Source organism: Shewanella seohaensis (assembly GCF_023283775.1).
Lineage (GTDB): Bacteria > Pseudomonadota > Gammaproteobacteria > Enterobacterales > Shewanellaceae > Shewanella > Shewanella seohaensis.
This window is the reverse complement of record NZ_JAKILE010000001.1, coordinates 115,343-173,013: the sequence shown is the minus strand read 5'-3', so window position 1 is coordinate 173,013 and position 57,671 is coordinate 115,343. Positions and strand designations below refer to the sequence as shown.

The 57,671-nt window shown below is 47.6% G+C and carries 47 protein-coding genes (2 of these 47 running past the window's edge); 34 read left to right on the top strand and 13 right to left on the bottom strand.

The window, feature by feature from the left end; genetic code table 11:
• Window positions 1-852: the 5' portion of a Na+/H+ antiporter NhaC family protein gene (locus L2713_RS00780; RefSeq protein ID WP_248966530.1), read on the bottom strand. It extends 486 nt beyond the left edge of the window; the window shows 852 of its 1,338 coding nt (coding positions 1-852); the start codon lies at window positions 850-852; its stop codon lies beyond the left edge, outside the window.
• 548 nt (window positions 853-1,400) lie between these two features.
• On the opposite strand from L2713_RS00780, the gene L2713_RS00775 reads away from it, so the two are divergent.
• From L2713_RS00775 to L2713_RS00760, 4 genes are all read left to right on the top strand, one after another.
• A complete protein-coding gene (locus L2713_RS00775) occupies window positions 1,401-2,309 on the top strand; it encodes a DUF6662 family protein (protein ID WP_248966529.1) in 909 nt (302 codons plus the stop codon).
• 79 nt (window positions 2,310-2,388) lie between these two features.
• Window positions 2,389-2,940, top strand: a complete 552-nt coding sequence (locus tag L2713_RS00770; RefSeq protein ID WP_011625395.1) for an FMN-binding protein — start codon at window positions 2,389-2,391, stop codon at window positions 2,938-2,940.
• A complete protein-coding gene (locus L2713_RS00765) occupies window positions 2,940-3,788 on the top strand; it encodes an FAD:protein FMN transferase (protein WP_248966528.1) in 849 nt (282 codons plus the stop codon). The genes L2713_RS00770 and L2713_RS00765 overlap by 1 nt, the downstream gene beginning before the upstream one ends.
• Window positions 3,789-3,843: 55 nt before the next feature.
• Window positions 3,844-4,311: a hypothetical protein gene (locus L2713_RS00760; protein WP_248966527.1), complete on the top strand. Its 468-nt coding sequence runs from the start codon at window positions 3,844-3,846 to the stop codon at window positions 4,309-4,311.
• 84 nt (window positions 4,312-4,395) lie between these two features.
• Here L2713_RS00760 and L2713_RS00755 read toward each other — a convergent pair whose 3' ends face one another.
• Together L2713_RS00755 and L2713_RS00750 are read right to left on the bottom strand one after the other, a co-directional pair.
• The gene (locus tag L2713_RS00755) at window positions 4,396-6,027 is read right to left on the bottom strand and encodes a methyl-accepting chemotaxis protein (protein ID WP_248966526.1); all 1,632 of its coding nucleotides are present in this window, start codon (window positions 6,025-6,027) and stop codon (window positions 4,396-4,398) included.
• A gap of 142 nt (window positions 6,028-6,169) precedes the next feature.
• Window positions 6,170-7,060, bottom strand: coding sequence for a DMT family transporter (locus tag L2713_RS00750; protein ID WP_248966525.1), 891 nt, complete (start codon window positions 7,058-7,060; stop codon window positions 6,170-6,172).
• A gap of 211 nt (window positions 7,061-7,271) precedes the next feature.
• Here L2713_RS00750 and L2713_RS00745 point away from each other — a divergent pair, with 211 nt between their 5' ends.
• Window positions 7,272-8,051: an AraC family transcriptional regulator gene (locus L2713_RS00745; RefSeq protein ID WP_248966524.1), complete on the top strand. Its 780-nt coding sequence runs from the start codon at window positions 7,272-7,274 to the stop codon at window positions 8,049-8,051.
• A gap of 563 nt (window positions 8,052-8,614) precedes the next feature.
• On the opposite strand, the gene L2713_RS00740 is transcribed toward L2713_RS00745, so the two are convergent.
• The 4 genes from L2713_RS00740 to L2713_RS00725 all read right to left on the bottom strand — a co-directional run bounded on the left by L2713_RS00740 (window position 8,615) and on the right by L2713_RS00725 (window position 12,060).
• Window positions 8,615-9,001, bottom strand: coding sequence for a GreA/GreB family elongation factor (locus L2713_RS00740; RefSeq protein ID WP_248966523.1), 387 nt, complete (start codon window positions 8,999-9,001; stop codon window positions 8,615-8,617).
• A 459-nt stretch (window positions 9,002-9,460) separates the two neighbouring features.
• Complete coding sequence (locus tag L2713_RS00735; protein ID WP_084294915.1) at window positions 9,461-9,595, bottom strand: DUF2474 family protein; 135 nt, start codon at window positions 9,593-9,595, stop codon at window positions 9,461-9,463.
• Window positions 9,596-9,656: 61 nt separating this feature from the next.
• Complete coding sequence (gene cydB, locus L2713_RS00730) at window positions 9,657-10,664, bottom strand: cytochrome d ubiquinol oxidase subunit II (protein ID WP_248966522.1); 1,008 nt, start codon at window positions 10,662-10,664, stop codon at window positions 9,657-9,659.
• A 55-nt stretch (window positions 10,665-10,719) separates the two neighbouring features.
• The gene (locus tag L2713_RS00725; RefSeq protein ID WP_248966521.1) at window positions 10,720-12,060 is read right to left on the bottom strand and encodes a cytochrome ubiquinol oxidase subunit I; all 1,341 of its coding nucleotides are present in this window, start codon (window positions 12,058-12,060) and stop codon (window positions 10,720-10,722) included.
• A gap of 145 nt (window positions 12,061-12,205) precedes the next feature.
• Here L2713_RS00725 and L2713_RS00720 point away from each other — a divergent pair, with 145 nt between their 5' ends.
• Together L2713_RS00720 and L2713_RS00715 are read left to right on the top strand one after the other, a co-directional pair.
• Window positions 12,206-13,618: an aminotransferase-like domain-containing protein gene (locus L2713_RS00720; RefSeq protein WP_248966520.1), complete on the top strand. Its 1,413-nt coding sequence runs from the start codon at window positions 12,206-12,208 to the stop codon at window positions 13,616-13,618.
• Window positions 13,619-13,824: 206 nt separating this feature from the next.
• Window positions 13,825-15,117, top strand: coding sequence for an O-acetylhomoserine aminocarboxypropyltransferase/cysteine synthase family protein (locus L2713_RS00715; RefSeq protein WP_248966519.1), 1,293 nt, complete (start codon window positions 13,825-13,827; stop codon window positions 15,115-15,117).
• Between the two features lie 355 nt (window positions 15,118-15,472).
• On the opposite strand, the gene L2713_RS00710 is transcribed toward L2713_RS00715, so the two are convergent.
• Window positions 15,473-18,616 (bottom strand): DUF2339 domain-containing protein, encoded by a 3,144-nt coding sequence (locus L2713_RS00710; RefSeq protein ID WP_248966518.1) that lies wholly within the window; start codon window positions 18,614-18,616, stop codon window positions 15,473-15,475.
• Window positions 18,617-18,822: 206 nt separating this feature from the next.
• The gene (locus tag L2713_RS00705; RefSeq protein ID WP_248966517.1) at window positions 18,823-19,956 is read right to left on the bottom strand and encodes a methyltransferase; all 1,134 of its coding nucleotides are present in this window, start codon (window positions 19,954-19,956) and stop codon (window positions 18,823-18,825) included.
• 177 nt (window positions 19,957-20,133) lie between these two features.
• On the opposite strand from L2713_RS00705, the gene L2713_RS00700 reads away from it, so the two are divergent.
• From L2713_RS00700 to dinB, 17 genes are all read left to right on the top strand, one after another.
• A complete protein-coding gene (locus L2713_RS00700) occupies window positions 20,134-20,793 on the top strand; it encodes an alpha-ketoglutarate-dependent dioxygenase AlkB family protein (RefSeq protein WP_248966516.1) in 660 nt (219 codons plus the stop codon).
• 134 nt (window positions 20,794-20,927) lie between these two features.
• A complete protein-coding gene (locus L2713_RS00695; RefSeq protein ID WP_248966515.1) occupies window positions 20,928-21,248 on the top strand; it encodes a BolA family protein in 321 nt (106 codons plus the stop codon).
• A gap of 203 nt (window positions 21,249-21,451) precedes the next feature.
• Window positions 21,452-22,567 (top strand): TRAP transporter substrate-binding protein, encoded by a 1,116-nt coding sequence (locus tag L2713_RS00690; protein ID WP_248966514.1) that lies wholly within the window; start codon window positions 21,452-21,454, stop codon window positions 22,565-22,567.
• 155 nt (window positions 22,568-22,722) lie between these two features.
• Entirely contained in the window at window positions 22,723-23,232 is a 510-nt protein-coding gene (luxS, locus tag L2713_RS00685; RefSeq protein WP_011625409.1) for an S-ribosylhomocysteine lyase, read from the top strand.
• A 154-nt stretch (window positions 23,233-23,386) separates the two neighbouring features.
• The gene (locus L2713_RS00680; protein ID WP_248966513.1) at window positions 23,387-25,438 is read left to right on the top strand and encodes a TonB-dependent receptor domain-containing protein; all 2,052 of its coding nucleotides are present in this window, start codon (window positions 23,387-23,389) and stop codon (window positions 25,436-25,438) included.
• A 403-nt stretch (window positions 25,439-25,841) separates the two neighbouring features.
• The gene (locus L2713_RS00675; RefSeq protein ID WP_248966756.1) at window positions 25,842-27,176 is read left to right on the top strand and encodes a Na(+)-translocating NADH-quinone reductase subunit A; all 1,335 of its coding nucleotides are present in this window, start codon (window positions 25,842-25,844) and stop codon (window positions 27,174-27,176) included.
• Window positions 27,176-28,375, top strand: coding sequence for an NADH:ubiquinone reductase (Na(+)-transporting) subunit B (locus L2713_RS00670; RefSeq protein WP_011716068.1), 1,200 nt, complete (start codon window positions 27,176-27,178; stop codon window positions 28,373-28,375). Before L2713_RS00675 ends, L2713_RS00670 begins: the two co-directional genes overlap by 1 nt.
• On the top strand, window positions 28,368-29,156 hold the full coding sequence (locus tag L2713_RS00665) for a Na(+)-translocating NADH-quinone reductase subunit C (protein WP_086904332.1): 789 nt from the start codon (window positions 28,368-28,370) through the stop codon (window positions 29,154-29,156). The genes L2713_RS00670 and L2713_RS00665 overlap by 8 nt, the downstream gene beginning before the upstream one ends.
• Complete coding sequence (locus L2713_RS00660) at window positions 29,156-29,788, top strand: NADH:ubiquinone reductase (Na(+)-transporting) subunit D (RefSeq protein WP_011621733.1); 633 nt, start codon at window positions 29,156-29,158, stop codon at window positions 29,786-29,788. Before L2713_RS00665 ends, L2713_RS00660 begins: the two co-directional genes overlap by 1 nt.
• 6 nt (window positions 29,789-29,794) lie before the next feature.
• Window positions 29,795-30,403, top strand: coding sequence for an NADH:ubiquinone reductase (Na(+)-transporting) subunit E (gene nqrE, locus L2713_RS00655; RefSeq protein ID WP_006080469.1), 609 nt, complete (start codon window positions 29,795-29,797; stop codon window positions 30,401-30,403).
• A gap of 46 nt (window positions 30,404-30,449) precedes the next feature.
• Window positions 30,450-31,706: an NADH:ubiquinone reductase (Na(+)-transporting) subunit F gene (nqrF, locus tag L2713_RS00650; RefSeq protein ID WP_011716070.1), complete on the top strand. Its 1,257-nt coding sequence runs from the start codon at window positions 30,450-30,452 to the stop codon at window positions 31,704-31,706.
• Between the two features lie 98 nt (window positions 31,707-31,804).
• Complete coding sequence (locus L2713_RS00645; RefSeq protein WP_248966755.1) at window positions 31,805-32,863, top strand: FAD:protein FMN transferase; 1,059 nt, start codon at window positions 31,805-31,807, stop codon at window positions 32,861-32,863.
• 11 nt (window positions 32,864-32,874) lie between these two features.
• Window positions 32,875-33,099, top strand: a complete 225-nt coding sequence (gene nqrM, locus L2713_RS00640; protein WP_007645837.1) for a (Na+)-NQR maturation NqrM — start codon at window positions 32,875-32,877, stop codon at window positions 33,097-33,099.
• Window positions 33,100-33,474: 375 nt separating this feature from the next.
• Window positions 33,475-33,948 (top strand): bacterioferritin, encoded by a 474-nt coding sequence (bfr, locus tag L2713_RS00635; RefSeq protein ID WP_011621736.1) that lies wholly within the window; start codon window positions 33,475-33,477, stop codon window positions 33,946-33,948.
• 9 nt (window positions 33,949-33,957) lie between these two features.
• Window positions 33,958-34,425 (top strand): bacterioferritin, encoded by a 468-nt coding sequence (gene bfr, locus L2713_RS00630; protein ID WP_011625412.1) that lies wholly within the window; start codon window positions 33,958-33,960, stop codon window positions 34,423-34,425.
• Window positions 34,426-34,724: 299 nt separating this feature from the next.
• The gene (locus L2713_RS00625; RefSeq protein ID WP_248966512.1) at window positions 34,725-36,728 is read left to right on the top strand and encodes a methyl-accepting chemotaxis protein; all 2,004 of its coding nucleotides are present in this window, start codon (window positions 34,725-34,727) and stop codon (window positions 36,726-36,728) included.
• A 150-nt stretch (window positions 36,729-36,878) separates the two neighbouring features.
• Window positions 36,879-37,958, top strand: coding sequence for a DNA polymerase IV (gene dinB / locus L2713_RS00620; protein ID WP_248966511.1), 1,080 nt, complete (start codon window positions 36,879-36,881; stop codon window positions 37,956-37,958).
• A gap of 184 nt (window positions 37,959-38,142) precedes the next feature.
• Here dinB and L2713_RS00615 read toward each other — a convergent pair whose 3' ends face one another.
• The gene (locus L2713_RS00615) at window positions 38,143-39,606 is read right to left on the bottom strand and encodes an aminoacyl-histidine dipeptidase (RefSeq protein ID WP_248966510.1); all 1,464 of its coding nucleotides are present in this window, start codon (window positions 39,604-39,606) and stop codon (window positions 38,143-38,145) included.
• Window positions 39,607-39,824: 218 nt separating this feature from the next.
• Between L2713_RS00615 and L2713_RS00610 the strand changes: the two genes are divergently transcribed.
• The 5 genes from L2713_RS00610 (at window position 39,825) to L2713_RS00590 (ending at window position 48,730) form a co-directional block, all read left to right on the top strand.
• Window positions 39,825-41,363, top strand: coding sequence for a M17 family metallopeptidase (locus L2713_RS00610; RefSeq protein WP_248966509.1), 1,539 nt, complete (start codon window positions 39,825-39,827; stop codon window positions 41,361-41,363).
• Between the two features lie 919 nt (window positions 41,364-42,282).
• Window positions 42,283-44,448, top strand: a complete 2,166-nt coding sequence (locus tag L2713_RS00605; RefSeq protein WP_248966508.1) for a TonB-dependent siderophore receptor — start codon at window positions 42,283-42,285, stop codon at window positions 44,446-44,448.
• A gap of 408 nt (window positions 44,449-44,856) precedes the next feature.
• The gene (locus tag L2713_RS00600; RefSeq protein WP_011621743.1) at window positions 44,857-46,146 is read left to right on the top strand and encodes an NCS2 family permease; all 1,290 of its coding nucleotides are present in this window, start codon (window positions 44,857-44,859) and stop codon (window positions 46,144-46,146) included.
• Window positions 46,147-46,321: 175 nt separating this feature from the next.
• Window positions 46,322-47,440 (top strand): glutamate 5-kinase, encoded by a 1,119-nt coding sequence (proB, locus tag L2713_RS00595; RefSeq protein WP_011621744.1) that lies wholly within the window; start codon window positions 46,322-46,324, stop codon window positions 47,438-47,440.
• Window positions 47,441-47,452: 12 nt separating this feature from the next.
• Entirely contained in the window at window positions 47,453-48,730 is a 1,278-nt protein-coding gene (locus tag L2713_RS00590; RefSeq protein WP_248966507.1) for a glutamate-5-semialdehyde dehydrogenase, read from the top strand.
• Between the two features lie 90 nt (window positions 48,731-48,820).
• Here L2713_RS00590 and L2713_RS00585 read toward each other — a convergent pair whose 3' ends face one another.
• The 3 genes from L2713_RS00585 to L2713_RS00575 all read right to left on the bottom strand — a co-directional run bounded on the left by L2713_RS00585 (window position 48,821) and on the right by L2713_RS00575 (window position 50,778).
• Window positions 48,821-49,123 (bottom strand): hypothetical protein, encoded by a 303-nt coding sequence (locus L2713_RS00585; RefSeq protein ID WP_086903375.1) that lies wholly within the window; start codon window positions 49,121-49,123, stop codon window positions 48,821-48,823.
• A gap of 124 nt (window positions 49,124-49,247) precedes the next feature.
• Window positions 49,248-49,724, bottom strand: a complete 477-nt coding sequence (gene ybaK, locus L2713_RS00580; RefSeq protein ID WP_011621747.1) for a Cys-tRNA(Pro) deacylase — start codon at window positions 49,722-49,724, stop codon at window positions 49,248-49,250.
• A 133-nt stretch (window positions 49,725-49,857) separates the two neighbouring features.
• Window positions 49,858-50,778: a DMT family transporter gene (locus tag L2713_RS00575; protein WP_248966506.1), complete on the bottom strand. Its 921-nt coding sequence runs from the start codon at window positions 50,776-50,778 to the stop codon at window positions 49,858-49,860.
• A 286-nt stretch (window positions 50,779-51,064) separates the two neighbouring features.
• On the opposite strand from L2713_RS00575, the gene dnaK reads away from it, so the two are divergent.
• From dnaK to L2713_RS00550, 5 genes are all read left to right on the top strand, one after another.
• Window positions 51,065-52,984: a molecular chaperone DnaK gene (dnaK, locus tag L2713_RS00570; protein ID WP_011621749.1), complete on the top strand. Its 1,920-nt coding sequence runs from the start codon at window positions 51,065-51,067 to the stop codon at window positions 52,982-52,984.
• A 109-nt stretch (window positions 52,985-53,093) separates the two neighbouring features.
• Window positions 53,094-54,227, top strand: a complete 1,134-nt coding sequence (dnaJ, locus tag L2713_RS00565; RefSeq protein ID WP_248966505.1) for a molecular chaperone DnaJ — start codon at window positions 53,094-53,096, stop codon at window positions 54,225-54,227.
• Window positions 54,228-54,324: 97 nt separating this feature from the next.
• The gene (locus L2713_RS00560) at window positions 54,325-55,212 is read left to right on the top strand and encodes a hypothetical protein (RefSeq protein WP_248966504.1); all 888 of its coding nucleotides are present in this window, start codon (window positions 54,325-54,327) and stop codon (window positions 55,210-55,212) included.
• A 524-nt stretch (window positions 55,213-55,736) separates the two neighbouring features.
• On the top strand, window positions 55,737-57,092 hold the full coding sequence (locus L2713_RS00555) for a DEAD/DEAH box helicase (protein ID WP_248966753.1): 1,356 nt from the start codon (window positions 55,737-55,739) through the stop codon (window positions 57,090-57,092).
• Between the two features lie 134 nt (window positions 57,093-57,226).
• Window positions 57,227-57,671 carry the 5' portion of a GNAT family N-acetyltransferase gene (locus L2713_RS00550; RefSeq protein ID WP_248966503.1) on the top strand. The gene runs 149 nt beyond the window's last position, so 445 of the gene's 594 nt are visible here — the first part of the coding sequence; its start codon is at window positions 57,227-57,229; its stop codon lies beyond the right edge, outside the window.

Below are 57,671 nucleotides of genomic sequence, written 5' to 3'. Positions count from 1 at the left end.
ACCAAATTGGATAACGCCATAGTCCATGGTCAGGAATCCCGCTGCGCCCGCTAGCAGAATGCCTAAGGTCAAAACGACAAACACGTTTAACCCTGCGACTGCTAATACCAGAATCGTCAGGTAAGGAATCACCTTAATAAAGTCAATTTCTTGAGCGGCTAGATCGGCCTGGCCTTGGCCTGCAATCACAAAGGCGATAAAGGTCAGTAGTGAAGCCGGGATAGCAAAAATCAGGTTCTCACGGAATTTATCTTTCATATCACAGCCTTGAGTACGAGTGGCCGCAATAGTGGTATCCGAAATAATTGAGAGGTTATCGCCAAACAGTGCGCCAGACATCACGGCGCCCGCCATCAGGGCATAATCAATTTGTGCCTGATCGGCAACGCCTAAGGCGATAGGTGCCACGGCGGCGATGGTGCCCATAGAGGTACCCATTGCGGTGGCAATAAAGGCGGCAATCACAAAAAAGCCGGGCAGTAACAGGTTTGAAGGAATAAGTGATAAACCTAAGGCAACAGTCGCATCGACACCGCCTGTGGCTTTCGCTACTGCAGCAAAACCGCCAGCCAGCAAGTAAATCAAACACATAGCAATAATATTGCTGTGGCCAATACCGCCGATAAAGGTGTCAATCGCTTGATTGAGTTTTTGTTTTGATAATACCAAGGCCAGAATAATGGCTGGCAGAATGGCAATCACACTCGGTAATTGATAGAAGGCAAAGTCCACACCTTGGCTTTGGAAATAGACGCCTGCGCCAATAAACAGACTTAGAAAAACGAATAAGGGTAACAGGGCAATAAAGGATGCCGGGCTACTCGGTGCAGTGGTTTGGGCTGATTGACTCAATGTAATTTCTCTTTTACTCGGCGGGTTGTCCGCGTGATCCTTGGCAGTCTAACTCGCTTAAAATCTATGCCGCTTTGGCATCATATCCTAGCAACTTGGTGCCAAGCATATTGGATTGCCATTTTACTGTCAATCTAGACGTCTAGATGTTTTTACTTCCGTTGTGATCTGTTCGTTAAAAAGAGGTTTAAATCGTGGTTTTTACTCGGCTTAGCCCTTATTTATCAGTTGGTTAATTACCGCTATTTTGTTGTCCCCACGCAATGAATGGACCCTGCATTTGTGTGAGTAGGTTGGTCGTGAGCCGATTCAAAGCTGTGGTGAGTATAGTCATTAAGCAGAAATGCGCGATGACCTGAGCAGATTGATTTGCATAGCAAAAAAATATTAATTGAATATTAATTTGTAACATCATGTTTTAAATGGAATATCCTTATTATTTGGTACTTTATCTGATAAAACACTAATGATAATGATTTGCGTTGTTTTTGTTGCTCTACTAGAATCGCCTCCAAATTATGTTAATAACTCTTTGGAGCTTTGTTTAAATGCGCACATCTTCTCGTCATCGCCTGAGTGTCGTCGCTGCCTCTGTGCTAACACTCGGTATCAGCCACACAGCCACTGCGGGTGAAGATTTATTTGGTTATGTCAAAGGCGCTGAGGCTATGCCTAAAGAAGCCATTGAACTCTATCAAAAAGTGACGTTGCGTAACGACAAAGGCCAAGGTACTTACCGTGGCATTAATTACGAAACTGAGCTGGAATACGGTGTGACCGACAAGTTTGCGGTATCGGGTTCAGCTAAGTTTATGTCTTTAGATACCAGCGGTTTAATCATCGATGGTTACCTGCCGAAAGAGAAAAATATTGGTTTTGCCACCTCTGGCGCTGAAGTCGGCTTAAGCTACATGTTTTTAAGTCCTGCCAAGGATGATATTGGTCTGTCTATGACTGCCTCGTTAGACTATGACTGGATTGATGTGCACTCTGGTCAAGACAAAGACACCCTGTCACTCGATTTAGGCTTACAGACTCAAAAGTACATGCTTGAAGGCGAGTTAATTTGGGTTGGTAACTTTGGCATGGAATCGACCTATGCCGACCGTGCGCCAATTGCCAATTTGCCTGAAGACTTTGACTGGTCAACCGACCCTGAGATGGAACTGGAGCTGAAAATGGGCACTGGCCTGAGCTACCGTTTCGCGCCTAACTGGTTTATCAGTGCCGAAGTGTTATTCGAGACCGAATTTGAGACTGAGATTGGTCAAGAGCGTTGGTCATTCTTCGCCGGCCCCTCATTGCACTACGGTAGCGCCGATTGGTGGGCGACCCTCACTTGGTTACCCCAGTTAAGTGGTGGCGGTGAGCAGTACGAAGGTCAAAAGGACACCAGTCTGCATCTGATTGAAAAAACAGAACAAGAAGTCAGATTAAAAGTGGCATTTAACTTCTAATTTATACTTTACTCATAGGCAGGGCAGTGTTGCTCTGCCTGCGGTGAATCAAGCTTTTGCTTTAACACTAGGTATTGAAATGGCGCATACATATCTGAATAGCTTGTGGTTTATGCCAATGGTCATAGTTGCCGCCCCTGCATTTTCTGCGGATTATTTAACAGTGGCCCAAGCGCAGGCGTTGATTTTTGATAAGGCAGCGGTATTTAGCGAGCGTCCAACCTTACTGAGCTCCGATGCGAAAGATCAGATCAAAGATTTATCGGGCGTTCGCCAACGCCAAGATCAGCAACCTATCTGGAAAGTTGAAAAGGACGGTCAGTTTCTCGGTTGGTTTGTGGTGGATGATGTTGTCGGTAAACATGAGTATATTACTTACGCTATCGGCATTAGTCCGCAGGGCGAAGTGCTCGGGTTAGAGGTGCTCAGTTATCGTGAAACCCACGGTGGCCAAGTGCGTGAAGCGAGTTGGCGCGATCAATTCCACGGTAAAACCCTCAAAGATCCCTTTAAACTCGATGAAGATGTCAGCAATATTAGCGGTGCCACATTAAGTTGCCGTAATTTACTCGATGGCGTAAAACGGTTACTTGTTATCCATCAACTCTTTTTGTCGCAGTCAGTCGCATAGTGATACGTAGAGCCAAACCCTTACTCGGCACCTTAGTCGAAATTGCCGCCGAGTCCGTTGCCGAGCACAATGCTCATCCTTCATTGGATGAGCCTGCCCTTCAAGCCGCTATAACAGCGGCTTTTTCGCGAGTGGCCCATATTGGCCGCTTACTCAGTTTTCACCAGCAGGATAGTGAGCTTAATCTACTGAATCGCCAGCCGGGTCAGTGGATATCCTTAAGTCCTGATAGCCTGAGGGTGTTGAAGCTCGCCAAGTGGTTTGGCCGAGCCAGTGACAACCTCTTCAACTGCACTGTGGGTGGCGAGATGATGTCCCGCGGCGCCTTGCCTGCCTATCTCGGAATGCCGCTGCTGTTGCAGGGGGATTGGCGAGATATTGAAATCCAAGCGGATAAAGCAAGGTTAGCTCGCCCACTAATTTTGACCTTAGATGGCATCGCTAAAGGTTATGCGGTCGATATGGCGGTCACTGAATTGCGACGTGCCGGCGTGTGCGGTGGCTGGGTGAATGCGGGTGGCGATTTAAAAGTGTTTGGCAGCGCTTCATTAAATGTGTTATGCCGAGGTCCGAACGGATTGAGTCAAAAGATCAACGTCAGTAATACCGCCCTTGCCAGTTCGCGGGTTTCCCAGCATTTAAGCCATGATTACCCCGCGTTATTGTTACCGACGGGCAATTTAGACGAGCAGCAGTGTGCCAGCGGCCAAGAAAGGGTTGTAAGTGTGCGCGCACCGTTCGCCTGGCGCGCCGATGCATTAACCAAGGTAGCGGGCTACCTTGACGATGCCACCGCCGCCACAAAAATTCAGCAGTTGGGTGGCGATTTAGTCAACTTCGCACCCTAAGATTTGTCGATAACGCTTTCATCACTCTTGAGTATTTTTGACGATATAAATAAAAATGAAAAAATTAAGTGGTTATCCCAATTGGTTTTTCTGGTTGATCATCCTTGCCATCACAGTGACGGGCCTTACGGGCTTATTTATGTTGCCTTGGGTGATGGAGTTTAAGCTGCAGTGGGATGTGGACTTTGGCCTGAGCGGGGATCTGCGCTTACCCGCAGTTGTGATGCATGTGCTGCTTGGCTGGTTGATGCTAATGTTGCTCGGCGCACTGTGGCATAGCCATATCCGAGCTGGCTGGCGTAAAAAGCTTAATCATAAGAGTGGATTAGTGATGTCACTCAGTCTATTGGCATTAGCGTTAACGGGTGTTGGCTTGTATTACTTAAGCTCAGAATCGGCGCAGTTGGCTGCGAGTTTATTACACACCTTTTTAGGGGTGTTACTCTGTGGCGGCTTTGGCAGGCATTACTGGCACGGCCGGAAAATTCGCCAGCAATCCTTAACGCGTCAACGTATCCTCTAACCAATAAAAAAGAGTGCCTAGGCACTCTTTTTTATTGGTTTTTGAGTCACGCGAAGTCTGGTACATCTGGGCGCGTTACTCTCCTTAAGCGACTTTAAAGCGTGACACTTCTTTTTGCAGATTGCTGCAAATGGTTTGGGTGTTGACGACGATTTGCTGAGTTTCTTGGATAACGGTATTGCAGTAGCGGGTTTTGTCAGACAGCTCGGTCAAGTTACGATTGATTTCTTCGGTCACATGGGTTTGCTCTTCGGTGGCCGTGGCGGTTTGTGTCGACATCTCACTGACCTTAGAGGTGGAGTTCAGGATCTCATCTAAGGAATCCTGTGTCTGGCTGGCGAGGGTCACAGTCGAGTTCGTGAGGCTGGCGCCCGACTCAATGCTCTTCACCGCATCATTCACGCCCCGTTGTAACTCTTCAATCATACGCTGAATATCTTGGGTCGAGGTTTCGGTGCGGCTCGCCAGTGTCCGCACTTCATCGGCAACCACCGCAAAGCCCCGTCCTTGTTCACCCGCACGGGCCGCCTCAATGGCGGCGTTGAGGGCGAGTAGGTTAGTTTGCTCTGCAATCGAGCGGATAACATCCAATACGGAGGCGATATTGGCGGAATTGACTGAGAGTTTTTCGATAACCGCTACGGCTTGTTTCACTGACTCCGACAGCTGCTGAATATGGTTGACCGACTGGGTAAGGATGTTTTTACCTTCAATGGTTTGGTCATTGACCTTAGTGATTTCGGTGGCGGTATGCAGGGCATTGCTGGCGACTTCTCGCACTGCGGCACTCATCTCATTCACCGCCGTGACTATGGTATCGACAAACTGTTCCTGCTCGTAACTGATGCCTATGGTGGTGGTTGATTTTGTCGCGAGGTTTTCAACGGTTTGGCTGACATCTTTGGTTTGGCTGATAATCGCGATAACCATTTGCTGCAGTTGGGCAACGAACAAGTTAAAGGCATTGGCCAGCTCACCAATTTCATCTTGGCGGGTGATGGGGATACGCTGGGTTAAGTTTCCGTCGCCATCGACAATATCCTTGATCCTATCGGTAATATCGCGAATAGCATTAACGATAATTTTAGGGCCAAAGTAGGCAATCACTAGGGCGACTATGGCGACTAAGGTGGCTATGGTGACCGAAATTTGGGTTTGCGTGGTGGCCTGCTCTGAGGCCTGTAAATCCAGTTCTTTAACGCGATTATCGGCGGCTTCTCCGGCGGCGTTGTAGATACTCCTCAGGGCCTTAAACTCTTTTTTAGATTTGTTTTCATGGAGTTGTCTTGCCTGTTCGAGGTCATTGTTTTTCACCGCATTGATCACTTCCGATGAGGCTTGATACCAGAGCGAAAACTGCGCTTCAAAACCGCTGGTGGACTTTATCACCTCTAAATGGTCTTGCAGATAATTTTTAAATTCCCCCATGCGGTCGCGCGCTTGGTCGACGTTTTCCTGCCAATTGTCTATCTCACTCTTACGGTTCTCGTTGCTGAGTTCGGGTCGAAGCAAAATTTCCTCACTCAGTTGGGCCTGATAAAGATCGCGGTCGGCGTTAAGAATGGCCGAAATTGCCGGATTAAATCGTTGGCTAAATTCCTGCATTTGCTTAAGGGTGGTGCGGTTTTGCATCGCATCCGTCACGGCCATCACAATTAAAGCTGTCGCCATAATGGCAAACATCAGCGAAAACTTTACTCTAATGCTATTAAACATGGGACTCTCCATAACTCTCTGACAAAACGACTTATTAAATAGCTTAGTCGCTATTTGGTTGTTTGCAGCAGTCGGCGAAAAGTCTGTATTAGAAGCGATGATAAAAAACGCCCCAAGGCTTTGGGGCGTTGAATACAGCAATTTATTCGGTACAAGCGATGGGGGCTATGGGTTTCATCTTAGGTTTTACCTGCACTAACATCACCCCAATGATGACCATAGCGCCGCCTAAATAGTGATAAACGGCTAAGGTTTCATTCAGAATGATCGCCGCTAAGATAGCCGCGAGGATTGGCAGCAAATTGAAGAAAATGCTGGTGCGCTCGGCACCTAACTTGCTGATGCCATTAATCCAGGCCCAAGGTGCAATGAGTGAAGCCCCCAGAGCGGCATAGAGTATTAACGGTGCGGCTTGGCTGCTAATGGCGACACTGGGCGTGCTAAATAGCAGTGGGGTTAACATCAACACCGCAATAAGCCCTTGAATATACACTGACTCCCACGTTGATATCGGCAATTGCCAGCGTTTAAGCAATACTCCATAAAGCGCGTACACAAAGGCGCTTATGAGTAACAGTAAATCCCCTTGGGTCACGCCGATGGCAAGATTGGCCATATCGCCGTGGCTTAACATAAACACTAAGCCCAAGAGCGAAATAACAGTGCCACCAAAGACCAAGGGCGTCAGCTTTTGTTTAAGTAGTGGTACGGCTAAAAACAAGCTCACCATTGGCACCAGCGAGTTGATTAGGGCCATATTGGTAGCAGTTGTTGTTGCCGCCGCAAAATAGGCAAGGCTTTGGTTTAATACCATGCCTAAGGCGGCTAAGGTGGCGAGTTTGGGCAGTAATGGTGCAATCGTTTTACGCTTGCGCCAGACGGGTTTTAGCATAAATGGGGTTAACACTAGCATGGCAAAAAACCAGCGATAAAAGGCTATCGCTTCGGGGGCGATTATCCCAAAGGAGAGTTTGTTTACAATGGCGTTGCCCGCCCAAATCACGACGGCGAGCAGGGGAAATAAATACAGCATAGATTAGTCTTAATTGGCGTGAGGACATGGTTGCCGAAAAGGCATAAACCCGATGTCATAGGTTGGTAGCTATTATCTCTGGTCTTTTATGATATAAATATCGCTTAAAAGACAATGTCAGTTCGTCGGCGGACAATCCTTTTTCGGCTAAAGCCCTTGTATGCGCCCCGAATCGACTCGCTATTATGGAGAACAGTGGAGTGGAGTACTGATGCGTCCCGTTTATCATCCGCTCAGGGCGGAACAAGCACCTGTTGCCGATATTTTCTTCAACTACGAAGCTTTTCTCCCTAATACCATCACCCCAAAACACAGCCACGTTTGGGGGCAATTGCAGCTGATCAGCGGCGGTATTATGGAGCTGCATGCCGCTGGACAGCGATTTTTATCGCCATCCCAATATGCGATTTGGGTGCCGGCGGGGATTGAACATGAGAGCTTTACTCGCCGTAGTATCCATTATTGCTCGATGAATATAGTGGCAAATCGTGCGAGTATTTTTCCGGAGGAGACCTGTCTGCTGGCGGTCACCCCCATAGCGCAGGCGATAGTGAACGATCTAAGGGAGCGGCAAGTCCGAGTGGCCGAGAGTGAAGCGGATAAACGTCTGGTGGAGGTGTTAATCGACCAGTTGATTTTAGGTCAGGCACAGCCGCAATTTTTACCCTCGAGTCGCGATAAATTATTGCAGCCCATTTTGCAGCAACTCGAACTCGACCCCGCCAGCCAAAAGAGCCTTAAGACCTGGGCGAGTGAGTTGCATACCACAGAGCGCACTTTGGCTCGGCGTTGCCAAGACAGCCTTGGGATGAGTTTTACCGAGCTGCGACAGCGGCATAAGTTTATTTATTCGTTACAGCTATTACGTGAAGGATTGGCAATCAAGGAAGTGGCGCTGACCTTGGGTTATAACCAAACCTCACCTTATATAGTGATGTTTAAAAAATATGCCCAATATTCGCCTGAGCAATATCGCCGTCAACTGGGATAAAAAAGAGGGCGCGGTAGTCACCACGCCCTCTTACAAATAAAGAGAGGATTTAAGGGATTTTTTACACAGGGATTAATCGGAGTTTTTCTGTCGATTCCGTTTATCCTGACGTTTCTCTTTTAAGGTTTTCATCGGCGGTTTTTTCGCTTTTTCTTTACTCATGACAAATACTCCTAACTGAACTTAAACTCAGCAAAGTGATACTCAGTAAAGTGAAACTTAATTAAATGAGACTATCGAGTGTAGCGCCGCATTCTCATCGATAGTTTATTCAACTCTATCCGTCGATAAAGTTGAATGGAAAAAAGTCGATGACCCATAATTTACTTTCACCCCTTGATGATTTTTACATAAGCGCTGCCATACTCGGTAAATAGTCAAGAGGTTCTGATATTGGGCCATCGGCTTTAATTCATTCCGCGGCCTGTTAATAACTTCAAAATAATGCTCTCCTACTTTTATATTATGCTTATGCTAAATGCCGCCGCAAATAGCGATTTAAAAGCATGCTGCCACTGAAATTTGAACATGCTTTATTCTGAAAATGCTATTTTCCCTCTGATTTATTTCTTACAAAGTGCGATATCCTTCACCCTAAACAGTACGGGTTTACCTAGAATATTGACTTCGGCATATTCGCCCTTAGTGCGTCCGAGCAGGCTGACACCGAGATCAGAGATCACAGAGTAGCGTCCTGCTCTGGGGTTGTGCCTAGGTGGATACACCAGCTCGATGCGATATTCCTGCTGGTCCTGTTGATTAACCAGTAAAATTTCTCGTCCGACCGTGACTTTATCTAGGGTTTCTTCACTTTTGAGCTGGTCCAGTTTTGCAATCACTGCGGCTAATGAAGTCGGGCGCAGTGAGGTATTAAAACTGTTTTGCAGGTAATAGGTTTCAGTTTTCAACATAAAAGACTGAAATAGATTGCTAAAAAAAGAATAAAACATAACTACCCCAAAATATGAGCTAGATAAAATCCATTCCCCAAAATAAAAATGGAAGCGATAAAATTAAATGTGGGTATTAGATGCCGAGTGCGAGTGGCACTCGGCTTAAACTGGAAATTTAAGTGACAGGCGTACAGGGTTAGCTAAATAAATTGCACTATTCAGCTTTAAAGAGGTTGGCTTAATTGTGAGTAATGAAAATGCATTTTTTAACATAGCGTTACATCTCCATCTAAAATTAAGGCTAAATTAATCATTCAGGGCTTGATGATTAATGACTAATAAACTGTCGATACCATAGGCCAACTAAAAAAATAAAGCAACCCATGTTTTGACTCTATACTCTTTATTTCTGGGATGATGTTTTCCTTTTAAATAAAAATATTTTCTTAATAATAGGCAATATTTTAAGACAATTACTAGTGCATAAATTGGTTAACTTGGTTGGATAATGAACCGTTAAGTCGTTAGCCCTGCACCTTGTAGGATGATTTTAAGGCACAGGGAAACCAGCAGTAAGCAACTGACGCTGGTGCACCAAATCAGCAGTAACCAGCCGAGCCGTTTGGGTAGAGATGAAGTCTGAGTCGTCATAGCAATCTCCTAAGTTTGTGTTGCTGGCAGCCGAGTCTAGACCGGCTGCATGAAATCGTTTTTAGTGATAACCCGCATCCTTGGTGACTTTGCCGCGAAACACGTAATAGCTCCAAAAGGTGTAGGCCAAGATCAAGGGGATAATTATCAGTGCGCCGATGAGCATAAAGCCTAAGCTGCTCTCTGGTGCGGCCGCCTGCCAAAGGTTGATCGTTGGCGGAATAATATGTGGCCAGATGCTAATGCCTAAGCCACTAAAGCCTAAGAATATTAACGCGAGTGTTAGCAAGAAGGGGCGGAAGTCATCCTCAGTATTTAAGGCGCGGATTAGTGCCTTAGTGCAGAGCAATACCAGCAGAGGTACAGGCGCAAAGTAGAATAGATTTGGCAGACTAAACCAACGCAGAGCAATATTGGGCTGTACGAAGGGCGTCCATAAACTGACGATTCCTATGCTCATCAGCAGGCAGATAGCGAGGACTTTAGCGATCTGCTGCATAGTCGTTTTAAGAGTGCCTGTGCATTTCTTCACTAACCAAGTTGCGCCAAGGAGCGCGTAGGCCAGCATCAGCCCAAAGCCGCAGAAGAGTGAGAAAGGCGATAACCAATCGAAGCTGCTACCGCTAAATCTTTGTCCATCGACCGAAATACCTGAGATAAATGCGCCTAGCACTACGCCTTGAGCAAAGGTGGCAATAATCGAGCCGAACATAAAGGCTTTGTCCCAAAAGGGTTTGGTCTCTGCGCTGGATTTAAATCTAAATTCAAAGGCAACGCCGCGAAAAATCAGGGCGAGCAGCATGATTAGCAAGGGAATGGTCAGAGCTTCGAGCACTATAGCGTAGGCGAGGGGAAAGGCGCCGAGCAGGCTAGCACCACCGAGTACCAGCCAGGTTTCGTTACCATCCCACACTGGCGCGACAGTGTTGACCATTACATCCCTATCGTCTTCATCATGGATGAAGGGAAATAAGATGCCGATGCCAAGATCGAAACCATCCATCACTATGTACATGAGTGTGGCAAAGATGATGATCCCAAACCAAATCAGGGGTAAGTCGAATTCCATGGTGCACCTTTAAATGGGTTGATTAATCGAGTGACAAGATAAAATGCCTAGTTTGTTATTCATGGTTTTCAATCCCTTGCGCTACAGGCCCTTTGCTAATGAGTCGCATCATGTAGCGATATCCCACGCCAAAAATGCCGAAGTAACAGATAACGAACATCAACAGGCTGAGGCTTAAATGGGTCACACTGTGGGATGAAACGGCATCTTGAGTGCGCATTAATCCTTGTATAACCCAAGGTTGGCGACCAAGTTCAGTCGTAAACCAGCCCGCGAGGGTCGCGATTAATCCTGCCGGACCTAGCAAAAGTACAAAGCGCAGGAAGAGGCGATTGCTGTATAGCTTTTGCTTGCGTCTAAGGTAGAGGCTCCACACGCCCGCCAAAATCATCAGTACACCTAAGCCCACCATCACCCTAAAACTCCAAAAGACTAAGGGCACATTGGGCCAATCCTCGGCAGGAAACTCTGTGAGCGCTGGCACTTGCTTGGTTATATCGTGTTTTAAAATCAGACTGGCTAATCCCGGAATTTCTAAACTGAAATGATTGGTTTGGCTATCCATATCGGGCATGGCGAATAAGATGAGCGGCGTGGGTTCATCCCCTTCATTTCGCCAGTGGCCTTCCATTGCAGCGATTTTTACTGGTTGATACTCAAGGGTATTTAGCCCGTGAAAGTCACCAATGACCGCCTGAAGCGGTGCAACAATCAGTGCCATCCACATGGCCATGGAAAGCATTTTACGAATTGCGGGAGTATCCTTGCCTTTTAGTAAATGCCACGCGGCGGAGGCGCCTACAAAGAAGGCCGATGAGAGAAAGGCGGCAACCGTCATATGGGTTAAACGGTAGGGAAATGAAGGATTAAACACGATTTGCCACCAGTCGGTGGGGACGACTCGGTTATCAATGATTTCAAACCCCTGAGGTGTGTGCATCCAGCTATTGGAGGCGAGGATCCAAAAGGTTGAAATCACAGTGCCCGTGGCCACCATGCAAGTGGCAAAAAAGTGCAGTTTTTTGCCGACCTTATTTTGCCCAAACAGCATCACCCCGAGAAATCCCGCCTCGAGGAAAAATGCGGTCAGCACTTCATAGGTGAGCAGAGGGCCGGTTACGCTGCCCGCAAAGGCCGAAAAACCACTCCAGTGGGTGCCAAATTGGTAGGCCATCACTATGCCTGAGACCACGCCCATGCCGAAGTTAATGGCAAAAATCTTGACCCAGAATTGATAAAGCTGCTGATAAATCTGATTGTTTGTCTTCAACCAGAGTCCTTCTAACACGGCTAAGTAGGTGGCTAACCCAATAGTAATTGCGGGAAAGATAATGTGAAAAGAAACGGTAAAAGCGAATTGGATCCTCGCGAGTACGGTGGCATCAAAATCAAACATAGTGTCCTCAGGAGTGCAGCAAAGGGATGTGTGAATACCAGTCGATCAGCGCCTCGGATTCGCGCCGCTGATGGCTTGTGTGTTATTAGACCATGGGGTAATCTGGCTATAACAGATACAGAATTGGCTGAATTAGCTATAACAGATGTCTAAATACCAGCAGTTAGCGCAGGATCTCAAAAACCGAATTACTCAAGGTGTCTGGCAGGCAGGGGATAAACTACCCTCATTGCGGAAAACCGTGTCTGATTCGGGGCTGAGTTTAATGACAGTGCTGAACGTCTATCAATTACTCGAAAGCCAAGGCGTGATATTAGCGCAGGCAAAATCGGGTTACATAGTAGCGCCTCAGCCTGAAGTCTTTCGTTACCCAGAGACGCAACGACAGATCTATTTCTCCGATAAGGTCGATATTAACGAGTTTGTGTTTAGCGTATTACAGGCATCGAAACAGGCTGGGATTGTGCCCTTTGGCTCGGCATTTCCCGATCCCAGTCTATTTCCACAGCAAGCCTTGGCACGCTCGTTGGTTAAGGTCACTCGGCAGATGTCACCGTCGTTTGCGGCCGATAATCTTCCCCCAGGCAATGCTGGATTACGCAAGGCGATTTCCCAACGTTATGCCAAGTTAGGCATGAGCGTCTCGCCCGATGAAATTTTGATTACCTCGGGGGCGATGGAGGCACTGAACTTGAGCTTAGCGGCGCTGACTCAGGCGGGAGACTGGGTTGTGATTGAATCGCCCGCTTTTTATGGCGCAATGCAAGCCATTGAGCGACTCAAACTGAGGGCGATTGCCGTCGCGACGGATCCCCGCGAAGGGATTGATCTTAACGCCTTGGCTGAAGTGCTGAAGAGCTATCCTGTCAAAGCCTGTTGGTTGATGAGTCTACATCAAAATCCCTTAGGCTGTAGTTTATCGGAACAGAAAAAACAGGCTGTTTATCAACTACTTTGTGAGCATAATGTCAGCCTGATTGAAGATGATGTGTATCAGGAGCTTTATGTCGGTTCGAGTGCGCCTAGGCCGATTAAAGCCTTAGATACCCAAGGCTGCGTACTGCATTGTGGCTCTTTTTCTAAATCCTTGATTGCGGGATATCGAGTCGGTTGGGTTGCCGCAGGGCGCCATGCTCCGCAATTGCAACGGTTGCAGTTAATGTCGACCCTTTCAACCAGTGCGCCTATGCAACTGGCCATCGCCGATTTTATTCAGTCGCCCCAATATGAGCGTCATTTAAAGCGCTTACGCCACACCTTAGCGGATCGCAAATTTGCCATGTATCAGTTACTGCGGGCTCACTTACCGGAGTCCGTGAGTGTGAACTTTGAGCCGGGCGGTTATTTCCTCTGGTTGGCATTGCCTGCCCATATGGATGCGACGCAGATATACCATAGCGCGCTTGAGCGAGGGATCAGTATTGCGCCGGGTAATCTCTTTAGTAATCAAGCAGAGTTTCGCCATTTTATGCGCATTAATGCCTCCTACGACTGTTCATCTGAGATAGTGCGTGCGGTAAAAGCGCTCGCGCAACTCCTCTATCACTCCCCGAATTGATCCGCCAAAGTGTGAGCCGCTGTGGTGAATTCGATAGCGACTCAAAAAAATTTAGACTTCTAGATGTCCATCTGTTAGCTTGGATGCAGTGCACAAATCTTGTGCGATCGGAGCATCAATTGGCGTAGCGCACATCCTCGATTTGCCTTGGGGAGTAGCTATGTTTGGGGAATGGCTTGGGGAATTTATTGGGGAAGGACACAAAGATGAAACTTGAATCACTGGCGTTACACCACGGATATGAATCAGAGGCGACCACGAAAGCCGCTGCGGTACCTATTTATCAAACCACTTCCTACACCTTCGATGATACCCAACATGGTGCTGATTTATTTGACTTAAAAGTCGTAGGCAATATCTACACGCGGATTATGAACCCGACGACCAGCGTGCTTGAGCAGCGGCTTGCGGCCATTGAAGGCGGCATAGGTGCGCTGGCACTTGCCTCGGGAATGGCGGCCATTACCTATGCGATTCAAGCTCTAACTCAGGTGGGTGACAATATTGTCAGTACCAGCCAACTCTATGGCGGCACTTATAATCTGTTTGCCCATACGCTGCCGCGCCAAGGAGTCGAAGTGCGGATGGCAGCCTTCGATGACTTTGAAGAGCTTGATGCCTTAATCGATGCCAAGACCAAGGCACTATTCTGTGAGTCCATCGGTAACCCCGCCGGCAATATTGTTGACCTTAAACGTTTAGCCGAGATAGCCCATAAACACGGCGTGCCTTTAATTGTCGATAACACTGTCGCCACCCCTGTTTTATGTCGCCCGTTTGAGCATGGCGCCGATATCGTTATCCATTCGTTGACCAAATACATTGGCGGCCATGGTACGACGATTGGCGGTGTGATTATTGACTCGGGCAAGTTCGATTGGGTAGCGAACAAAGAACGCTTTGCTCTGCTCAATCAAGCCGATCCTTCCTACCATGGTGTGGTTTATACCGAGGCCTTTGGCACCGCAGCCTTTATTGGACGTTGCCGCGTGGTGCCGCTACGTAATACTGGGGCGGCGCTTTCACCCCACAGTGCATTTTTGCTGCTACAGGGGCTGGAAACCTTAAGTCTGCGTATGGAGCGCCACTGCTCGAATGCCTTGGCATTGGCCGAATACTTGATACTGCACCCTTCGGTCAGTTGGGTGAATTACGGCGCTTTGCCGAGTAGCCCGTATCGTGAAAATTGCCAAAAAATCACCGCAGGTAAAGCCTCGGGGATCATCAGCTTCGGTATTAAAGCGGCCACTCCTGAGGAGGGGAAAATCGCTGGTGGCAAGTTTATCGACGCGCTGCAGATGATTTTGCGCTTAGTGAACATTGGTGATGCCAAATCGCTGGCCTGCCATCCCGCCAGCACCACCCACAGACAGTTGGACGCGAATGAACTTGCCAGAGCCGGGGTGTCTGAGGACTTAATTCGAATCTCCGTTGGCATTGAACATATCGACGATATTATTGCCGATGTGGCGCAGGCGCTAGAAAAAGCCTTGGCTTAAATTAGGGCGTGTTGACGTTTCGAGATTAGATTTTGTTCGTTCTGGCAAGCACGTGCTCGCGAAATGAGGAATGATGTGTAGTTATTCTACTCAAATGACGAGCGGCTCTTATGACAGAAAGTAAGAGCAAGGGCTTGCCAGACGAACCCTTCGGGCAGCATTTGGCTGGCGTTTCTGCTGCGTTATCGTCCGTTTATGTAGAATAACTACACTGCACGGACTTTGCCTTGCATAAAAGCCAGCCAAATTGCTGCAAAAATAACCCTGAAACGTCAATACGCCCTAGTAGATTGATTATTTGAATGAAAAGGCCGCTATTGTTAGCGGCCTTCTACTTTGCATTACTGGCGACTTATTAGTTTGCTTCTTGTAGGCGATTACGTGCCTTTTGATAGAAGTAAGATACGGTCAATAAGATCACCCCAATCACCATAAAGGCGATGACCTTTTGCACTAGCTCGAAGGATGCCATATCCAGCAATAATACTTTGAGAGTGGCTAAGGTAAAGAGTCCGGCGGCGAGGCGGATCATATCCGCATGCTGGGGTTTTAGGCTGATAAACATCAACACGCTGCCATGCACGACGAGTAAAATGGCACTGAGTGGTGCGGCAATAATATTATCGAACGTATAACTCCAGGTGAGATAACTCAGCGCGAGCAACCCGTGCCAGCCCCACTTGAGCCACTGCAGCGGTAAGAAACGCTGATGCAAACGAATAGCGACGCCGCGGCGCAAGATAAGTAGCGCGAGCAGGGCTAATGTCATCAATTCACATAGGATCAATAACAGGTTATTCAGATCGAGTCTTAGCGACAACTCAAAGTGCAGCATTATCGGCAATAGTGCGAGTCCCAGACAAAGCCCGTAGGCCATGCTGTAGCTTGAGCGCACCGCGGCTTGGGTTTCTATGGCTATGTGCGCCATCAATCCCGTTTGCACTGAGCCATGTTTGGTGCGTCTTTGGATCAAGAGGGCAAAGTAGCCACTCAGGGCTAAAGCCGTCATCGACCATGCCACAACATCGACGCGGTTAAATCCATAGACTAATACGGCCAGCACTAGCGCGAAATAATAAGGACTAAGTTGCCATTGCAGGGTTAGCAGTGATGCCCAAGGCTTGGCAAGCTTGCGATAACGCAGCAGTACAAAGCCCATGACTAGGGCGCCAATTAGCAGTGCGATAAGCCCTTGCCAAACTTCAAACAGGCACAAGCTGGCGGTGGTGAGTATCGCCAGCCAAGTCAAAATCTTGGTTTCAATCTCAAGGGCTTTATGCTTGATAACATAGGCAAGGGCGAGGCTGAACAAACTGCTGAGCCAGAGTGCAACCGCGGTAAACTCCCAATAACTGCGTATTACCTTAGGCAATAAGAGCAGCGGCAGTAGCAGATAACAGCCGAGCTGTATCTGCTTGGCGGCTTGGGCGAACAGCGAACTTGGATAATGCTTACGATACCAATAGTGGGCCAGCAGCAGGGCGGCGAACAATTCGATGCGTGCCAGCTTGGCCATCAGTGGCTGCGCACTAAAGCTCAGGCTGTCAGTAAGGGTCACGCCTTCAACCACAGTAAATAAGAGCGGCAGTAGCAAGAGCCAAGCGGCAAACTCGCTGACCATCAACTTGTCTTTAGCACTTAAATGCAACAGCAACAGACTCACGAGCGGGATGATGGCGAGATAATAATCGCTGCTGACAAGGAAAGCCGCCAGCAAAAGGGTCGCCGCATAAAAACCGCTGAGTAACTCTTTGAGTAAATAGCTCAGTTGCCGCTCAAGCCGCGTCAGTGGTAACTCATCATTGGCTATTTGGCGGATAACAAATAGCAGGGCCGCCGCGCTTAAGGCTAACGCGATCAGCGGGAATCCAAGTGCCGCCATGGGCGTTTGCTCGCCAAGTCCGAGTAAGGAAAAACCTGTCAGCACCGCATATAAATTGAGCATCAGCCCAGTTAGCAATAACACATAGGCTTCGGCGCGCACCGAAATCAGTTTCTCCTTAAGGCCAATCCACAGCAGTAGCAATGCTTCGAGGATAAGCACTAATCCCAGGAAATCATGGCTTAATAGATAAAGGGCAGCAAAAGCGGCAAAACTACCGCCAAAGACTAATAAGAGACTGCGCTGGGGCGGGTCGAGTCTAAACTTGAGCTTAACGTATAAGCCCGCACAGATGAGTGCGTTGGCGATAAAAATCTCCCCAGCAAATGGCGTAAATTGGGTGATTTCGAAGAGAGCAAATGCCAGTAGGGCTATCGGTAGAACGAGGGCTCTATGGCTGAGTGAGGTCGTTGAAGGATTCACCATAAACCCATATAGACCATAGAGATAAAACAGTGCGTTAATGCTCACTATGGCGAGCACTGCTGCGCCGCCCCATTGGGTGAGCGGTAAATCGACAAAATAGCTGAAGGCTTCGATGCAGGCGATATGCAGGAAGGCGGTGATTTCCAGCAGTAATGGCCAGTGTAATTTACGGCTTTGGGCGAGGGCGCCCGCACCAATCAGTAGCAGATAGGGAATATACAGTAGCGGCGCATAGCTTTGGGATAACAGCATCATAGGTGCCATCGAGCCGCCGACTAAGGCAATCACGGCAATGACTTTTGCATCGAGTCGCATCGACAGGCCATAGCCTGCTAAAGTAATCAATAGCAGCAGGATAAAGCTGGCACTATTGGGGATAATCTCAAAGTAGGGGCCAATAAAATAGGCGCAGAGATAGTTTAGGATGAGGCCTAATCCGACAATCCCAGAGCCAAAGTCGGCCATGCCCGCCCTTTTTTGGCGGATAAAAATCCCGCCCGCAATAATCGCATTGGCGCAGCCAAAACCCAGCAGGGCTTTGCCGAGTTCGGAAAACCAATGATTGATGGAATATTGCAGTAGATAACCAAAGCCTAGGGTCAGGGTGATGATGCCCGCGACCGTCATCAAAAATACTGGGCCTAAGCCCTTGGCTTGATAATGCTGATAAAAGCCTTTGACCTGTTCGCTGATAGCCGCAAATGGCGCCATGATGGCGGCAACGCCTTGGGATAAGATGGTCTCTAACTGACTGGTGGCCTGCACACCCACTTCAAGTCCGGCTTGCTGAGAAAAGGCCTTATCTTTCTGCGAATCATCCTGCTGCGAATCCTCAGGTGAATGCATGGCTTTTGAGGGAGCCTTTGCGTGGCGCTGCCAAGGGTCGTCTTGCCAAGGATTTGCCTCGGGCATTTGTGGTTGGATATGGGAGGCCAGTTCTTCAGATTGCTGCGAAACGCGCTCATCCCCTGAATCAATCGTCGTGCCGAATGGCGCCGTGATATCGTCCACACTCGCGGATGGGGTGGTGAGAGGGCCATTGTCTTGCTGCTCAAGCTGAAGACTGAGGCTGTCGAGCTTGGCCGAGAATTCTGCCAGTTGGCGGCTGAGTGAAGATTGCTGCGACAGGTGCTGCAGTTTTAACTGCGCCAATTCTGCCTTGAGTTGGTCAACGTCATCCTTTAACGGCATCTCAATATCCTAAATATGCTTTCCATATCCATGGGGCATAAAAGTCTAAGTGACTCACTTTTATGCTTTTGCTGCCAAAGATTGTACTGACAACTTAGGGGGACGGCTAGCGAAAAGCCGTTATTCAGTATGCGCTGATGCTGGAATGAAAAGAGAGAGCAAAGATAGCGCCATGATTTTGGCCTATCTTTGCTGAGCTAAAGCGGTTATTTCTGCGCTTGCAGGATCACAAATTTGCCGTTGGAGGCAACAGTAGTGCAGTTTTTAAATAAACGCTGCAATTTCACGTGGTAAGCCAAGTGGCGATTACCCACTATATGTAAAATGCCGCCATTTTTGAGTCGGCGACGCGCGTCTAAAAACATCTGCCAAGCAATATGATCGGTAATCGCCTCGCCCTGATGGAAGGGCGGGTTGCAGAGTACTAAATCGGGTTCGACTCCATCGGGTAAATGGGTCATACAATCGTCCCAATGAAAATGGCCTGTTTCAGCGGGGAGTTGGTTGTTTGCCCAATTGGCTTTTGCCGAGGCCACCGCCATTTCGGAATCATCAATAAAATGGATATCGGCATTTGGGTATAACTGGGCGGCACGCAGACCGAGCACGCCATTACCACAACCTAGGTCGACAATTGTTTTAAAATCGCCCTGAGGGAGGTTATCCAACATAATGCGTGCGCCGATATCGAGTTTATTGGCGGCAAACACATTGCTTAAATTGCTGATGTGGAGATTAAATTCGGGAATATCCCAAGTGATTTCCTTTGGTAATGCACGTGGCTTACCATCGCTAATACAGGTGATGACGCGGGTTTTCTTCCACGCGAGGCTGGCGCTCGCTGGCCCTAAGTATTTGGCAAAGACTTCCAATAAGCTGGCGTTGATTGACTTGGCTTTTGCACCAACCAACACTTTGCAGCCCGCGGGTAGCACTTGCGATAAGCGCATCAGCTGGTGGGCAAAGTAAGTGAGGTTTTTAGGCAGCTTCATCAATACGAGGGCGAGATCGTTTGGCAAGGCATCGCGACTGGTAAACCAGGTGAGGTTATCCATAGGCAACTGATTGCGATGATGATTTTGCTCTGCACCTAAAAAACTGGTTCTGGCATCGGTTTCGACATTCAGTGGCCAATCGGAGTTGAGCCGCGATAGGGCGCAACTTAAGGCGCCAAAGCTGTCGTTGATAATGGCCGTTGGCACTGCGGTTTGTCCGCCTTCGACTAGGGTGTTAATCAAATGCTCGTCTGCCGCATCCCAAGCTTGGAGATTGGATTCCTGCGAAGCGGGGTAGCGAAATAGTTCAAGCTCAATCCCTGCCACTGAAAATTGTGTCGTCATCTTTGTACTATGCCAATAAAAACGGCGCCAATAAAAATGCTGCCAATAAAAATAAGGCGCAGATTATCGCAGATTTCCCCTCATCGTGCGATGCTTGCCTGAGGTTGTGTATCCGCTCGCGCATTCATGGGTAATTGAGCGGGGTCAATCACGTCGTCAGTTGTAATAAGGTGCTGCATGAAACAAGTCGATTTAGGACTCGAGCCTGAGGTCAATCTTGAAGTTGCTGGAGGGAGCTCTCGTGCCTATAGTCAAGATACGGCACAGGTCGAGCCGCCTATCACCTTAGTTAGGGATTATTTGAATGTGGCGCAGCAACATGCCTTACTCAAGGAGGCCGAATCTTACCCGCTGAGTCGCCCACAAATTCAAGTGTTTGGGGAATATCATGCCATTCCAAGGCTGCAGGTTTGGTATGGCGATGCGGGATGTGACTACTTATATTCAGGGCTATTTATTCGTGCGCTGCCTTGGCCTAAGTATTTGCAAAAATTGCGCGACAAACTGCAGCGGGATTTTGGCCTAGGCAGCAATGGCGTGTTAGTGAATCGTTATGCCGATGGCCAAGATTGCATGGGTGCCCACAGCGATGATGAGCCCGAGATTGCAAGCGGCAGTGATATCGCCTCTATCAGCCTTGGCGCCTCGCGGGATTTTGTGATTAAACATAAACACAGCAAGGTGAAATACACTATTAGCTTACACAGTGGTGACTTACTGATCATGCACTGGCCAATGCAGCAAGATTGGTTACACAGCGTGCCTAAGCGCTTAAAGGTTAAGGAACCCCGCTGGAACTACACCTTTAGGCAATTGATTGTTAATTATCATGGCTGATTGAAAGCTAAATCATTTCATACTGTTGCTAAATTGGCTCAGTTTAAAGCCGCAAAGCTGACGTTGGGATTTGATCTTTTGTACTTGAAGCAGTACTCTGCGGCCACTGGATTTTCCCATGTTGAGATTTGAATATGTCCAATACCCATGCGCAGGGCACAGTGGCACAGACCATTGATCAGAAGCTGACCGAAAGCTTCTCGCCAACTCATTTAGAAGTCCTTAACGAAAGCCATCGTCACCATGTTCCGCCAAATTCAGAGACTCACTTTAAAGTGGTTGTCGTCAGTGATGAATTTGAAGGCCTTCGCTTACTTGCCCGCCATCGTTTGGTAAACAATTGTTTAGCCGATGAATTAGCGAACGGTGTGCATGCACTTTCTATCCATACCTTCACTCAGAGTGAATGGGCTAAGGATGTTGAAGTGCCTAAAACGCCAAATTGTCGCGGTTAATTGCGCCCCTGATTTTATAAAAGCCACGTTATCAACGTGGCTTTTTTGTTTTAGGTCAAATTGAGGAAATTATTGGGTTTCCCTGCCTAACTTTATGTGTTAACAATATGTTTTATTTCAGCAGCGTTAAGCGTTCGTCGTTCGATAAAAGCACGCTAATTTTCATACTGTTAACTGGTTATTTGTCTTCTGGGAGAGGTTTGATGCGTCATTTGGGGAGTCTATTGCTTGCGGTATTACTGATTGGACTCGGTGGGTGTAATCCTGCGCCTTCAAAGACCGAACAGATTTCCGCATCCCCCCATCCTGACTCGGCTCCCGCCAAAGAGGTGATTGAGTGGCGCTTAGCCACGTCGTGGCCGAAAAACTTTGCTGGTTTAGGTATGGCGCCTGAGCGTTTTGCTAAGCTGGTCAACGACATGTCCCATGGCCGTTTACAAATTCATGTGTATGGCGCGGGTGAACTCATGCCTGCCTTTGCGGTATTCGACGGGGTGAGCCAAGGTAAAGTGCAGATGGCCCACGCCGCCTCCTATTATTGGAAGGGGAAAGCGCCCGCCTCACAGTTTTTTTCTTCTATCCCCTTTGGCATGACGGCCCAAGAGATGAACGGCTGGCTGCATTATGGTGGCGGCATGGCACTGTGGGAGGAAGTCTATCGTCCCTTTGGTATTATTCCATTAGCGGGGGGCAATACGGGCATGCAGATGGGGGGCTGGTTTAATAAACCCATCAACACTATTGCCGACTTTAAAGGCTTGAGGATCCGTATGCCAGGCCTAGGGGGCGAAGTGCTGAAACGTGTCGGTGCCGTTCCCGTCAATATGGCGGGCAGGGAGCTTTATGGCGCTTTGCAAACGGGGTCGATTGATGCGGCGGAGTGGGTTGGGCCAGTGAATGACCTTGCCTTTGGCTTACATAAAGTCGCCAAATATTACTATTATCCCGGCTGGCATGAGCCAGGCTCCAATATGGAGTTTTTGATCAATAAAGCCGCTTTTGAGAGTCTGCCCGAAGATTTACAAGCCATAGTCAAAGGCGCTGCGCGTGCTATCAATCAAGATATGTTGGACGAATATACCACGCGTAACGTGACCGCCCTTGAAACCTTAGTAAAAGACGAAGGTGTGGTGCTGAAGGCATTCCCGCCAGAGGTGCTTAGCGAGCTTGAACGTATTTCACAGCAGGTCATTGAAGAGCAGGCGGAGCAGGATCCTATGATGCGCAAAGTGTACCGGGCTTACCATGCCTATGAGCAAGGGGTGCGTGAGTATCATAAGATTTCTGAGGATGCTTACAGCCAGCAGCGTCAGCACTAATGCCGCTAATTTGAACAAAATGTTCATATTAGCGTCTGATTGATATGAGATGATTTCATCTTACATTATCTTGTTATCGACCGAATCCATTTGGTGTTATGCTTGCGCCCATAAACCGATAGCGGTTGTATCGCCCTAAGAATTTGGAGAGCCCTATGCCATTACTTGATAGCTTTACCGTTGACCATACACGGATGAATGCGCCTGCCGTGCGCGTTGCCAAACATATGAGTACCCCCAAAGGCGATGCCATTACCGTATTCGATCTGCGTTTTTGTGCACCGAATAAAGATATCCTCAGCGAGCGCGGTATCCATACCCTAGAGCATTTGTTTGCGGGCTTTATGCGTGATCATCTTAATGGCAGCGATGTTGAAATTATTGATATTTCACCAATGGGATGCCGCACTGGTTTCTACATGAGCCTGATTGGTGAGCCTAGCGAGCGCCAAGTGGCCGATGCATGGCTTGCCTCTATGGAAGATGTGCTCAAAGTGGTTGAGCAATCTGAAATTCCTGAGCTTAACGAGTATCAATGTGGTACTTATCAGATGCACTCGTTAGAACAAGCCCAAGATATTGCCCGTAACATTATCGCCGCAGGCGTGAGTGTTAACCGCAACGACGACTTAAAACTTAGCGATGAGATCTTAGGTCAACTCTAAGCTTTGCTGGGCTAGCGCATTCTGCGCTAGCGAGGTCTAAAGTGTTAGCGTCAAGAAAGCGACATTCGTCGCTTTTTTTTTCGAGTAAATTCAGCTATTTTACAAAACAACAACAAAAACGCCGTACGCTAACAAACACTTTTGGGAGCTTGGTATGTCCAGTCGCTACTTTGTGATGTCGCTGACCGCGCTTGCGGTTTCCTGTGTTTACCCTAATACACTTAATGCAAATCCGCTCCATTCTCAGACGCTCGATCTGATTGAACTCAATAACCAGTATCACTCCAGTGATGATGGGATGCAGTTGAGTTACTTAAACAGCCTAACCTTATTGCGAGCCGACCACAGCGGAAATAGTGCGAATATCAGTATGCGCTCCGCCAGCCAAGGTGTGGCTGTGATGCAAGATAGGGTGTATTTCTCACCCGCGCCATATTCGGCGCCGCAGTTGCAGTTACTGCCCAACCTTTTACTACAGCAAAATGTCACGAGTGCACCACTGGCAAATATGACGGTAGGCGGGCAGGGAGCCTTTGGGGTGGTGAATTACCAGAGCCTTGAAATTGCCGACCAACCTCAGTCTGGTAGTTTTCAGGTTGAAGGTGCAACGGATTCCGACTTCAATGCCGGCATGACTTGGGGCGTTAAGCAAAAGGAATATGGAGCCTTATTCGCGGCGAATTATCTTCAAGAACAAGGTGATGCAAATTTTTTCAACGGCAGCGATGCCGATAGAAAAAAAACTGACCTGCTGTTTAAGGTCAACGCCGCCAGTTTGCTCGGGGCTCGTAGTCCGCAGCAAACAGAATTTATCTACCAATTTATCGATGATGACAGTTATCGCTCGCAGCTTGGTATTACGGCAGCGGACTGGCAACAGGATCCCTTACTCTTATATTCGGCAACGGCACAAGATAACCACCAGGGGCGGCAGCACAAGTATCAGCTATCACACCAAGTGGATTTAGGCGGCAGTAAAGTGATCACTGACTTTTACTATCAGTCCTATTCACAACAACTGAACCAACTTGGCTTGTTTAATGGGCAAGAGATTGACGCTGCAACGCTTGCGGACATCGCCGCCTTTGACCGTGCGCCAACCGCGGATGTTAATGATGTCGCTCTGCTCGTCCAAGACAACGATTACAGCGCCTTTGGCGCCCAGACCCAAGCCATAAACCAATACGGCGAACATCAAATTATTTACAGCGCTCGTTATCATACGGATAAGGCCGAAATGCACTTTGGCGAGCAAACGGCGTTATGGCAAGCGGATAGAAGTCTGATGGTTGATGAGTCAAACGCCCTGTTCGCTTATACCGATGATGCCACTGCGCTGACGTCGGCCATTGACTCGCTATTCCGTTGGCAAGGCATGCAAATCAAGTTAGGGCTTACTTACGAGCATGTGAGTGTCAATCGTGAAGTGAAGCAAGCGTTCGCGGAGCTGGACGAAGCGGATTTCTCCGATAGTGATTGGATGCCGCAATTAGGTGTGCTCTATGATGCGGGCGATTGGCGTTTTAGTACCGATATCCGTCGGGCCTGGACTGCGGCAAGCGCGGGGAATACTACCCAAGAGGCTCAGGTGTCGCTCCATTATCAAGTGAGTGCCCAATATGCACGCGAAGGGATAAAAGCAGATTTACGGGCCTATGTGCAAGAGTTTGATAATCTGCATGTGGATTGCGATAGCTATTCGATGTGCGCCGATGAACGCTTGTTAACCCAAGAGAATATTCCCGATGTGCTTACCTATGGTGTAGAACTTGGCCTTGGCTATCGCTGGGATCTGGGTGGGGTAGAGTTACCCTTAGGGCTAAATTATCAATATCTTAGCGCCGAGTATCAAACCAGCACTTGCACCGATGTCCAAGGCTGTGTTCTAGAGGGAGAGAGATTGGCTTGGTTACCCGAACATCAATTGCAATTGAGTGCGGGGGTTAACTATGGCGAATATCAACTGAATCTTGAGGCGGCCTATCAATCGGAGCGGAATTTCAGCCAATTTGGTAGCGAACTGCAACAGGTTGCGGGCCAATGGCGGGTCGATTTAGCGGCAAACTATGATTTTGATAAACACCATAGGTTGTATATTCGCGTCGAAAACCTACTCGATGAGTCCTTAGTCACCACAGCATCAAATAGCGGAATTCGGTCTGAAAATGGACGGATCAGCTATTTGGGTTATCAATGGCGTTTTTAAACTGAATTAAATCTTGTTTAAAGATTATTCAACGAGAAAGCGAAATAGTCGTATTAAGCCTCGCCATAAAGAGGTATCGACCTTTCGCTAAATTATTTCTTTTAAAATTAATGTTATAGTATTTGACGACCGTAATATTTTCTCTTTCTGAGCCCTCACTCGGTCGGAAGGTGAACGCTGTAGCGCATGATTCTTTTAAATCCTTATTTGAGGTTTGAAATCACCTATAATTTTCGTGGCGATGCCACGGCAATTGGGGTAAAATGCGCGCGACCAGCGTGATTGCGATCGCATTTCTGTGATAAATCTGCGCTAGCTCAATGCAGTAGGTTTTGTTTAAAACCTCAGTATTTAGCAGGAACGCGGCGCATTGTCTTTCCTTCAAAACGTAGTGCTTGTGGATATGATTACAATTAAGAAAGGATTGGAACTGCCTATAGCAGGCGGACCAGAGCAAGTTATCCATAATGGCCCAGCCATTAAACATGTAGCTACTTTGGGTGAAGAGTATATTGGCTTACGTCCAACGATGAAGATCAAAGTGGGCGATAAAGTACAAAAAGGTCAGGTGATTTTCGAAGATAAGAAAAATCCTGGCGTAAAATATACGGCTTTAGCCAGTGGTACTATATTAGACATTAACCGGGGCGCCCAGCGTGTGCTGCAGTCTGTTGTTATTCAAGTAGAAGGGAACGAAAGCGTTGCCTTTGCTAAGTATGACGCCACTGCTCTCGATACGCTAGACTCGCAACTGGTCCGTGACAACCTGATCGAATCAGGTTTATGGACTGCATTGCGTACACGTCCTTTCAGCAAAGTGCCTGCCGTAGATTCTTCTGCCGCTGGTATTTTTGTAACCGCGATTGATACGCAACCCCATGCCGCCGATCCTGTTGTAGTGATCCGTGAGCATAAAGAAGATTTTGCTAATGGTCTTAAGGTCTTAGCAAGACTTACCGAAGGTAAAGTTTACCTTTGTAAAGCGCCTGGCGCCGATATTCCTGCCGCTAATGCCCAAGTTGAAGAATTTGCCGGTGTTCACCCAGCGGGTCTTGTTGGTACTCATATCCATTTCCTACTTCCAGCTTCTGCAAAACGTACTGTTTGGCATGTCGGTTACCAAGATGTAATAGCCATTGGTCAGCTATTTACTACCGGTCAACTTAATACCGAACGTGTGGTCGCAATTGCCGGTCCTAAAGCGGCTAAGCCACGTTTGGTTCGCACTGTTTTAGGTGCAAGCATGACTGAACTGACCGCGGGCGAAACCTTAGATGGTAACGTACGTGTTGTTTCAGGTTCTGTGCTGAATGGCCGTACTGCTGTAGGTCCTCAAGGATATTTAGGTCGTTACCACGCGCAGGTGAGTCTGTTAGAAGAAGGCACTGAAAAAGAATTATTTGGTTGGGTGTTACCAGGCTCAAACAAATACTCTATTACCCGTGCATTCCTTGGCCACTTAAGCGCTTCTCGTCTGTTCAACATGACGACCAGTACTGGTGGTTCAGACCGCGCTATGGTGCCAATCGGCAACTACGAGCGTGTAATGCCATTGGATATTCTTCCTACTATGTTGCTGCGTGACCTGATCTCAGGTGACTTTGACGGTGCTGCCACTTTAGGCGCGTTAGAGTTGGATGAAGAAGATCTCGCACTGTGTACGTTCGTATGTCCAGGCAAATATGACTACGGTTCATATCTGCGTGACTGTTTAGATACGATCGAGAGGGAAGGCTAATGAGCTTGAAAGATTTTTTCGAACGTATTGAACCCGACTTTGAAAAAGGCGGTAAATACGAAAAGTTTTATGCCCTCTTCGAAGCGGCATACACCATTTTTTATACGCCAGGTAAAGTGAACAAGGGTAAAACCCACGTTCGCGACAACATCGATCTGAAACGTATGATGATCACGGTTTGGGCCTGTGCCTTCCCAGCGATGTTCGTGGGTATGTACAACGTAGGTCTGCAAGCACAACTTGCGTTAATCGCGGGTTTTGCAACGCCTGACGTATGGCAAGTGAGCCTGTTCGGCATGTTCGGTACCGAACTGACCGCCAACTCTGGCTGGCCAGCACTGATGTGGTACGGCGCCTGTTTCTTCCTACCTATCTATGCGGTGACTTTCGCCGTGGGGGGTATTTGGGAAGTGCTGTTTGCCGCTATCCGTGGCCACGAAGTTAACGAAGGTTTCTTCGTTACCTCTATCCTGTTCGCGTTAACCCTGCCAGCAACTATCCCATTGTGGATGGTGGCCTTAGGTATCACCTTCGGTGTGGTTGTGGCTAAAGAAGTGTTCGGTGGTACTGGTCGTAACTTCTTAAACCCAGCATTAGCCGGTCGTGCCTTCCTGTTCTTCGCTTACCCACTGAACATGTCTGGTGACACTTCATGGGTTGTCGCTGACGGTTACTCTGGTGCAACGGCTCTGAGCCAAGCGGCAGCGGGTACCTTAGATTACACATTCAACCAAAACTGGTGGGATGCGTTCTTCGGTTTCATTCCAGGCTCTGTGGGTGAAGTATCGACTCTGGCGATTCTGTTAGGTGGTCTGGTTATCATCTATACCCGTATCGCTTCATGGCGCATCGTTGGCGGCGTGATGGTCGGTATGATTGCTATCTCTACACTGTTAAATGTGATCGGTAGCGACACTAACCCAATGTTTGCAATGCCTTGGTACTGGCACTTAGTGTTAGGTGGTTTTGCATTTGGCATGATGTTTATGGCGACTGACCCAGTGTCTGCGTCGTTCACTAACCAAGCTAAATGGGCATACGGTATCTTGATTGGTGCAATGGCTGTGTTTATCCGCGTGATTAACCCTGCATTCCCAGAAGGCATGATGTTAGCGATTCTGTTTGCTAACTTGTTCGCGCCATTGTTCGACCACTTCGTGGTTCAGGCAAATATCAAGCGGAGGATTGCTCGTGGCTAGTAATAAAGATTCGTTCGGCAGAACGTTATTTATCGTCGTTGGCTTATGTCTAATTTGTGCGATATTCGTGTCGACTGCGGCAGTATTACTGCGCCCAACTCAAGCAGAAAACAAGCTGCTTGATAAGCAAAAGTACATCCTCGAAGCTGCGGGTCTGATTGACACGAAAGCGGGCAAAGTAACCAAAGCTCAGATTTTGGATACTTACAGCAAGCACATCGAAGCTAAGTTAGTTAACTTAAAAACCGGTGATTGGGTTGAAGGTGTTGATGCCAACACATTCGATCAACGCAAAGCGTCTCGCGATGTGAAAACCTCATTTGTACCTCAAAACGACATCGCTTCGGTTAAGCGTGTTGCTGAAGATGCAGTGGTTTATTTAGTGCGTGACGAACAAGGTAAGTTAACCAGCGTGATCCTGCCAGTTCATGGTTATGGCCTGTGGTCGACTATGTATGCTTTCCTCGCGTTAGATGCTGATCTGAACACGATTCAAAGCTTAGTGTACTACGAGCAAGGCGAAACCCCAGGTCTTGGTGGTGAAGTGCAAAACGCTCAGTGGAAAGCGAAATGGCACGGTAAGAAGTTATTTGATGAGCAAGGTAACATTGCTATCAGCGTAACTAAAAACCCAGCTGTTGCTAGCACTGAATACGGTGTAGATGCATTATCCGGCGCGACTCTGACCAGTAACGGTGTTCAACACTCTCTAACATTCTGGTTAGGTAAAGAAGGTTTTGCGAGTTTCATTGAAAAAGCACGCAATGGAGGTCTCAGCTAATGTCTGACGCTAAAGAACTGAAACAGGTTCTGACTGGACCTATCGTCAACAACAACCCGATTGCATTACAAGTACTTGGTGTATGTAGTGCGTTAGCGGTAACGAGCAAGCTCGAAACTGCACTGGTAATGGCGTTGGCATTAACTGCGGTAACAGCGTTTTCTAACCTGTTTATCTCAATGATCCGTAACCATATTCCTAGCAGCGTACGTATTATCGTACAGATGACCATTATTGCCTCTCTGGTAATCGTGGTTGACCAATTGCTGCAGGCTTATGCTTATCAGATTTCTAAGCAGTTATCGGTATTCGTGGGCCTTATCATTACGAACTGTATCGTAATGGGTCGCGCTGAAGCCTATGCGATGAAAACACCGCCAATGATGAGCTTTATGGATGGTATCGGTAACGGTTTAGGTTACGGTGCGATTCTGTTAGCCGTTGGCTTCGTGCGTGAACTGTTTGGTAACGGTTCTCTGTTCGGTGTTCAAATCCTGCACAAGATCTCTGAAGGTGGCTGGTATCAACCAAACGGTCTGTTATTACTGCCGCCAAGTGCGTTCTTCCTGATCGGTATTCTGATTTGGATTATTCGTACCTATAAGCCAGAGCAAGTTGAAGCAAAAGGGTAATTTGAGATGGAACATTATATTAGCCTGTTAATTCGCTCTGTTTTCATTGAAAACATGGCACTGGCCTTCTTCTTAGGTATGTGTACTTTCTTAGCGGTATCGAAGAAAGTGACTACCGCGATGGGCCTAGGGATTGCGGTAGTTGTAGTGTTAACTATCTCTGTTCCTGCTAACCAAGTTATTTACCAAGGGCTGTTAGCACCTGGCGCACTGGCTTGGGCTGGTGCACCTGAAGCTGACTTAAGCTTCTTGAAATTCATTACCTTTATCGGTGTGATTGCGGCTTTAGTTCAAATTCTGGAAATGGCACTGGATAAGTACTTTCCTCCTTTGTACAACGCGTTAGGTATCTTCTTACCTCTGATCACTGTGAACTGTGCAATTTTCGGTGCGGTATCATTCATGGTTGAGCGTGACTACAAGCTGGGCGAAAGTGTGGTGTTTGGTTTCGGCTCTGGAGTAGGTTGGGCATTAGCTATCGTATTGATGGCCGGTATCCGTGAGAAGCTGAAGTATGCCGATGTGCCGAATGGCCTGCGTGGTTTAGGTATTACCTTTATTACCGCTGGTTTAATGGCCTTAGGTTTCATGTCGTTTTCTGGTGTGTCTCTGTAAGAGACACCAAACGGCTTCTTGAATTGGACCTTCTAAGGATAAGTTAATGGATATTCTTGGTATTTTTAAATCTACTCCGCTCGAGGTTTACCTCGGTGTGAGTATGTTTACTGCTATCGTCCTAGTCTTAGTGTTAGTGATTTTATTCGCTAAATCTAAGCTAGTGTCTAGCGGTGACATCACGATCGGCATCAACGACGATCCTGAAAAAGCGATTACAACCGGTGCCGGTGGCAAGCTGTTAGGCGTGCTAGCGAACAGCGGTATCTTCGTATCGAGCGCCTGTGGTGGCGGTGGTTCTTGTGGCCAATGCCGCGTAGTGGTGAAGTCTGGCGGCGGTGATATTCTGCCAACAGAATTAGATCACATCAGCAAGGGTGACGCCCGTAAAGGTTGCCGTCTGTCTTGCCAGGTGAACGTTAAGAACGACATGGAAATCGAGCTTGACGAAGAAATCTTCGGTATTAAGAAGTGGGAATGTACTGTTATCTCTAACGATAACAAGGCGACCTTCATTAAAGAACTGAAGCTGCAAATTCCTGATGGTGAATCTGTTCCGTTCCGTGCGGGTGGTTACATCCAGATTGAAGCGCCTGCACACCATGTTAAATATGCTGATTTCGACGTACCAGCAAAATACCGTGGTGACTGGGAACACTTTGGCTTCTTCAAGTTAGAATCTAAAGTTGACGAAGAAACAATCCGTGCTTACTCCATGGCTAACTACCCAGAAGAGTTTGGCATCATCATGTTGAACGTGCGTATCGCGACGCCACCTCCACGTAACTTGAGCTTACCATGCGGTAAGATGTCATCTTACATTTGGAGCCTGAAGGCTGGCGATAAAGTGACGATTTCTGGCCCATTCGGTGAATTCTTCGCGAAAGATACCGATGCAGAAATGGTGTTTATCGGTGGTGGTGCGGGTATGGCACCAATGCGTTCACACATTTTCGACCAACTGAAGCGTCTGAAGTCTAAGCGTAAGATGAGCTTCTGGTACGGTGCACGTTCTAAGCGTGAAATGTTCTACGTGGAAGACTTTGACGGCCTAGCGGCTGAAAACGACAACTTCGTATGGCATGTGGCCCTGTCTGATCCTCAACCTGAGGACAACTGGGATGGTTACACAGGTTTCATCCATAACGTACTGTATGAAAACTACCTGAAAGACCATGAAGCGCCAGAAGATTGTGAGTTCTACATGTGTGGACCTCCAATGATGAACGCAGCCGTAATCGGTATGTTGAAAAATCTTGGTGTCGAAGACGAAAACATCCTGTTGGATGACTTCGGCGGCTAATGTGAATTAGCCCAAGGTGAGAAGAGTTGCAGATGTGGAGTAAAGCTCTCATCTGCAACTTTTGCATTAAAGGGCATCCAAAAGAGTTGTTAGTCACTATGTTTAAAACCCTAGCGTTAAAAACCCCCGTGTTAAAAACCTCAGTGTTAAAGCATTCAGTGTACTGGCTGGTCCTTGTAGGTCTAGCCTTTTTTATTTCAGCCTGTAGTAAACAGGATGAGGTTATCTCCCTCGCGGGCAGCACAATGGGCACGACCTACCACATTAAAGTGGTTCCCAATGAGCAAATGCCAACGGCCCAATTACTGCAGGCCGAAATTGACTTAGCCCTAGAGCAAGTCAATAACCAGATGTCGACCTATCGACCTAATTCAGAACTGTCTCGTTTCAATCAGTTACCGCTCGAGCAAAGCGTTGAAGTGTCGCCTGATACCATTAAAGTGGTTAAAGAAGGCATGCGTTTATATAACGTGACGGACAAAGCTTTAGACATTACCTTAGGGCCGCTGGTGAACCTATGGGGATTTGGCCCCGATAAGCGCCCAACCAAAGTGCCTACTCAGGCCGATATCGATGCGGCTAAAGCCAAAACGGGTATCAGTGAGCTTTCTATCGAAGGCAATCGCTTAAGCAAGCACAATGCGCATTTATATGTGGACCTGTCTTCAATCGCCAAAGGTTTTGGCGTGGACAAAGTGGCCTCGATTTTAGATAAGTACCATGCAAGCGGTTACTTAGTCGAAATTGGTGGCGAGCTGAGCATTAAAGGCACTAAAGGCGATGGTAGCTCGTGGCGCGTCGCGATAGAGAAGCCGACCGATGATGGTATGGCGGTGCAGCAGGTGATTGAGCCTGGCACTATGGCTATGGCAACGTCGGGGGATTATCGCAATTATTATGAGGAAGAAGGTCAGCGTTTTACTCATATAATTGATCCACGTACCGGTTTGCCGATTAATCATAAGCTAGCATCTGTGACCGTTTTGCATAAGGAATGTATGACGGCCGATGGTTTTGCGACGGCGATGATGGTTTTAGGCACAGAAGCGTCATTGGAGCTTGCCAAGAAAGAACACTTGGCGATAATGCTAATAGAAAAGCAAGGCGAAGGATTTAAAGTCTACTACAGTGACGCCTTCAAGCCTTTCCTTAAGTAGTTGGAGTTAACATGAGCACTTTTATCGCGGCATTTGTGATTTTATTACTGTTCTTTTTGCTTATGTCGATAGGTTATCTCATCAAGCGCAAAGCCGTTGAAGGAAGCTGTGGCGGTTTAGGTGTATTAGGGATTGAAAAAGCCTGCGATTGTGATGATCCCTGCGACAAGCGTAAACGTCGTATGGCCGCAGAAGAAGCGCGCCGTGAGAAGTTAACGAAAGACAGGATCATTTAATTATCCGCTTCAACTGAAATAGCCTCCTCTGGAGGCTATTTTTTTGCCTCGACTTTAGCGCTGCAAAGGTTTTGAGCGTCGATTTCGTTCTGGAAAGCGCAAGTTCACGAAGGGATGAGTGACGCGGGTTATGCTAATCAGTTAACGAGTGCCTTTTATAACTGCAAGAAAGAGAATTTACTTACCTGCTGAGCGTACCCATAAAATTAATCCTTGATATATGAGGAGGATAGCTGGCTAATCTAAGCGATAATGAGAATGCTTTTTATCTTTAAGTTGGTGAAAAATAAAGAAAATTTGAGTTAAGCTGAAAACTGTACTAGGCTAGAAGCTTGATTTAGATCAATCTTTCACTCATATCAAGGATCGTTACTTATGAAAGGTCATCCTAAAGTGGTGGGACAACTCAATCGGGTGCTTACCTGTGAGTTAACGGCCATTAATCAATATTTTCTCCATGCCAGAATGTTCAAGCATTGGGGTCTCGAGAAGCTAGATCACGTCGAATACAAGAAATCCATCCAAGATATGAAACACGCCGATAAGCTTATCGAGCGGGTATTATTTTTAGAGGGATTACCGAATCTGCAACAGCTCGAAAAACTGCGTATTGGCGAGCACACCCAAGAGATGCTGGATTGCGATTTAGCTATGGTGCAGGAACAACTCACACTGTTACGGGATGCCATTAGCCTCTGCGAGGCGGAGCAGGATTATGTGAGCCGCGATCTGCTCGAAGATATCCTTGAAGATGAAGAAGAGCACTTAGATTGGCTCGAGTCACAGCAGGAGCTGATTAGCTTAACTGGCATTCAAAACTATCTTCAATCGCAAATTAGTGAGTCATAGGAGCTGAATATGAAAGGTGATAAAGAGGTCATCGACGCGTTGAATCGTCTCCTAACGGGAGAGTTATCGGCGATGGATCAGTATTTTGTGCATGCCCATATGTATGAAGACTGGGGCCTGAACGAACTTTATGAGCGTATTGCCCATGAGTCGGATGATGAAAAAGGTCATGCGGCCAAACTGGTACAGCGTATTTTATTCCTCGAAGGCGTGCCGAATGTGGCCGCGCGGGAAGCGCTCAACATTGGTTCAAACGTTGAAGAGATGCTGCGTAACGATTTGGCCTATGAGTATAAGGTCGCCGATGATTTGCGTAAGGTGATTGCCCTGTGTGAGTCGAAAAAAGATTATCAAACCCGTGAGATCTTAGAAGTGTTACTTGATGACACCGAATCTGACCACATGTATTGGTTAGAAAAACAACTCGGTTTGATTGACCGAATTGGTTTACCGAATTATCTGCAAACTAAGATGTAACCACGCCCGCTTACGCAGCTTAAGCACAAAGGCCAGTCACTAAATGACTGGCCTTTGTTTTTGGATTTTGAGTATTTAGTCTAACACTCTGTAAAAAATCGCTATCGCAATGGGATCTTCTGATGGATGTCGATTGTTTAGCGATTCCTGTTATTTTGCTAATGTCTATTCTTTACAAATACTTGTTTACGTTTTTTATCATCATTTCGGCTGTTGTTGGCTAGTAAAAATTGTTACCGTGTGAAACTGTTTTTGCAGGCTTTTTTGTTAAGTGGTTGGTTAACCAGACGGGAAGATGGATGAGATATATAAAACGTTCTCTTAGTTTGCAGTTAGTGGTAACTATCGTCGGTGCCCTCGCTGTACTTCTTACTTTAGTTGCCGCTTTGCTCGTGAATAAAGAAAGTAATAACACACGTAAGCAAGTGGATGCGGACATTTCGGCGCTTGTGGCTCTCAAGGCCAATGAGATTGGTGGTTACTTTGTTGCCAAGGGACAAGTGATCCACTCGGTTTTTGCCGAGCCTGGGCTTATCCATTGGTTTAGCCAATATCATGCCCGTGGCAGTAACTTAGCCAACGATCAACAGTACCAAGATATTATTCGCTATTTCCGCTCGTTCTCCGACCGTGATAGCGATGTGAAGTCAGTGTTCTTTGGCTCGGCGAATACCTTCGAGTATTTCGACCTTAATGGCCGTTTCGATGGCGATCCAAACTACTACACTAACAAGCGTCCTTGGTGGCAGGAGGCTATCGATCAGCGCAGCTTGTTTGTGGGCGATCCTGCGGTCGATGCCAACGATGGATCTATTTCAGCCACGGTTAAAACCCCAGTCTATGGTGCCAATGGTGAACTCATCGGGATTGGTGGTATGGATATTCTCATTGATACCATTGGTAAAACCCTGTTAGCGCCAATCAAATACCGCAACTATGGCCAAGCCTTCCTGATGACAGATGAAGGTAAGCTGGTTTATTTCCCTGGATTCTCAGATAAATTCCCGCCGGGCTCACTTGCGAATCAAATCGATAGCCAGTTTAAGGACACCTCAGGTTTTACCGCCTTAAGACAGCAAATGCAGCGCGAAGCGCAGGGCTTTGCCGAAGTCACCTTTAACGGTGTGCCGCAGCGGGTAACCTTTGTGTCCGTGGGCGGTGATTATCCTAAGCAAAAATGGCACTTAGCCTTTATGTTGCCCCATGAGGTGATTGAAGCGCCAGTGACCGAAGCCTTTTGGAATGCCTGTTTTGTTGCCTTAGGGATTATGCTGTTGGTCGGCATCACAGTATGGTTGATGTTATTGCCCTTTAGACGCCAGCTCGGCAAATTGCTCGATGCGATGGAAGACATTGCCGAAGGTGATAGCGATTTATCCCAACGCATTTTAATGGAGCGCGAGGATGAGTTAGGCAAGCTGGGTGATGCCTTCAACCGCTTTGCCGAAAAGGTGCAGCAGATGTTACTGCACACTCGCAACTTAACCCAAGAGGTGGGCACAGGGGTGATGGATGCGCGCCAAGTGTGTGATTTAGCGGTATCTTCGGTGTCATCGCAGAAACAACAAATCGACTCAGTGGCCACGGCCGCCACCCAAATGGCACAGACGAGCCAAGAAATGGCGATTAGCGCCCAGCGGGCGAATGATTTTGCTGAAAAGGCACAAACCCAAGCCCATGACGGTACTCAAATTGTGTCCCGTGCGACCGAAGGTATGAAGGCATTATCGGTTCAAGTGATTGAAGCGGCCAAAGTCATCAAGGAGTTACGTAGCAGATCTGAGCAAATTGGCGAAGTGTTAAGCGTGATCCGTAACATTGCCGACCAAACCAACTTGCTGGCGCTCAATGCGGCCATCGAGGCGGCGCGGGCGGGTGAGCAGGGCCGAGGCTTTGCCGTGGTGGCCGATGAAGTGCGTACTCTCGCGTCTCGCACCCAAGATTCTACCGCCAACATTCAAGGGATTATCCAAACCCTGCAACAGAGTGCGCTACAAGCCGAGCAGGTGATGGAATCTGGGGTTGAGCAGGCAAGAGTCGGGCAAGACTTGACTACGCAAGTGGAGCAAGCCTTAAGTGATATCGCCAGTGCCATTGTGTCGATTCAGCAGCAAACGGTGGAGATCACCGTCGCGATTGGTCAGCAGGCCGTTGTGGCTGAAGAAGTAGCGCAAAACGTGGTTAGCGTACGTGGTTTGTCCGATCAGTCTTTGCTCTCGAGCCAAGATTTATCCCAAAGTTTGCAAGGATTTGAGCAAGCGACTCACGAACTCACCCGCAACATTGGGCAATTTAAGATTTAATTCAAAACGTTGCAAATCAAGGGAGCCTTAGGGCTCCCTTTGTTTTTTGAGCGCTTATAATCCAAGCGCAAACAGCACCGCGGCAAATTGATAAGTGGTACTTGATTACTGTTTTTATATACAGTATTTTGGGTGTCGGAGGAATGCAAGGTGCGAAAAATCATTCATATCGATATGGATTGCTATTTTGCTGCGGTGGAAATGCGGGATTTTCCCGAATACCGCGGTAAACCGCTGGCTGTCGGCGGCAGTCGGGTGCAGCGTGGCGTCATCAGCACTTGTAATTATGAGGCGCGCAAATTTGGTGTGCGTTCGGCTATGGCGACGGGTTACGCACTGAAATTGTGTCCCGATCTTATCCTCGTTCCCGGTCGTATGCAGGTCTACAAAGAGGTCTCACAGCAAATTCGCGCCATCTTTTCCCGATACACTGAGTTAATCGAACCGCTTTCCCTCGATGAAGCTTATTTAGATGTCAGCGATTGTAAGCTGTTTAAGGGCTCTGCCACGTTAATCGCCGAGGCGATTCGCCGTGATATTTTGGCCGAAACTGGGCTGACGGCATCAGCGGGCGTGGCACCGATTAAATTTCTCGCCAAGGTTGCCTCTGATTTAAATAAGCCCAATGGGCAATGTGTTATCCCACCCGATGAGGTCCCCGAGTTCGTTAAAAGCTTATCCCTGCGGAAAATACCCGGAGTCGGTAAAGTGACCGCTGAAAAACTGTCTTCGCTAGGCTTAAATACCTGCGCCGATGTGCAGGCTTATCCTAAGCAAGAGTTGATTGCCCGTTTTGGTAAGTTTGGCGCCGTGTTAGTCGAGCGGGCCCATGGCATCGATGAGCGCGGGATTTCTGTGAGCCGCGAGCGCAAATCCGTGGGCGTTGAGACCACTCTCGCTCAGGATATTTACACGCTGGAGCAGTGCCAGCAGGTGATGCCGGGATTAATCCAAGAGTTGTCCAGCCGTTTAGGGCGAAGCGCTAAGGGAAGGCAAATCCATAAGCAGGTGGTCAAACTTAAATTTAATGATTTTAAACAGACCACCATCGAGCATCGTAGTGACGAGGTCTCCGTGGTGATGTTTTATGAGCTACTGAGCCAAGCAATGGCTAGGCAAGAGGGCCGTGGAATTCGGTTACTCGGGGTTTCTGTTGGGCTCGCCGAGAGTAAAGACACGCTTTCGCCGCTCATGGCCCGCGAAACTAAGCAGTTGGATTTTGTGTTTTAGTGTTTATCTCATCTGGGCGGCTCAGGCTCCGCGCCAATCTAACCTAGCTTAGCTAAGTTATGTAAGTTAACGCGATAATCAGCCTTATGCAGTGCGCAAATAGAAGCAACAATAAGGCCGCATTGGTAACCCCTCTACGGCCTTTGTTATTTAAGTCTGCTTAGCGACTATTCAGCTGGAGTGATTATTCACCTTTAGCGGGAATGCGTTCTAGCACAGCAAGGAGCAGATCCCAATATTGACCAACTGTAGTGATATTAACCATTTCATCCGGGCCGTGTGGATAGCGGATGGTAGGGCCAATAGACACCATGTCCATTTCTGGATAAGGCTTCTTGAACAGACCACATTCAAGACCCGCGTGGATCACCATGATAACCGGTTCTTTATGATAGATAGACTCGTAGGTCTCACGCACAATTGCCATTACGGGTGAGCTGTTATCTGGCTTCCAACCTGGGTAAGCGCCACTGAATTCAATTTCAGCGCCAGCGAGGTTGGTCAGCGCATTGAGCATGCCTTCAACTTGGCTGCGGCCCGAATCGATGAGCGAGCGAATTAGGCACAGAATGCTAACTTCTTCATCGTTAGTGCTAATCACGCCAACGTTGAGTGAGGTCTCTGTCACGCCCGCGACTTCATCGCTCATACGCATTACGCCATTAGGGCATACATGCAGCAGGTCGATCAGCGTGTTTTGGCTGTTTTCACTCATCACGCGTTTTGGCGTTGGGATTTCGCTCAACACTAAACGCATGTCTGGGTCGGCAATGGCCAGCTCGGCGCGGACTAAGGCTTCAAAAGCACGCACTTTTTCATTCAGTGCATCGACATTTTCAGCGGGTAACATAAAGCTAATATTGGCTTCGCGTGGGATGGCATTGCGCAGTGAACCACCGGTAAATTGGGTTAATTCCAGCGCTAATTCATCGGCATTTTCAAACAGGAAGCGCGCCAATAGTTTGTTGGCGTTACCACGACCTAAATGGATGTTGACCCCAGAGTGACCGCCTTTTAAGCCAGATAAATGCAGGCTAAATGATGCGTAACTTTGCTCCGATGCTTGCCATACCATAGGCAGAGTGATCTGCGCATCGACGCCGCCAGCGCAGCCCATGTAGATTTCACCTTCTTGCTCTGAGTCGGTGTTGATCAGGATTTCAGCATCAAGCATACCTGCTTGTAGGCCAAAGGCGCCTGTCATGCCCGCTTCTTCATCAATCGTGAGTAGTACTTCCAGTGGGCCGTGTTTGATATCGTCGCTACCTAAAATCGCTAAGGCTGACGCCATGCCAATACCATTGTCGGCGCCTAAGGTCGTGCCTTTGGCTTTTACCCAGTCACCGTCAACATAGGCTTCGATAGGATCTTTGGTAAAGTCATGCACTTTGTCGGCATTCTTTTGCGGCACCATATCGATGTGAGCTTGGATCACGACGATTTTGCGATCTTCCATTCCTGCCGTTGCGGGTTTGCGAATGATTAAATTGCCGACCGCGTCTTCCACGACATCGAGTTGTTTACTCTTAGCCCACGCTTGGATGTGTTGGCTGAGTGCTTGTTCATGTTTGGAAGGGTGGGGAATTGCACAGATTTGTTCGAACCATTGCCATAAAGGCTGTGGGTATAACTGACTTAACGCTGTCACAGGAGGTCCCTCATCAGGTCTTGTGGGTATAGGGCAAATTTGGCTTGATCCTACCACATTCTGCTCTGCCGATTAATCTTCTCGATCAGCCTATGTGTGCTTGTGGCAGCGAAAGTTGCCACCCTCAGTCTTTTCGATGGGGACAAAGGGATTTTTTGATTGGTAATTAAGCGTTATAGCGGGAATAATGCAGGCACAATAATGAAAAAGGATGGGTCATGTTTCAAGTTAACTTTGTTGATGTACAAGCAGAAAATGCCATTTTTGATGGTGAAGGTTGGGATGCGGTTGTGGTCGTCACACCGGATCTTGGTGCTATTGGAATTGATGAGATCAGTTTATTGGCCGAGCATGGTGCTAAGGTCGATAAGCGTGTCGGTAAGAGCCCGACGTTACTGTTTGCCCCCGGTTTAGCCGGTGGCCGTTTAATCATAGCGCCGGTCACTCAAGTGGCTGATGATTATGCCGATGTGCGTGTATTTGGCGATGCGGCAAGAGCTGCTATTGCTATTGCTAAAGACGCGGGCGCTAAGCGTCCCCTGCTTTATGTGGTGCCTTCTACCACGCCCAAGTTTGGTTTTGCGACTGAAGTTGCGGCGCTCGCCTGCGGTCAAGAATTATGGCAAACCTTAGAATTACGCGAGGCAACGGGCTTAACGCCAGCCTTTGAAGCTATAGGGTTGCTGTCTCTAACATCTAAAAAGAGTCAATTGCTCAACGCATTAGAAGCTGGCCGTGTGTTGGCAAGGGATTTATGTGGCACTGAACCTGAGCGTATGTCGGCTAAGGCCTTTGCCGAATATTGTTTGCAAGCCTTTAAAGGCAGTGTGATTAAAACCGCAGTGGTGGAAGATAGGGATATTCTCGAGCGTGATTATCCACTGTTAAGCGCGGTGGCGCGTTCTTCCTTTGCCGTCGGACGTCATCAACCGCGGGTGGTGAAACTCGAATATCTGCCCGAAGGCGAGATTACTCGTACCTTCCTATTTGCAGGCAAAGGTGTGGTCTACGATACGGGCGGCGCCGATCTGAAAGTGGGCGGCGCAATGGCGGGCATGAGCCGCGATAAAGGTGGCGCCTCTGTCGTGGCGGGGTTATTTAAAACCTTGTCTATGCTCAAGCCTAAAGGGATCCGAGTGATCGCCGAACTGGGCTTAGTGCGTAATAGCATTGGTAGCGAAGCCTTTGTCACCGATGAAATTATCACTAGCCATGCGGGCGTGCGGGTGCGAATTGGTAATACGGATGCGGAAGGGCGCTTAGTATTGGCTGACCTGTTAAGTCATCTGCGTATTAAAGCGGTTTCGGCGGTGCAACCAGAGTTGTTCTCGGTCGCGACTCTCACGGGCCATGTGGTACGTTGTTACGGGGCGTATCCTGCTGCGGTTGAAAATGCGGTCGCCAGTGGCGCCAAGTGTGCGCAGACACTCGCGTTACAGGCAAGCCAATGGGGCGAACCCTTTGAGGTTTCTACTTTGCGCCGCGAGGACTTTGCCAAGATCCGTGAAGTCTCAGGGGCGGCTGATATTTTATCTTCTAACAATGCGCCATCTTCGGTAACGGCCCGTGGGCATCAATATCCGACGGCGTTTCTGCTTAAGGCTTCGGGATTGTTTGAACATGGCATAAATGCCGCAATTCCTTTATTTTACACACACTTAGATATCGCTGGCAGTGCAACGGAGGGCGATCCGCTCTATGGAAAACCCACTGCGAGTCCCTTGGTCGGTCTGTATCAATATCTGATCAATCGTTAACAATTTAATGTAATAAATAGAAATAATTCTGTAATATCTTACTTATTAGGTGGTTACAGGATTATTTCTGTTTTTATGTGACGCAGGTCGCCAAGATTTTTGGTTGTTTTACGTAATAAAATTACATTAAAAAGCCTTAATTAAAAAAAATACAAATAAAGCTTGTAATAAAACTACGAAAACATATAATGGTTTTCGTGGACAGGGCAATACGCCCATCCCCTCTAGTCTATCCAGGATGGATACCCTTCTCCAAGGACCCGAGTGACAAGTCGTCTCAACGGATTTGAGAATCTCTAGTTCCAAGGAACCGAGCCAAGCTTTACTAGAGTACTTAATCTCAACTTTACTTAGGAGTAATTGACTATGTCTTATACAGGCAAGAATCACTTTGTTTGGCAAAACACTTGGATTAACTCTGATGTTTTGCGTGGCGGTTTATTCGCTATGAGCTTTAAGGGCTAACTATCCCTTTAAACCTAGTTTCCATCATCCATCAACCTTTGTATCGCCTTTTTGGCGTGTTTAGACTCAAGTAGCATATCGGTGTTTTTGCATGGGTATGCCAGGTTTCTTCCGCTAGCGCGGTAATGTACTTCCCCGAAAGGGACGCTTGAAATATGTCTTGCCTGCTCATTGAGCAGGCTTTTTTTTAGCTTTTTTCTGTCGTTACGGCGCTATGCCTCTCATTCCTTCCCATAAACATAAAATTTTTTGCTGCGATCTCGAAATGACTGCTTTTATCAAGAGTTAATTTAATTATCTGTTTTTAAAGCATAAAACTTTGGCATCAATCTATTCATCTTTTTGTACGACTTAAGAATGATGAATTTGTTACATTTGTCACATAAAATACAAATGCAAATCGTTCTCAATGGTGTTACCGTATGCGCACCTTAACGAAACTTGCTGAACGACTATGCGTTTTAATCTACTTCCACTTGCTGCTGCAGTAACCCTAGCTTTGAATCCTTTGGCGCTGATGGCCGAAGAACAAACCGCTTCAACAACAGAGACACAAGATCAAAATATCGAAAAAATCACTGTGATGGGTAAATACACAGTGAGTCGTAATATTGATACTGCAACGGGGTTAGGACTCACGCTGCGGGAAACGCCACAGTCGGTCAGCATTATGACGGCGGATCGGATTGAAGATCAGGCACTAAATACCGTGGTCGATGTGGTCAACAACACTGTGGGTTTATCATCTTCAAAAACAGATAACGTGCGTAACGGTTTTTCGGCCCGCGGTTTTACCGTGCAAAACTATCAAATTGATGGCGTGCCTTTATCTTGGAGTTTAGGTGGTGATGCAGGTGAAACGGTATCGGATGTGTCTATCTACGAGCGCGTTGAAGTCGTGCGTGGTGCTACCGGATTATTAACGGGTGCTGGCGATCCTTCGGCCTCGATTAACTTAGTGCGTAAGCATGCCGACAGTTCTGATCTTAAAGGTTATGTGGATGTCGCCACTGGAAGTTGGGATAAAAAACAAGTCACCGCGGATGTGTCTAATGGTCTGAATGAAGACGGCAGTGTGCGTGGGCGCTTGGTCGCTAAGTATGTGAATAGCGATTCTTACCAAGATCTGTATCAAGACCGCAAAACCATTCTCTATGGTGTGGTCGACAGTGATATTACGGCCAACACCTTGCTGCGTGTCGGTGGTAGCTATAACCACAACGATCCCAAAGGGGCTATGTGGGGCGCGTTGCCCGCCGTCTTTAGTGATGGTTCAGCCACTGATTGGGATACATCGGCCACCACAGCTGCCGATTGGAGCCGCTGGGAAACCAAAAATATCAACTACTTTGCAAACCTGAATCATTACTTCAGCAATGGTTGGCAGCTCGTCGCTAACTACAACCGCATGGAGTATGAGACCACCACTAAGATGATCTACATGTCGGGTATGCTCGATAAAGACACGGGGGCGGGACTCAGTGGACAGCGTTATCACAGCCATGGTGAAAGTAACTCGAATAACTTTGATGTGCAGCTTAAAGGCGACTATGACCTCTTTGGTCAAACCCATGAGTTTGTGACGGGTGCTTTGTATAGTAAGCAAAAATCCTACGCCGATACCTACGAGCCTATCCGTGACGATATGACGGGTTGGGACTCACAAGTGGTGGATAACTTCTACGAATGGCAACAAAATCAGTTTGCTGAGCCTGAATGGTCGAGCAACGCGAACCGTCAGCTCAATATGGATACCGAGCAAAAAGGCTTTTATGCGGCGACTCGCTTAACGATTACCGATGATTTTAAATTGATTGCTGGTGGACGTATCTCAAGCTGGAATCGTGAAGGCGTGAGCTATGGTACCGATACTAACTTTGGTGATGATGGGGTGTTTGTGCCCTATGTTGGCGCCTTGTACGATATCAATGACGCGCATCGTATTTACGCCAGTTATACCGGGATTTTTAATCCGCAGAATAATTTCGATGCCGATCAAAATTACCTCGATCCATTAGAAGGCAAAGCCTACGAATTAGGTCTGAAGAGTGCTTATCTTGACGATCGTCTACATACCACAGTAGCCGTGTTCCAAATTGACCAAGATAACTTGGCAACCTTAGCCGGAACGATTTATATCGGTGGTAAACCCGTGAATTACTATGAGGCCGCACAAGGCACTAAGAGTAAGGGGTTTGAGCTAGAAGTGGTGGGTGAGCCTGCCGATGGCTGGAATATCTCTGCGGGTTACTCGCAATTTAATGCCGAAGATGCAGAGGGTAAGCGGGTCGCGACTACCAGTCCGCAGAAGCAATTTAAATTGTTTACCACCTACCAATTTGTGGACTTATTGCCTGAATTAACCATAGGTGGTGGGGTGAATTGGCAAAGTGACAGTTACTCAGATGTCAGTGGTGTGGCAATCAAGCAGGATGCTTACTCCCTAGTGAATCTGATGGCACGCTACGATCTGGCTGAGAATATGGATCTGCAGGTTAACGTAGAGAATCTATTGGATGAGAAATATTATGCCTACATGACTGCGTCAGGCATTGCTTACAGTGCGTATCACTACGGCGCGCCACGCAATTTTACCGTCAGCTTTAACTATCGTTTTTAAGCATTTTACCCGTTGAACTCAAAAAGCCGGCGCCCTTAAGGGCGTCGGCTTTTTGCTATCGACTTCAATCCCATTTGGGGCGCTGACGTAGGCTTATATGCCGGTATGGGATAACCATTGTGCTTTATTGTGATTATTTCGCTTTAAAAACAATGTGCTGTTAATTCTGAACGGCGTTTCAACTTCCCTGTGGTTAAGATTGGCTTGCTAAGCCCTATTTATAGTGAGCTTTAATGTAAATTAAGTGCGGTGGTTTTTTGTTCTGTTTAGCGATTTCTATCAAGAAAATCGCCATCAATTTTCTAGCCTGACCAGCACAAACTCCCTATAATCCTCTGCGAAAAACACGATTACATAGTGTTTACATTTTTGACCCTACCTACTTAAAAAGAAAAGGAACCCAGTTCCATGTTAGAAAAGCTGTTCAAACTGAAACAAAATCAAACGAGCCTCAAGCAGGAAGCGATAGCAGGTTTGACAACATTTATGACTATGGCCTACATCATTTTTGTGAATCCAATGATGTTAGCCGATGCGGGTATGGATCATGGCGCCGTGTTTGTGGCCACCTGTTTAGCGGCGGCGGTGGGATGTATTGTGATGGGTGTGATGGCGAACTATCCCATTGCACTGGCCCCAGGTATGGGACTCAATGCCTTCTTTACCTACACTGTGGTAGGTGAGATGGGTTATAGCTGGGAAACGGCTCTCGGCGCCGTTTTCCTGTCGGGAATTTGCTTTTTAATCCTGTCTCTAGTGCGTATTCGCGAGTGGATTGTGAACAGCATTCCTATGTCGCTGCGTATCGGTATTGCTGCGGGTATTGGTTTATTCCTCGCGCTGATCGGTCTTAAGAGTGCCGGCATTGTGGTCGCAAGTCCTGCAACTTTAGTGACTATGGGCGATATTACCGCCTTCCCAGCGGTGATGGCCGTGTTAGGTTTCTTCCTGATCATCGCCATGGTGCAACGTGGAATGAAATCGGCGGTGATTTTAAGCATCCTTATCATCACTGGGCTTGGGTTACTCTTCGGTGATGTGCATTACAACGGTATCGTTTCTATGCCGCCTTCTGTCGCACCGACCTTTATGGCGATGGATTTATCCCAAGTATTTGAAGTGACAATGCTATCCGTGGTATTTGCCTTCCTGTTTGTGGATCTTTTTGATACCTCTGGCACCTTAGTTGCGGTTGCGCAGCGCGGTGGTTTCCTCGATGAAAAAGGCCGTTTACCTCGCTTAAACCGTGCCTTAACCGCTGATAGTTTAGCGACGATTGCGGGCGCTGCATTCGGTACGTCAACGACTACCAGTTATATCGAAAGTACCGCTGGGGTGAGCGCGGGCGGCCGTACAGGCTTAACCGCTGTCGTGGTCGGCTTACTGTTTATCTTGGCCTTATTCTTATCACCATTAGCTGGAATGATCCCCGCCTATGCTACGGCTGGTACCTTATTCTATGTGGCGATTCTAATGATGGCTGGACTGGTTCACGTTGAATGGGAAGACTTAACCGAGGCTGCACCTGTGGTTGTGGTGTGTATCCTGATGCCGCTGACCTTCTCAATTGCCACAGGGATTGCGCTGGGGATTATTTCCTATGCTGTCATCAAGCTGTTAACGGGCCGTTTTAGCGATTTAAATATCGGCGTGCTGGTGCTCGCTGCCATGTTTATTGCGAAATTTATTTACGGCTGATACTGAGCTAGCCGCCCATTCGCGGCTATTTTTTGAGGGTCATCTAATCGATGGCCCTTTTTTATGCGCGATCCCAAGCAGAATTGAAAATTTCTACCAACATCCTGCCCACTAACTACCAATTGCTCTGCGGATTAGGTATAAGGATTATCCGGTTATTTTCTACATATGAATAATGAATTTAAGTGAGATAGCGTATCGCCGCGTGGTAGTGAAGTTAGGGACGAGTGTGCTGACTTCTGGCAGTAAACAGCTGGATAAAGCCCATATGGTTGAGCTTGCTCGTCAAATGGCCGCACTGATGAGATCAGGGGTCGAAGTCGTATTATGCACTTCTGGCGCAATTGCCGCCGGACGCGAACATCTCCAATATCCGGTATTGCCCGACACTATGGCTAACAAACAGTTATTAGCCGCTGTCGGGCAGAGTCAGCTTATTCTCGCTTGGGCACAACTCTTTAGCATCTATGGTTTGCATGTGGGGCAATTGCTGCTGACCCGTGCCGATCTACACGATAGAGAGCGCTATTTAAATGCCCGCGATACGCTTAATGCCTTGCTGGCAAACAATATTATCCCCATCATCAACGAAAATGATGCTGTCGCAACGAACGAGATCAAAGTAGGCGACAACGATAACTTGTCGGCGCGTGCGGCACTGCTGTGTGATGCCGACCTGTTGATTTTGTTGACAGATCAAAAGGGCTTATTCGATGCTGATCCGCGCACTAACCCGAATGCTAAGCTGATTTCTCAGGTCGAGAAAATTGATGACAGTCTGCGCCTGTTAGCGGGTGGTTCAGTGTCGGGCTTAGGCACGGGCGGAATGTCGACTAAGCTAGAAGCTGCGGATATTGCTCGCCGTGCGGGCATTGAAGTGGTGATTGCCTCGGGTCATCACCCCGATGTGATTAAAAAAGTCGTCGGTAAAGAATCTGTCGGCACGCATTTTAGTGCCATCGAAAATCCGTTAGAGAGCCGCAAACAGTGGATTTTAGCGGGACCAGCCGCCCAAGGTTCACTGGTGCTCGATGCGGGCGCGGTGAAAGCCGTGACCGAAAAAGGTCGCAGCCTGCTATCGAAGGGCATTATTGGGGTTAAAGGTGAATTTGAACGTGGTGCAACCCTGCAATTAGTTGACCAAAAAGGCAAAATCATTGCCAGAGGTATCACCCGCTACTGCGGTGAGGCCTTAGGGGTAATTGCGGGTAAACATTCCGACGAAATCGAGTCTGTGCTCGGTTACGATTATGGTGACGCAATAGTGCACCGCAACGACATGGTCGTCTTATAAGCGAGGTCTGTTTTGAGTCAAACTAATCAAGTGCAATATTTACAACAACTGGGCAGTCAGGCTAAACAAGCCAGCTATGCCTTAGCAAATCTTAGCGCCGCACAGAAAGCGGATTTACTCGAGGCGATTGCCGAGGCCCTGACGCAGAATACTCAGGCGATTCTCGCGGCTAACGCCAAAGACGTTGCAGCCGCTAAGGCTGAAGGCTTGAATGATGCAATGATTGATAGACTCTTGCTTAACGAGTCGCGTCTGGCGGGGATTATCGGTGATATCGGCGATGTGGTGCGTCTTGCCGATCCCGTTGGCGAAGAGTTTGGTAGCCGCGTGTTGGACAATGGCTTAAGGCTCACGCGCCGCCGAGTACCGCTTGGGGTGATTGGGGTTATCTACGAGGCTCGGCCGAATGTGACGGTCGATATTGCTGTGCTGGCACTTAAAACCGGTAATGCTGTGATTTTGCGCGGCGGAAAAGAGACGCTCGAATCTAACAAACTGATTAGCGAAGTGATCCGTGGCGCAATTGCAAGCCAAGGTCTGCCAGTCGATGCGGTGCAGCTGATTGATTCTCCCGATAGAGCCTTAGTCACAGGGCTACTCAAGCTCGACCAATATGTCGATATGATAGTCCCCCGTGGCGGACAAGCCTTACAGCGCCTTTGCGCCGAGCAAGCGACGATTCCTGTGATCTTAGGTGGCATTGGGATCTGCCATTTGTATGTCGATAAACATGCCGATCTTGAGCGCGCACTCGAGGTAATTGCTAACGCAAAAGTGCAGCGTCCAACGGTGTGTAATGCGTTAGACACCTTGCTGGTGGATAACGCGGTTGCTGAGCGTTTTGTGCCGCAAATTGCCGAGTACTTACATCGCTTAGGTGTACGTTTTTCGGTGTGCGAACAAAGCTATGCGCTGCTCGATGGCTTGGGGTTTGATATTTCTCCGGCAACTGAGCAAAGCTTTGCGACCGAATGGTTATCTTTGACCTTAGGCATTAAAGTGGTGAATGGCATAGATACAGCTATTGCCCATATCCGTACCTATTCCAGTGGGCACTCGGAGGCGATTCTCACCGATGATATCCACGCCGCAACGCATTTTATGAACGAAGTGAATTCGGCTGCTGTGTATGTGAATGCCAGCACCCGTTTTACCGATGGCGGCCAATTTGGCTTGGGTGCCGAGGTGGCCGTAAGCACGCAAAAACTCCATGCCCGTGGTCCTATGGGGCTTGAGGCGCTGACCACCTATAAGTGGTTAGCATGGGGTGATTACACCAGCCGCACATAGTTCACTCGCCAACGACGGGCCATCTCGCTCGGCAAAATCGTTCTATTAAAAAAGCCGCAATAGCGGCTTTTTTGTTGGCAAACATCTCGGTTAATGGATGAGTGGAGTGTAAGTGGCAATCAACCACAGACACAGAAACGCCACCGACATTAGGGTAGTGAATTTACGAAAGGCCCTGATATATACCAAGGTATACAGGAAATACCTTTCTTGCACTCTACGGGTGATCAGTACCGAGGGGAGTAAAAAAGTGCAGTAGAGCATCACCACCATGGTCGTAAAACCATTTCCCCAAAAATGTTCGTAGATAAAAAGGGCAATACAAATGAGCATGGCGACCCAACTGATAGGGCTTAAGCCATCTTCTTGATTCCATTGAGTTGATTTTTCCATCTGACTATCCTTAGTCGTCTGTGTACAGTTCAATTTATAGTCGGATATGTCTCTATTTTCAAATCAATTTGGGATAAATACTGTGATACTCTGAACATATTTTAGAAATATCTGATATTTAGCCTTAAAGCGTTTTTATATCCGCAAAAGACCCGCGGCACAATTTCGCTAAGTCATTCGCCGCAAGGCAGATTTCAAGGCCACGGCGGCCGGCACTCACATAGATTTTATCGAATTGCTGAGCCGTCGCATCGATTAGCGTTGGCAGCTGTTTTTTCTGGGCGAGCGGACTAATGCCGCCAACGAGATAGCCTGATGATTTTTGTGCTAAATCCGCATCGGCCATTTGCAGTTTCTTCTGGCCTAAACATTTAGCGACGGCTTTTAAATTGAGTTGATGGTCAACGGGCACCAGGGCGACGGCCAGTGGCGGATGGGCTTTATCGGTCGCAACCAGTAAGGTTTTAAATACCTGCGCGGGGGCGAGCCCTAACACATTGGCGGCTTCTTCTCCGTAGGCGGCGCAGTGTGGGTCGTGGCTGTATTCTAAGATTTCAAAGGGAATTTTGGCTTTCTTTGCCATTTGTACGGCTGGTGTCATGCTCTCGTCCTCGCGCCCCAATTAGCTGCAATTAAAGTTTAGGGGCAATAAAAGTCCGCCATAGTAGCCCTTTCTGCGGCGTTAAAATGTTAGCTCGGGCATAAATTGCTTATGCCCGAGTGATACGCCTTATTTAGTCTACAAGCTTGGCATTGAGCTTAGTTTTGCGCTCCAGATAGCGCGGGAATAACTGCTGCAACATCATGCCACTCAAAATAAAACCTAACCCGATATAAGTTGCGGCGGCGATAGTCTCTTGCAGAATCCAGGCAATAAAGCCAATCGACATCACGGGTGATAAAAATACTAAGGTACTGATATTGGCCGTGCGAGTCGCGGTTTTTAGTGCCATTAACCAGAGCACGAAGGTAATGCCCATCTCAAATAAGCCAACATACATGCCCGCCATCACGGCGCTCAAACTAAAGCTGGGCAGGGTATCGGTCAGTAGCAGTGTCACGGTAATAAAGGGCAAACCAATCAAAAAGCTTAATAGCAGGCTGACCACTGGGTCACCTTGATCTTTAGTGTTCACAATCCAATATAGGCACCAGAGCAAAGTGCTGGTTAATGCAAGCCCAATCCCGAGTGGACTGTCGAAGCGAAAACCGCTGACATCGCCGCCAGTGGCGATAATAAATACCCCAGAGTAGGCAATCAGTGCCGCAATCATATCGCTCTTACGCAAATGTTGTTTCAGCAGCGGCGCGGCTAACAGCGGCAGCAATACCGCCCAAGTGTAGTTGAGTGAGAGTGCCTGCTGGGCGGGTAATAGTGAATAGGCTTTAAACAGCACTACATAATACAGAAACGGATTAATCAGCCCCGTAACCAGATAAAACGCCGGGCGACGTAGGAGCTGCGCTTTAAGGAGTGGCAGTTTTTTCTGCCAAGCGAGAATGGCACCTAGGGCGACGATTGAGGTAAGTACCGCCACAAACACCAGTTGCAACGGGCTATAAAATCCAAGGGCAATCTTAAAAGCGGTTGCCACCGTCGACCAGAGGAATACCGCGGCCATGCCGTACACATACGCCAAATTTGAAGATTTCACACTATTACCCTATGCGCTTAAACATCACTCAATGTGCGCAGATTGAATAACAGCTATTGCTGATAAGCAAGCGGATTTTGTGGTTTTGAATATTTTATACAGTCGAGTCCTTTGAAAAGATAAATCAGAAAAATTTTTTATCGGCCCTTGTAATTAAATTCCCTGTCCCAATATAGGTGTTAAGGCAGAGAAGGTGGCCAACAGTGGACTTGAAAAAAAAACCGTCCGGCCCCATATCAAAACCAACTTATAAATTTAGTTAGACAGAAATTTTTCGGAGGACCTCATGGGTAAAATTATTGGTATCGACTTAGGCACAACAAACTCTTGTGTAGCTGTCCTCGATGGTGGCAAAGCACGCGTATTAGAGAATGCTGAAGGCGATCGCACAACCCCGTCTATCATCGCTTACACCGATGATGAGACCATCGTGGGTCAGCCAGCAAAACGCCAAGCTGTAACTAACCCAAATAACACATTCTTCGCGATCAAGCGTTTGATCGGTCGTCGCTTCAAAGATGACGAAGTTCAACGTGACGTGAACATCATGCCATTCAAAATTATCCAAGCCGACAACGGTGATGCTTGGGTTGAATCACGTGGCAACAAAATGGCTCCACCACAAGTTTCTGCTGAAATCTTGAAAAAGATGAAGAAAACAGCAGAAGACTTCTTAGGTGAAGAAGTGACTGAAGCGGTAATCACCGTTCCTGCATACTTTAACGATTCACAACGTCAAGCCACTAAAGATGCGGGCCGCATCGCAGGTCTTGAAGTTAAACGTATTATCAACGAACCAACGGCTGCAGCACTGGCCTACGGTATCGACAAGAAGCAAGGCGACAACATCGTTGCAGTGTACGACTTAGGTGGTGGTACATTCGATATCTCTATCATCGAAATCGACAGCAACGACGGCGACCAAACCTTCGAAGTATTAGCGACTAACGGTGACACCCACTTAGGTGGTGAAGACTTTGACAACCGTTTAATCAACTACTTAGCTGACGAATTCAAGAAAGAGCAAGGCTTAGATCTGCGTAAAGATCCATTAGCAATGCAACGTCTGAAAGAAGCAGCTGAAAAGGCGAAGATTGAGCTTTCAAGCACCAACCAAACTGAAGTGAACCTGCCATACATCACTGCCGATGCAACAGGTCCTAAGCACTTAGTGGTGAAAATCACCCGTGCTAAGTTAGAGTCACTGGTTGAAGACTTAATCATTCGTACTTTAGAGCCATTAAAAGTGGCACTGGCTGACGCTGACTTATCAGTATCAGACATTAACGAAGTGATTTTAGTGGGCGGTCAAACCCGTATGCCTAAGGTTCAAGAAGCAGTGACTAACTTCTTCGGTAAAGAACCTCGTAAAGACGTAAACCCAGACGAAGCCGTAGCCGTAGGTGCTGCGATTCAAGCGGGCGTACTGTCAGGCGACGTGAAAGACGTTCTGCTGTTAGACGTAACACCACTGTCTCTGGGTATCGAAACCATGGGCAGTGTAATGACCAAGCTGATTGAGAAAAACACCACTATTCCGACTAAGGCACAGCAAGTGTTCTCAACAGCCGATGACAACCAAAGTGCAGTAACCATCCACGTACTGCAAGGTGAGCGTAAGCAAGCGAGCGCGAACAAGTCATTAGGTCAGTTCAACCTTGACGGTATTGAGCCAGCACCACGTGGTATGCCACAAATCGAAGTGATGTTCGATATCGACGCTGACGGTATCCTGCATGTTTCTGCTACCGACAAGAAAACCGGTAAGAAACAAAACATCACCATCAAAGCTTCTTCAGGCTTAAGCGAAGAAGAAGTGGCGCAAATGGTACGTGACGCTGAAGCACACGCTGAAGAAGACAAGAAGTTTGAAGAGTTAGTGCAATCTCGCAACCAAGCTGACGGCTTAGTTCACGCAACTAAGAAACAAGTTGAAGAAGCGGGCGACGCACTGCCAGCAGACGATAAAGCTAAGATTGAAGCGGCAATGAGCGCTGTTGAAGTTGCAACTAAAGGCAACGACAAAGAAGCCATTGAAAAAGCGACTCAAGAGCTAATCGAAGCGTCTGCTAAGCTGATGGAAATTGCTCAGGCTAAAGCTCAAACTCAAGGCGGCGCACAAGAAGGTGCTGCTAAACAGTCTAACGCGACTGCCGATGACGTTGTCGATGCTGAATTTGAAGAAGTGAAAGACGACAAGAAATAACATTTGCTCTCAATCAAATTGATTGATTTCAAATAGTTAATTTCTAGGCGGGCGTTACGGGGAAACCCTAACGCCCGTTCGTTCAACTTAAGCTGAGAAGCATGAGATTATGTCAAAGCGAGATTATTACGAAGTATTAGGCGTTGGTCGTGACGCCAGCGAACGTGAAATTAAAAAAGCCTACAAGCGTTTGGCGATGAAGTTTCACCCCGATCGCAACCCTGGCGACAAAGCTGCCGAGGCGAGCTTTAAAGAAGTTAAAGAAGCCTACGAAATCCTTACCGATGCCAACAAAAAAGCGGCCTATGACCAATTTGGTCATGCGGGTGTGGATCCGAATCGTGGCGGCGGTGGTGGCTACGGCGGCGCGGGAGATTTCGGCGATATTTTCGGTGATGTCTTTGGCGATATTTTCGGCGGTGGACGCCGTGGCGGTCAACGCCAAGCGGCCCGCGGCTCAGATTTACGTTACAACCTAGAGTTATCACTGGAAGAAGCCGTAAAAGGCCTCACCAAAGAACTGCGTATTCCAACCTTAGCCAGCTGTGATTTGTGTGACGGCAGCGGGGCGAAAAAAGGCTCTTCGGCGACCACCTGTGGCACCTGTCATGGTCAAGGCCAAGTGCAAATGCGCCAAGGTTTCTTCACCGTACAACAGCCATGTCCAACCTGTCATGGTCGCGGCAAGATCATTAAAGATCCTTGCTCTAAGTGCCATGGCGATGGCCGTGTCGAGAAGACCAAAACCCTGTCAGTTAAGATCCCTGCGGGTGTCGACACTGGCGACCGTATCCGCTTAGCGGGTGAAGGTGAAGCGGGCGAGTTTGGTGCGCCACCGGGCGATTTATACGTTCAGGTCACAGTACGCGAACATGCTATTTTCGTGCGTGATGGCAACAACCTCTACTGCGAAGTGCCGATTTCATTCAGCAAAGCGGCGCTCGGCGGCGAGATTGAAGTCCCAACACTGGACGGCAAAGTCAGCCTGAAGATCCCAGCCGAAACGCAAACGGGCCGTATGTTCCGTCTGCGTGGTAAAGGGGTCAAGTCGGTTCGCAGCCATGCTGTGGGCGACTTGCTCTGCAAAGTCGTGATGGAAACGCCAGTCAACCTCAACGAGCGTCAAAAAGAATTACTGCGTGAGTTTGAGGCGACCTTAACCGGTGAATCAAAGAAGCACAGCCCAAAGGCTGAAGGCTTTTTCGATGGCGTGAAGAAGTTTTTCCAAGACCTAAATAGCTAATTAGGTTGGGTGGCGCCGCTGTTATGTTAGTTGCGCACTAGATAAATAAAGCCCTGTAATGGTTAACCTTACAGGGCTTTTCATTGATGATTGAATTATGTATAAAACATCCGTCGTTAAAATTCTTAAAACTCACCAAGATGAATCTTCGTTTACTCATATTATAGAAAAACATAACCACTTTTTGTGGAGTGGTAAAATACCTTTGGATGAGCAGTGGAATAGTAATGCTAGATTTAATAAGTTTGGTAAATTAAGTCTTGAGTATGTTAATGATAATTCATGTAGCCTTACTTTTAATGGCCGTAATATTAAATTCTCTATATTAGATACGATTGAGGATCGAGAACTAATAGTTTTTCATTTTATAAACCTTGTTAGGGATATTGTTGATATTCGGCTTTGTATAGATTCATTGGAGTACTGTGAGACGGCTTTTGCTATTGGTGACTTCAATTTTTGGAGTGATATCGAATATCAGTTTGATGATAGTATTTTATATACAAGATTTTCTAACGTCCCAGAAAATTATGAGAGGTTTCAAACCTGTTTAGAAGATTCAAGTTATTTAGCGAGTTTGAGAGGCTTGCCATCATTAAATCAATATAAAGAGTTAATGGCTCATTTACCAAGGAATAAAACAACTGATTATATATCAATTGAAAAGGAGGATGGTTGTATTGACTCTGAACTAGTTGTTAATATGCTTATTTCAATTTTTAATCTATATAAGCTTAACTTTGTAATAGTTAATGGAGATGATATCTTAGCTTTTAGCAATTCAAGTTATTTTGATGTTGTTGATCTAATGACTGGAATAAACTCAATAATAAAACCGGTAAATGAATATAATGGTTATGTGACTAGATACAACTTTACAGATTGTTATATATATGACGATAATTTTTCAGTTATCGTAAAAATATATGGAACAATGAGAATGACTATATGGGACTGGAACGTTAGGGATTATATAGTTTTTTAAGTGTAAAATTGTTACATTTATAATGCTCAAAGATTATCTAGGTTTAATCTAATTATCGCTATTTAAAAATTTACTGCTCTCTTTCTATATTAGCGGTTAATACTGTATTCAATAGAGTTCACCTTTCCCTGCGAAGTTGTCGAAATACGCAGATAAAAATGTCGTGGCGACATCATGGATGATGGCGCAGGCTCGGGGGCACATGGATGTGCCATCTGAGCCGTTAGGCGATTTTTATTGGAGTATGAGGCTACTAACCAATGCATGTAACTTCGCTAGGGCGGCAAGGGAGATCCAAGAGGGGATTGCTGTTGATCCCCTCTTGGTCGGGTGTGGGTTGAAGACCCACGACTTTGATTTAAAAACATTTAACTCAATGATTGCTTGTCGATAGTTGGTAATCCGATACGTCACTGGATATGACGAAACAACTATCCCAAGGCTTTAGTCAAAGCCGAAACAACATTGGTATTAACTGCCAACTCTGCGTAAACTTTCGCTCCCATGTTTTTATCGGTGTTGCGATGACCATTCCTAAGCCTTCTCTTTCCACAGAGCCTTCCCCTGAGTCGTTAACCTTTGCCGAGCTTGGCGTCAATGCGGCGTTATGTTCGGTATTGCCTGTTGCGGTCAAGCATCCGACACGGGTACAGCAATTAGCGATTCCGGCGATTCTTGCGGGGCGAGATGTGTTAGCGTTGTCGCAAACCGGTAGCGGTAAAACCTTGGCTTTTGGATTGCCCTTGCTGCAGGCTATCCATCAACAACTTCAGCAGCAAGTGGGGTTAGCGGGGGCTGAGTCAGTGCCATCTTTGGCCAGCAATGCGCAGGCTTTGGTGCTGGTGCCGACACGGGAATTGGCGCAGCAGGTAACGATAGCGCTACATGCGCTGGCGAGTAAGTTATCGTCTTCTTTGAATATTCAGCTCCTCTGTGGTGGCATAGCGCAGGAAGAACAATTAGCCGAACTTGCCGCTAAACCGCAGCTTGTCGTGGCAACCCCTGGGCGTTTATTAGATTTATGCACGCAGTCCCATATCAGTCTCGACTCGATTAAATACCTAGTGCTAGACGAAGCCGACCGCTTATTGGAAATGGGATTTTGGCCCGATGTGCAAAAGCTGATGGCAATGATGCCTAAGCGTAAGCAAACCTTACTGTTTTCAGCCACCTTGCCAGAGGCGTTGGATTCCTTGGCGGGTAAATTGCTGAGCAATGATCCCCTACGGGTTGAAGCCAGTACACGCAATGCTGTCGCCGCCGAAATCGAAGAGCAACTGTATTTAGTCAATAAGGGCAGCAAGGCGCAGGCATTGATTGCGTTACTTAAACAATATCAATGGCCGCAAGTGCTAGTATTTATCAGTGCCCGCGATGATGCGGATGCGATAGCGAAACGACTACTTAAGGCGGGGATAAATGCTGCTGCGCTGCACGGTGAAAAAGATCAAACCGTGCGCAGTCAAACCTTGGCAGACTTTAAAGCCAATCGCATTCAAGTGGTGGTGGCGACGGATTTAATGGCCCGTGGTATTCATGTCGATGCCTTGCCTGTTGTGATCAACTTAGACTTACCCATGAGTGCACCTGTATATGTGCACCGCATTGGCCGCACCGCAAGGGCGGGCGCTAATGGGCTTGCCATATCTTTGGTGTGCCATGGTGAAATGCCAAGTTTAACCGCGATCCGCAACTTGACGGCGCGTGAGTTACCGCTAGCATCATTGGCGGACTTTCCTGTGACCGATAAGCCGAGCGAAAGAACTAGAGAGGACGGTACCGAGAATAAAGTGGCACCTAAGCGCCCACCTCGGGATAAACAGGCGAATCGTCGCAGTATTAATAAGCACAGCGTCAAGGCATTTAAAGGTAAGCGTTGAGTGTAAGCCTGCGCTGCTATCCATAAACTGCTAGCACTTATTGGTTGCGGCTTACCTGTTTTCAATGGGCGAACTATATAGCGAGTTTAGGGACTGACTGACATTAGCGGTTTATTCACATTTAAGGAGCTGGCATGGCGTCGACATTGGCGATAGGTAACGCACTTCACCACATGGTAAATCACGGGTTAACCACCCAACGTTTTACGCTTCGAGCATTTCAGCGAGCGGATCTCGAAGCTTTTACCGCCTATCGAGCCGAGCCTAAGGTCGCCAAATATCAAAGCTGGACGGATTACTCTTATAGCGATGCCGTCGCGTTATTTGAGAACATGGATTACGCACAATTTGGCGCGGCGGACACTTGGTTTCAATTGGCGATTGTCTCTGAGGCATCTGCAGCGACGCCTGCCATGTTAGTGGGTGATTTGGCGCTGCATTTTATCGATGAGCAGCAAATGGAAATCGGCTTTACGATTGCGCCTGAGTATCAAGGCCAGCAGATTGCGTTTGAGGCCGTCAGCGCATTGCTGGGTTATCTCTTTGTCGAATTAGATAAGCATCGTGTCATTGCGATAA

Excerpts from the sequence above, each read along its gene's own strand:
- L2713_RS00775 (WP_248966529.1), top strand. The coding sequence starts at position 1,401 with ATGCGCACATCTTCTCGTCATCGCCTGAGTGTCGTCGCTGCCTCTGTG.
- L2713_RS00770 (WP_011625395.1), top strand. The coding sequence starts at position 2,389 with ATGGCGCATACATATCTGAATAGCTTGTGGTTTATGCCAATGGTCATA.
- L2713_RS00760 (WP_248966527.1), top strand. The coding sequence starts at position 3,844 with ATGAAAAAATTAAGTGGTTATCCCAATTGGTTTTTCTGGTTGATCATC.
- L2713_RS00755 (WP_248966526.1), bottom strand. The coding sequence starts at position 6,027 with ATGTTTAATAGCATTAGAGTAAAGTTTTCGCTGATGTTTGCCATTATG.
- L2713_RS00750 (WP_248966525.1), bottom strand. The coding sequence starts at position 7,060 with ATGCTGTATTTATTTCCCCTGCTCGCCGTCGTGATTTGGGCGGGCAAC.
- L2713_RS00745 (WP_248966524.1), top strand. The coding sequence starts at position 7,272 with ATGCGTCCCGTTTATCATCCGCTCAGGGCGGAACAAGCACCTGTTGCC.
- L2713_RS00740 (WP_248966523.1), bottom strand. The coding sequence starts at position 9,001 with ATGTTTTATTCTTTTTTTAGCAATCTATTTCAGTCTTTTATGTTGAAA.
- L2713_RS00735 (WP_084294915.1), bottom strand. The coding sequence starts at position 9,595 with ATGACGACTCAGACTTCATCTCTACCCAAACGGCTCGGCTGGTTACTG.
- cydB (WP_248966522.1), bottom strand. The coding sequence starts at position 10,664 with ATGGAATTCGACTTACCCCTGATTTGGTTTGGGATCATCATCTTTGCC.
- L2713_RS00725 (WP_248966521.1), bottom strand. The coding sequence starts at position 12,060 with ATGTTTGATTTTGATGCCACCGTACTCGCGAGGATCCAATTCGCTTTT.
- L2713_RS00720 (WP_248966520.1), top strand. The coding sequence starts at position 12,206 with ATGTCTAAATACCAGCAGTTAGCGCAGGATCTCAAAAACCGAATTACT.
- L2713_RS00715 (WP_248966519.1), top strand. The coding sequence starts at position 13,825 with ATGAAACTTGAATCACTGGCGTTACACCACGGATATGAATCAGAGGCG.
- L2713_RS00710 (WP_248966518.1), bottom strand. The coding sequence starts at position 18,616 with ATGCCGTTAAAGGATGACGTTGACCAACTCAAGGCAGAATTGGCGCAG.
- L2713_RS00705 (WP_248966517.1), bottom strand. The coding sequence starts at position 19,956 with ATGACGACACAATTTTCAGTGGCAGGGATTGAGCTTGAACTATTTCGC.
- L2713_RS00700 (WP_248966516.1), top strand. The coding sequence starts at position 20,134 with ATGAAACAAGTCGATTTAGGACTCGAGCCTGAGGTCAATCTTGAAGTT.
- L2713_RS00695 (WP_248966515.1), top strand. The coding sequence starts at position 20,928 with ATGTCCAATACCCATGCGCAGGGCACAGTGGCACAGACCATTGATCAG.
- L2713_RS00690 (WP_248966514.1), top strand. The coding sequence starts at position 21,452 with ATGCGTCATTTGGGGAGTCTATTGCTTGCGGTATTACTGATTGGACTC.
- luxS (WP_011625409.1), top strand. The coding sequence starts at position 22,723 with ATGCCATTACTTGATAGCTTTACCGTTGACCATACACGGATGAATGCG.
- L2713_RS00680 (WP_248966513.1), top strand. The coding sequence starts at position 23,387 with ATGTCCAGTCGCTACTTTGTGATGTCGCTGACCGCGCTTGCGGTTTCC.
- L2713_RS00675 (WP_248966756.1), top strand. The coding sequence starts at position 25,842 with ATGATTACAATTAAGAAAGGATTGGAACTGCCTATAGCAGGCGGACCA.
- L2713_RS00670 (WP_011716068.1), top strand. The coding sequence starts at position 27,176 with ATGAGCTTGAAAGATTTTTTCGAACGTATTGAACCCGACTTTGAAAAA.
- L2713_RS00660 (WP_011621733.1), top strand. The coding sequence starts at position 29,156 with ATGTCTGACGCTAAAGAACTGAAACAGGTTCTGACTGGACCTATCGTC.
- nqrE (WP_006080469.1), top strand. The coding sequence starts at position 29,795 with ATGGAACATTATATTAGCCTGTTAATTCGCTCTGTTTTCATTGAAAAC.
- nqrF (WP_011716070.1), top strand. The coding sequence starts at position 30,450 with ATGGATATTCTTGGTATTTTTAAATCTACTCCGCTCGAGGTTTACCTC.
- L2713_RS00645 (WP_248966755.1), top strand. The coding sequence starts at position 31,805 with ATGTTTAAAACCCTAGCGTTAAAAACCCCCGTGTTAAAAACCTCAGTG.
- nqrM (WP_007645837.1), top strand. The coding sequence starts at position 32,875 with ATGAGCACTTTTATCGCGGCATTTGTGATTTTATTACTGTTCTTTTTG.
- bfr (WP_011621736.1), top strand. The coding sequence starts at position 33,475 with ATGAAAGGTCATCCTAAAGTGGTGGGACAACTCAATCGGGTGCTTACC.
- bfr (WP_011625412.1), top strand. The coding sequence starts at position 33,958 with ATGAAAGGTGATAAAGAGGTCATCGACGCGTTGAATCGTCTCCTAACG.
- L2713_RS00625 (WP_248966512.1), top strand. The coding sequence starts at position 34,725 with ATGAGATATATAAAACGTTCTCTTAGTTTGCAGTTAGTGGTAACTATC.
- L2713_RS00610 (WP_248966509.1), top strand. The coding sequence starts at position 39,825 with ATGTTTCAAGTTAACTTTGTTGATGTACAAGCAGAAAATGCCATTTTT.
- L2713_RS00605 (WP_248966508.1), top strand. The coding sequence starts at position 42,283 with ATGCGTTTTAATCTACTTCCACTTGCTGCTGCAGTAACCCTAGCTTTG.
- L2713_RS00600 (WP_011621743.1), top strand. The coding sequence starts at position 44,857 with ATGTTAGAAAAGCTGTTCAAACTGAAACAAAATCAAACGAGCCTCAAG.
- proB (WP_011621744.1), top strand. The coding sequence starts at position 46,322 with ATGAATTTAAGTGAGATAGCGTATCGCCGCGTGGTAGTGAAGTTAGGG.
- L2713_RS00585 (WP_086903375.1), bottom strand. The coding sequence starts at position 49,123 with ATGGAAAAATCAACTCAATGGAATCAAGAAGATGGCTTAAGCCCTATC.
- ybaK (WP_011621747.1), bottom strand. The coding sequence starts at position 49,724 with ATGACACCAGCCGTACAAATGGCAAAGAAAGCCAAAATTCCCTTTGAA.
- dnaK (WP_011621749.1), top strand. The coding sequence starts at position 51,065 with ATGGGTAAAATTATTGGTATCGACTTAGGCACAACAAACTCTTGTGTA.
- dnaJ (WP_248966505.1), top strand. The coding sequence starts at position 53,094 with ATGTCAAAGCGAGATTATTACGAAGTATTAGGCGTTGGTCGTGACGCC.
- L2713_RS00560 (WP_248966504.1), top strand. The coding sequence starts at position 54,325 with ATGTATAAAACATCCGTCGTTAAAATTCTTAAAACTCACCAAGATGAA.
- L2713_RS00555 (WP_248966753.1), top strand. The coding sequence starts at position 55,737 with ATGACCATTCCTAAGCCTTCTCTTTCCACAGAGCCTTCCCCTGAGTCG.